Source organism: Actinoplanes lutulentus, assembly GCF_003259845.1.
Lineage (GTDB): Bacteria > Actinomycetota > Actinomycetes > Mycobacteriales > Micromonosporaceae > Actinoplanes > Actinoplanes lutulentus.
The window spans coordinates 226,624-282,573 of the sequence record NZ_QLMJ01000013.1 but is presented as its reverse complement, the minus strand read 5'-3'; the positions used below and the strand labels follow the sequence as shown (position 1 = coordinate 282,573).

The following is a 55,950-nucleotide window of genomic DNA, read 5'->3' as shown; positions in this document are numbered from 1 at the left end:
GTGGGAAACGCGACCACCGAGTCGGCCGCCAGGATCTCGACGGCCCGGCGAATCCCGGCCGCATCAGCGGCGACGATCACGGAAGGAGAAGCTTGGCGAGCGGGACCGTCGTGTCCTCGATCTCGTCGCCGATGCGCTGGAACGTCTGGTCGCCACGGCCCCACGGGTCGTCCAGGTCGTCGCCGGGCTGCGGGTCGCTGTCGCCACGCAGCCGGGCGGCCGCCGCGACGATCGCCGAACCCCGGGCGTGCACGGCGTCCGGTTTCGGCTCGGCCGGCGGCAGGGCGGACCTGTCGATGCCGGCCAGCAGGCGGCCGAACTCGCCGAGCACGAACGTCCGCTCGGCGGCGTCCGGGCGCAGCGCGACCACGTAGTCGTACTGGTCGGAGGTGGCGGTGAGGATCAGGTCGGCCTCGTCGATGAAGTCGCCGCGCAGCTTGCGGGCGGCGAAACCCTCGTCGGAACCGCGCCGGGCACGGACCTGACGGGCCGCCGGCGGGTTCATCTCCTCGCCTTCGTGCCAGCCACCGGTGCCGGCGCTGACGCTGCGGAGCAGGTCGGGCTCACCGGACCGGTCGCGCACGGCCCGGGCCAGCAGGCGCTCGGCCATCGGCGACCGGCAGATGTTGCCCATGCAGATGTGCAGGACGGTGAACGGCGCCACGTCAGGCCTGCCCATCAACGATGTCGGGAACCACGTCACGCAGTTTCTCGAGGGGGATGGCGCCGGCCCGCAGCATCAGTGGCACGTCACCGGTGACGTCCACGATCGTGCTGGGTGCCGGGTCCAGGGCGGGACCGGCTTCCAGGTAGACGCGAACCGCGTACTCCAGCTGGTCGCGGGCCTCGTCGGCGGTGAGCGGGGCGGGCGAGCCGAGCTTGTTCGCTGTGGTGACGGCCATCGGGCCGACCTCGCGCAGCACCTCGAGGGCGACCGGGTGCAGCGGCATCCGCACGGCCACCGAGCCGCCGGTGTCGCCGAGGTCCCACTGCAGGCTGGGCGAGTGCTCCACGATGATGGTGAGCGCGCCCGGCCAGAACGCGTCGGCCAGCTCACGGGCGGCCCGGGGCAGCGAGTAGACCAGGCCGTCCAGGGTGTGCCGGGAGCCGACCAGCACGGGCGGCGGCACGCGCCGGTCCGAACCGCGGGCGTGGTGCAGCTGGGTGACCGCATGGGCGGTGAAGGCGTCCGCGCCGACGCCGTAGACCGTGTCGGTGGGGAAAACCACGAGTTCGCCGCTCTTGACCGCCTCGACGGCCGCCGCGATGCCACGGTCCCGGTCGGCGACGGTGGCACAGTCGTAGAGCATCACGACGTGCAGTCTGCCATGCCTTTACCGAAGACGAGCGGTCGCATATCGCGGGCGGCCGGTGAGGTCGTCGTGGGCCGTCACCTCGGCGAACCGTCCGTCGGCATCGAGCAACCCGGGTACGGCCGTGCCGTGCACGTCGTCGTGCTCGATGCCGAGCACACCGCCGGGGCGCAGCAGCTTCGCGGCGAGAGCGATCACCGGGCGGATCACGGTGAGCCCGTCACCGCCGCCGAAGACCGCCTCGGCAGGGTCGTGATCGGACACCTCGGGGGGCACAGGAGTGCCGTCCGGGACGTACGGCGGGTTACAGAGCAGCACATCCACCTGACCGTGCAGATCGGACAGCAGATCAGGATCGGTCACATCGCCTTCGATTACGCGTACCGAAGGGAAGGGTGTGGCGTTGCGCCGCAGCCAGCGCAAGGCGGACGGTGAGCGCTCGACGGCAATCACCTGGCCGGCTTGTGACTCGTCGGCGACCGAGAGCGCGATCGCGCCGCTGCCGCTGCACAGATCCACCACTGTCGCGCCCGGCGTGGTCTGCTCGATCCCCCACCCGGCCAGCAGCTCGGTCTCCGGGCGGGGAATGAAGACGCCGTCGCCGACGGCGAGTTCCAGATGGCGGAACGCGGCGGTGCCGAGCAGATGCTGCAACGGGATGCGGCGGGCGCGCTCGGCGACCAGCTCGCGAAAACGGGCCGACTCGCCCGGCCGCATCGAGTCGATGATGAGAAGTCTTCCGCGGGACACATCGAGCACGTGCGCGGCCAGTAGTTCCGCATCGACCCGCGGTGATTCGACCCCGGCGGCGGCGAGCTCAGCCGTCGCCGCGGCCAGTTCCGGTGCCAGACGGGTTCGATCCGCGCTCTCGCGGGGGTGTTCGTGGCTCGCCATCACGGCATAATCATGAGACGTCGCGCACGCAGGAGGTCGGCCGGGTGACCCCACGGCGCGCCGAGGCCGTGGGAGGCGCCGGGTGGGTTGGTTGGACCAGCTCGCGAAACATGTCGAGGATCTGCGCCGGGCGGGGCAACTGCAACAGAACGGGCGGTCCGCGCAGGCACTTCCGATCCTCGATGCGGTTCTGGCCGCGTCCGACGATCCCCTGACCCGGGCCTACGCCCTGGTGCAGCGGTTCGGCGCGCTGATCAATCTCGGCCGTGTCGCCGAGCTCTCCGCCGCGATGGCCGCCGCCTCCGAGGCCGTCCGCGAGGTTCCCGATCCCTATCTGCGCGGCCAGATGCACGCGTTCGCCGCCCTCGGCGCGCACCTGCAGAGCAATCTGGACCGCGGGGTGACCCATCTCGTGCAGGCCGCCCGGGCGCTGGCCGCCGTGCCGGAGCGCGACTCGGAGACCGCGTGGGGCTGGCACGACCTCGCCATGGCGTACTCATATCTGGGTTTTCACGGCCAGGCTCTGACCGCGATCGAGCAGGCCCGCGAGGTCGGCGCGAGCGCCGGCCTGGCGCCGGAGATCTTCGCGGCGCCCGGCATCCGGCTGCGCAACGCCGTCGCGCTCGACCATCAGGGCGACACCGACGGCTGCCTGCGGGTGCTGCGCGACATCGACGCCGAGCTCTCCCGATACATCGCGACCGACCAGCTGCGCCCCGGCAGCCGGACGGTCTACGGATACGCCCTGGCCCGCCGGGCCGCGCTGGGTGAGCCGACCGGCGCCGACGCCGCGCCCTGGCTGATCGGCGGCGGCGACAGTGTGCGGACCCGGGACCTGCGGCATCTCGGCGCGGTCTGCCTCACCATCGCGGACGGCAAACCGGAGCGGGCTCTGTCCATGCTGGAGGCAGTGCCGGTCTCCGCCGAGGTGCTCGGCGCGCCCGAGCCGGCCCGGCTGCGCAGCATCTGCCACGCCAGCGCCGGCGACCACGCGGCCGCGCACGCCGCCGATCGGTACGCGTTCCGCCTCGCCGCCCAGCGCATCGACCAGCTGCGCGACGGATACCTCGACGGCGTGGCCGCCCGCCTGGACGCGCAGGAGACCCACCGTGACTCCGGTCGCTACGGTGACGAGACCCTGGTCGACCCGCTGACCGGGCTGCCCAACCGCCGTCAGCTGGAGCGTTACGTGGAAACCTTGCTCGCCCGGGGTGAGCGGGCCGCGATCGGGATCTGCGACATCGTCGGGTTCACCGCGGTCAACGCCCGGCACGGCCGGCATCGCGGCGACCTGGTGCTCCAGCGCATCGCCGGCGTGCTGCACAAGACGATGCGCCGCGGCGACTTCGTGGCCCGGTTCGCCGGTGACGAGTTCGTGCTGGTCCTGCCGGGCGCCGGGCCGAGCCAGGCGGCCGAGGTGGCCCGCCGCATCGGCGCGGCCGCCGACTCGGAGAACTGGCAGGGCCTGGTTCCCGGCTCGCCGATCGGGCTGGCGGCCGGGTGGTCCGAGGTGGGCCGCAACGGCCGTGGGCTCAGCGCCGCCCTGGCCGCCGCGGCAGCGAGCCGGAAACAGACGTAAATGGCGGTGATCGAGCTCGGCGACATGACGGACGCCCGCCCCACTCCGGCGGCGGGCCCGATCACCGCCGGACTCGATCGCCGCCGGATCCGGCAGTCCGTCCTGTTCGCGGTGCTGCTGCTGGTGCTGGCCTGCGGTGGCGCCGTCCGGCCGGAGCCACCGAGCCTTCGCCAGCTGTGGACCACGCCGTACAACTCGGAGAAGAGCATCGTGCTCTCCGCCGAGATCCTCTACATGGTCAGCGGCGGTGACCGGGCCGAACTGGAGGCGTTCTCGCTGGCCGACGGGCGGCGGCTGTGGCGCTGGGGCACCGACGCCCACCTGATCGGCGTGAACCCCGCGCCGGGCGGCGGGCCGGTGCTGGTCTCGATCGACCCGGCCTCGGCCGGAACCGCGGGCGGCCCGGCCGCACAGGCCTCCCGGACCACCGTCGCCCTGCGTGCCGGCTCCGGTGCGGAGCTGTGGCGCCGGGCCGGCGAGCCGCTCTGGCAGGGCATCGACCGCACCGACGTGATGCTGACCGAATTCGATCCCCGAGGCGGCATCGCGGCGGTGTCCCGGGTCCGCATCGAGGACGGCGAGCCGATCTGGACCAGCCAGGGCACCACGGTCCGGGAAGCCATCGTCGAGATCGCCGGCGGCCGGATGAACCGGGTGATCACCAGGACCACCGCCGGTGACGTCACGGTCCTGCGGCACGCCGACGGCACCCGCGAGGCGGCCGCGCGGGTCGCGCCGATCAAGACCGGTTACAACGACTTCACCGCCCGCGATGGCCGTCTCTGGGTGGCCGTCTCCCCCGATGACGGGCCTACCTCCGTCGGCGTCTACCGGCTGGACACCCTCACCGAGACGCGTCGTCGTGACGACATCACCGACTGCGGCACGATCATCTGTTCCTGGGGGCAGGGCGGATTCGTCGCGCTCGACCCCGGGAACGGCCGCGAGCTGTGGCGCGGCCCTGAGATCATCGCCTCCGTGGTGACCGACGATCGACTTCTCACCGACCAGCAGACCGGCGGCGAGCACACCCTGCTCGACAGCCGGACCGGCCGGGCGCTGTCCGGCAGCGTGCACGGGTGGGTGGCCTGGGCCGATCGCTGGGACGACGAGGTCCTGCTGCTGCGCCCGTCCACCGAGCCGATCGGCCGGACCTCGGTCACCCGCATCGATCTGCGTACCGGCCGGACCGCCCTGCTCGGCTCGCTCGAACCGCTGCCCGACCAGCAGTCCTGCCGGACCACACCGGGTTATCTGATCTGCACCGGCTGGGACCGGGTCATCGTCGCCGCGGTGCCGTGATGACCGTGATCGACCTGGGCGAGTTCAACAACAGCCTCCCGAGCGAGCCCGAGACACCCACCATCAAGACCGAGTTCAACCCCCATTCGGTACGCCGAATGCTCCTCACCGTCATCGTCCTGGCCTGCGCGTTCCTGGTCGGCCCCGGTGAGCCGCCCGGGCTGCCGCTCGTCCGCGACCTCTGGTCGGCGCCGATCACCGATCAGGACTCGATGACGATCCGCGCCGACGGCATCTTCGTCTTCCGCAACACCGGCATCAACCAGGTGGACCTCACGGCCTACGAGCCGGCCACCGGCAAAGTCCTCTGGTCGCGGCCCAGCGAGGGCAACGTCAACTGGATGTACCAGGGCGAGGAAGCCGGGCTGCTGCTGATCCCCGGCGACGAGAAATTCTCGAACCTCGAGTACGACGACGGCAGCTTCGGCCAGATCGCGTACGGCGGCGCCACCACGGCCATGGACGCGCGCACCGGGGAACGACTCTGGAAGGTGACCGGCGAGGTGCAGGCTGCGGCTTCCGGGTCGGTGCTGCTGGCCGAGCGCAATCCGGAGGGGAACTTCGTGTCGGTGTGGCTCGCGGATGCGCGTACCGGCGCCGAGATCTGGCGCCGCCCGGTCAGCGAGACGCTGCACATGATCGTCAAGAACGAGGGTCCGGCGCCGGTCCTGGTCGTCCTCGCCGACCCGACCGGCCGGACGACGGTGCTGCGGTACGCGGACGGCTCGCTCATCAAGGAGAAGCAGCTGCCCTGGACGCCGGCGCAGCCGGACAGCGGCATCGACACGTACCTGACCATCGCCGACGACCTGGTGATGGTGAGCCGCAACGACCCGGCGAAGGCCCGGCTCGCCGCCTATCGCACCGGCAGCCTGGAACGGCTGTGGGAGATCGAGGCGCCGTCGTACTCGTACCTGATGGAGTGCGGTCCGACGCTCTGTCTCGCCGACGGCCTGACCCTGCAGGGCCTCGACCCGCTCACCGGCCGCAAGGTCTGGGAGCGCACCGGCGAGTCCAGCGGGCTGATGCTGGTCGGCGGTTACATTCTCGCCTCGAACAACGCCGACCCGCCGGCCCAGTTCCTGGTCGACCCGGCCACCGGCGAGCAGATCGGCGCCGGCGGCGTGGGCTGGCCGGTGCGGTACGAGCCGTTCGACGGCTCGATCGTGCTGCTGCACCGGATCTACGGCGAAGGGCCGCTGCGTGACGCGGTCGACCATCTCGACCTCACCACCGGCGAGATCACCCGGGTCGGCCAGCTGGCGTCGTCGGCCGACCAGGTCGAGGGCTCACGCTGCGACGCGGCCGGCCGTTACCTCGCCTGTCAGCGGACCGGCGAGGTGGTGGTCACTTCTGTCGGCTGAGTTCCGTTTCGCCGGCCAGGCGGGCGTCCCGGTCGGCCTGGGCCAGAGCGTCCAGCACACCGTCCAGCTCGCCGCCGAGGACCAGGTCGAGGTTGTACGCCGTGTACCCGATCCGGTGGTCGGTGATCCGGTTCTGCGGGAAGTTGTACGTGCGGACCCGCTCCGAGCGGTCCACCGTACGAACCTGGGACTTGCGCACGTCGCCGGCCGCCGCGTCCGCCGCCTCCTGCGCCTGCACCAGCAGCCGGGACCGCAGGATCCGCATCGCGGACTCCTTGTTCTGGAGCTGGCTCTTCTCGTTCTGGCAGCTCACGACGGTGCCGGTGGGCAGGTGGGTGATCCGGACCGCGGAGTCGGTGGTGTTGACCGACTGGCCGCCGGGGCCGGACGAGCGGTACACGTCGATCCGCAGGTCACCGGGCTCGATATGAACCTCGACGTCCTCGGCCTCGGGCAGCACCAGCACGCCGGCCGCCGAGGTGTGGATCCGGCCCTGGGACTCGGTGACGGGCACACGCTGCACCCGGTGCACGCCGCCCTCCCACTTCATCCGGGACCAGACGCCGTGGCCGCCCGCCGGGACGCCCTTGGTCTTCACCGCGACGGAGATGTCCTTCACACCGCCGAGGTCCGACTCCTGCGAGTCGATCACCTCGACGATCCAGCCGCGCCGTTCCGCGTACCGGGTGTACATGCGCAGCAGGTCACTGGCGAAGAGCGCGGACTCCTGGCCGCCCTCACCGGCCTTGATCTCGACGATCACGTCCTTGGCGTCGCTCGGGTCGCGCGGCATCAGCATCTCGCCGAGCTTCGCCTCCAGCGCCGGGAGCACGGCGGCGACCGCTTCGACCTCGGAGGCGAACGCCGGGTCCTCGGCGGCCAGCTCCTTCGCCGCGGCCAGATCGGCGCGGGCCGCCTCCAGCTCGTTGTGCGCGGTGTTCAGCGGGGCCAGCTCGGCGAAGCGGCGGCCGACCCGGCGCACCAACGCCTGGTCAGCGTGGATGGAGGGGTCCTCCATCTGCCTCTCCAGGCCCGCGTACTCATCGAGAAGCATGGTCAAACGGTCGTTGCTCATCGATCTCTCCCAAGCCTTCGAGCGGACCCACACGCGAACGGCGCCCGTCCCGGAAGACCGGGACGGGCGCCGTTGAAGCAGTTACTTCTTCTTCGCGGCAGTGACCTTGGCGTACTTCGCCTGGAACTTCGCGACCCGGCCCGCGGTGTCGAGGACGCGCTGCTTGCCGGTGTAGAACGGGTGGCAGGCGCTGCAGGTCTCGACGCGGATCTCGCCGCCCTTGGCGGTGCTGCGGGTGGTGAAGGTGCTGCCGCAGGAGCAGACGACCTCGGTCGTCGTGTACTCGGGGTGAATGCCGCTCTTCATGATTACTCGGTCCCTCTCGATGATCAGGTCGCCGGGTCGCCTCACCTGCTGGAAAGGCGTGAACCGGAACCTCTACTGGCCGATGTACCAGTCTGCCATGCCCCGGTCAGCTTCCGGAAATCAGGCGGCGGAACTGGACACGTCCTCGTTAACGTGAGCGCCCCCCGGCTAATTCCCGCCCCCGATCCAGGGATCCGACCATGACTCGACTGCTCATCACCCGAGGCCTGCCGGCCTCCGGCAAGACCACGTTCGCGCGCAAACTCCAACCGGGCGTGGTCCGGGTCAACCGCGACGACCTGCGCCGGATGCTGCACGGCGCGCGGCTCTACACCCAGCACGCCGAGGACCAGGTCGGCCAGGCACAGCGCGCGGCGGTCGAGGCGCTGCTGCGGGCGCACGGCAGCGTCATCGTCGACGACACCAACCTGCGACCCGAGACGGTACGCCGATGGGCCGAGATGGCCGCCCGCTTCGAGGCGTCGTTCGAGGTGCACGACTTCACCGACGTGCCGCTCGACGAGTGCCTGCGCCGCGACGCCGGGCGGCCGGAGAGCGAGCGGGTCGGCGAGGGCGGGATCCGCCGCATGCACGAGCGCTACCTGGCCGGCAAGAATCTGCCGCTGCCGGTGCCGTGGGTGGAACGCGGCGGTCCCGGCGTGGTCTACCGGCCCGATCCGGAACTGCCGGAGGCGGTCCTGGTCGACATCGACGGCACTGTCGCGCTGATGACCGGCCGCCGCCCGTACGACTGGCATCGGGTCGGCGAGGACGCGCCCAACCCGGCGGTGATCACCGCGGTCCGGGCGATGCACGCGGCCGGGCACGCCATCGTCTTCTGCTCGGGCCGCGACGAGGTGTGCCGGGACGAGACCGAGGCGTGGCTCGATCTCTTCGTGGGTGTGCCGTACGAAGCGCTGTTCATGCGCCCGGAAGGCGACAGCCGCAAGGACGCGATCGTGAAGCGGGAGTTCTTCGACGACGAGATCCGGGACCGCTGGCGGATCACCGGGGTTTTCGACGACCGCCAGCAGGTGGTACGTATGTGGCGGGCGCTGGGCCTGACCGTTTTCCAGGTGGCAGAGGGGGATTTCTAGGGTGAAGTACCCGAGAACATTCCATCTGCCCGACTCACCGGGTGCGACATCTGACGACCGCGTTCAGCACGATTTGTCCTGGCTGGACGGCGAGCTCGTGGTAACCGAGAAGATGGACGGCGGGAACCTCACCTTCACCCGCGACACCATGTACGCCCGATCGCTCGACTCCGGGACGCAGCCGTGGGACCGCCCGGCGAAAGCGCTCTGGGCCATGACGGCGCACCGGATACCGGACGACTGGCGGGTCTGCGGCGAGTCCATGTGGGCCCGCCGCAGCGTCGCGTACGCCGACCTGCCCGGTGTCTTCCTGGTCTTCGGCATCTGGGACGAGACGAACACGTTGCTCGGCTGGGACGACACTGTCGACTGGGCGAAACGCCTGGAGCTGCCGGTCGTCCCGGTCCTCTACCGCGGCGGCAGCATCTCCGAGGCCCGCGCCGCCTGGTCCTGCCAGCGCAGCGAGAAGAGCTCCGAGGGTTACGTGGTCCGTGCCGCCGGCCGAATACCGGCGTCCGATTTTGATCACAAGGTGCTCAAGTGGGTGCGTGCCGGCCACGTGCGTACCGAGGCATCGTGGCGGCACCGCGACGACTTCGCTCTCAATGAGTTCGCTTGACGGGACAGCCTTGCGCCCGGTCCGCCGCCTCGTCGTCCAGATAGAACGCCGGCCGCAGATCCATCTCCTCGTAATACCGGTGGAAGACTGGCGTCAGTCCACCGGACATCGGCGGCACGATCCACGACCAGTCCGCCGGCGTCGGCCGGCCCGCTTTCTCCTCGTTGCGCAGGTGCGCCATGAACCGCTGCGACTCGGTGTGGTGGTCGCTCATCTTGACGCCGGCCTGCTCGAAACTGTGCAGCACGGCCCGGTTCAGCTCGACCAGCGCCCGGTCCCGCCAGAGCGTCGACTCCCGGCTGGTGTCCAGCTCCATCCGGGCGGCGATCGTCGGGATCATGTCGTACCGATCGGCGTCCGCCAGATTGCGCGCGCCGATCTCGGTGCCCATGTACCAGCCGTTGAACGGCGCGAGCGGATAGTGCACGCCACCGATGGTGAGCCGCATGTTGGAGATGGCCGGGACGGCGTGCCAGCGCAGCCCCAGCTCGGCGAACCAGCCGTACTCGGGGTGGGTCAGCGGCACCTCGCGGATCGCGCGTTCCGGCAGCTCGTACAGGCGCAGGCCCTCGGCCGGCGTCTCGATCACGAGCGGGAGCACGTCGAACGCCTCACCCTTGCCCTGCCAGCCGAAACCGCGGACCACGTCGGTGAGACCTTGCTGCCGCGCGTCCCCGACCGTTTTGCCTGCTTCGGTACGGTAACCGGCGTACCGGATCAGCTGCTCGTTCCAGACCCGGGCGAACGGCTGCCCGGGCTGCGCCGGCGCGAAGATGCTGATCACCGGGCGGATCGCGGCTTCGCCGGCCGACTGGAGATGCTGCACCAGCAACGAGTAGATCTCGTCGGCGGTCCGCGCCCGGCGCCGGTCCAGCACCATCAGGCTGCGCCAGTACAACCGCCCGATGCACCGGCTGGAGTTGCGCCAGGCCATCCGGGCGCCGTGCGCCAGCTCGTCGGTGGTGTGCACGTAACTACCGGTGGCCGCGACCTGCGCCCGGACGATGGCCAGCCGTGGCTCGACCGGGCCGAGCCGCGGGTTCTCGGTGTAGCAGCGGCGTAGAAAGTCCTCGGCCTCACCAGGATCGACGGGAGCACTCGGATCCCATTGCTCGGCCGGGTGGTCCCGGTAGCCGGGCACGATCATCGAGCGCCTCCGGATTATCGAGGGATGTGATACCGGAGGTTCGCACGACCCCTAGCGGGGCGAATCAGACAACTTGTGCGACAAAAGAGGCGCGGCCCACCCGATTGGGTAGGCCGCGCCTGATTTGTTCGGTTACTCGCCTGGTGTCGACTTGGCGATCTGCATCAGGAACTCGATGTTGGTCCGGGTCTGCTTGAGCCGGTCCAGCAGGAGGTCCAGAGCCGCGCCGGACTCCAGCGAGCTGAGCACCTTGCGGAGCTTGTGGATGATCGCAAGCTCCTCCTTGCCCATCAGGATCTCTTCCTTACGGGTGCCGGACGCGGAGACGTCCACGGCCGGGAAGGTCCGCTTGTCCGCGATCTTGCGGTCGAGCTTGAGCTCGGCGTTACCCGTGCCCTTGAACTCCTCGAAGATCACCGTGTCCATCATCGAGCCGGTCTCGACGAGCGCGGTCGCGAGAATGGTGAGCGAGCCACCGTTCTCGATGTTGCGCGCGGCGCCGAGGAACCGCTTCGGCGGGTAGAGCGCTGTCGAATCGATACCACCCGACATGATGCGGCCGGAAGCCGGCGCCGCCAGGTTGTACGACCGGCCGAGCCGGGTCACCGAGTCGAGCAGCACGACGACGTCGTGTCCGAGCTCGACGAGGCGCTTGGCCCGCTCGATCGCCAGCTCGGCGACCGTGGTGTGGTCCTGCGGCGGACGGTCGAACGTGGCCGCGACGACCTCGCCCTTCACCGAACGCTGCATGTCGGTGACCTCTTCGGGACGCTCGTCCACGAGCACGACCATCAGGTGGCACTCGGGGTTGTTGTGGGTGATCGCGTTCGCGATCGCCTGCAACACCATCGTCTTACCAGCCTTCGGCGGCGAGACGATCAGCGCGCGCTGACCCTTGCCGATCGGCATGACGAGGTCGATGACCCGGGTGGTGAGGATGTGCGGCTCGGTCTCCAGCCGCAGGCGCTCCTGCGGGTAGAGCGGGGTGAGCTTGTAGAACTCGGGACGACGGCGAGCCTCGTCCGGCTCCATCCCGTTGATGGTGTCCAGACGGACCAGCGGGTTGTACTTGTCCCGGCGCTGGTCACCGGTGTCGCGCGGGGTGGAGCGCACCGCACCGGTCACCGCGTCACCGCGGCGCAGGCCGTACTTCTTCACCTGCGACATCGACACGTACACGTCGTTCGGGCCGGAGAGGTAACCGGTGGTCCGGACGAACGCGTAGTTGTCCAGCACGTCGAGGATGCCGGCCACCGGGACGAGAACCTCGTCGTCGGAGGTGTGCGGCTCGCGGCCCTCACGAGGGCTGCCGCCGTCACGCTGACGACCGCTGCTGGCGCTGGCGCCGGCCGGCACCGCCTCTTCGTCACGGTCACGACCACGGCGGCGGTCACGGAACCGGCTACGCCGGCTCCGGCGGCCACCCTCGGAATCGTCGTTGTCGTCGTCGTGGCCCTGGTCGGCACGCGGTGCGCGATCACGGTCGTTGTCGCGCTGGTTGCGGTCGCCGTCACGCGGGTTGCGCTCACCGCGCTCGCCGTCGCGGGGATTGCGCTCGCCATCACGCGGGTTGCGCTCGCCATCGCGGGGATTGCGCTCACCGTCACGCGGGTTGCGCTCGCCGTCGCGGGGGTTGCGCTCGTTGCGCTCGCCGTCGCGGGGGTTGCGCTGCCGGTCGCGGTTGCGCTCGCCCCGCTCGGGACGCTCGCCCCGCTCGGCACGCTCGGTGGTCTCGGCGGCGGGCGCTGGTGCGGCCTGAGCCTCGACGGGAGTGGCCACGGCCGCCACGGCGACCGGAGCAGCCTCGACCGGAGCCGGCGCCGACTCGCGGGGGGTCGTGTCACGGGTGGCCCGCTCACGGCTGCGCCGCGACGGACGCTCGGAGGCAGCCGGAGCCGCCTGCTCGGGCTGTGCCACGGCCTGCTCGACCGGGGCTGCTGCGTTCTTCGGCTTCTCGACCGGAGCGGCCTGGACCGGCGCGGTCTCGACCGGAGCGGCCTGGACCGGAGCGGCCTGAGCCGGGGCGGCCTGGACCGGAGCGGCCTGGGCCGGTGCGACGGCCTCGGAGCCGTTGGTACGCGGACGCGGCGGCTCGGCGGACGCGGCCGACGCACCGCTCTGGCGCTCGGTGATCGCGGCGATCAGCTCGCCCTTGCGCATCCGGGCGGTGCCGGAGATGCCGAGGGAGGCGGCGAGGCTCTGCAACTCGGGCAGCAGCATCGCGGACAGCCCCGTGCCGCCACGGCGGCGCTTCGTGGCGGTCGCGGTGGTGCCGGCGCCGTCAGCGACGTCAGAAACACCCGACGTCACGTCGGTGGTGTCGCTCAATGGATTCCTTCCGTCGGAAAAAACCCGAGTCCACCCGGAACTGCAGCCTGGGCCGGGTGCCCTCGGAGCCCGCTTCGCAACAGCGGCGCGGGAGTTCGTGCAGCACGGCAGCTCGACCGGTGTCCCTGCCCGTCAGGGCTTGACGGGTAGGTCTCGGCGAGTGCAGCGATCTATCGACTGCTGCCCGGCGTATGCCTTGATGAGAGTTTGAGACAGGCCATCGGCCCAGAATCTCGGGGGTGCGCCGAACCGCAGAGATCGCTTGCTTCGCGGCTGTGCTAGGTCTTGAGCGTAGTCAACTCGTGCGACCTGCGGCAACAGGGCCCCGCTCGGCGTGTTCCACCATACCCCCTTTCACACGAGCACCGGCGTCATCCACGCCCAGCACTTCGCCGCGCCAGTGCGAGCCCGGGTGGAAATCGGCCGGGACCTCGGTCAACGCCAGAACTGTCGGTCCCGCGCCACTGATCACAGCGGCCACTCCGATCGATCGGAGCGCCGCGACGAGCGACGCCGACCCCGGCATTCCCGGTCCCCGGTAACCCTGGTGCAACCGGTCCTCGGTCGCCGGGAACAACAGCGACGGATCACTCGTGAGGGCATGAGTCAGCAACGCTGCCCGGCCCGCGTTGAACGCGCCGTCGGCGTGCGGCACCTCGGCCGGCAACGCGGCACGGGCGGTCGCTGTGTACCCACGCTCGTCGGGGATGAAAACCGTCGGGCGTACGCTCGCCGCCGGAGTGAGGCTCACCGCGCGGGCGCCGGCCACACCCTCGGTCCACGCGACGGTGAATCCGCCGAGCAGACAGGGCGCCACGTTGTCCGGGTGGCCTTCGATGCGCGCGGCGATCCGCAGCGCGTCCGCGTCGTCGAGCAGCTCGAGACCACCCTTGACCAGGCCACGGGCGAGTTGCACACCGCCGACGATGGCCGCCGAGGAGCTACCCAGGCCACGCGCCTGCGGGATCCGGTTGACACAGCTGACCGCGAGGCCGGGCGGGCGCTCACCCAGCTCGTCGAACGTGGCGAGCATGGACCGCACGACGAGATGCGATTCGTCGACCGGCAGTTCGCCCGCGCCCTGACCGCTGATCTCGACGGTGAAACCCGAGTCGGTCACGCGCGCGGTGAGGTCGTCGTGCAACGTGAGCGCGAGGCCCAGCGAGTCGAAGCCGGGACCGAGGTTCGCGCTGGTCGCCGGCGTGCTGACGGAGACCGTTTCAGAGACGAAGGACAGGCCCATCGCCACATGCTAGGGCGTGATCATTTAAACCGAGGCGTCCCGGTCCGGTATTCCCGAATGTCGAGGCGCGGCGAGCCGGCGCGTGGCGATCCGCCAGACGATCGCGTAGATCAGCGTGATCGCCGCGCACCCGGCCAGGACGAACCGCTGGTCGACGTGGTCGATGACCGCGCCGGCGCCGAGCTGGCTGATCGCGATGGCCAGCGTCGCCAGCATCATGTCGGTGGCGAACACCCGGCCGCGCAGCTCGTCCGGCACCTCACTCTGCAGCGCGTAGTTGGAGAGGATCCAGTTCGTGCCGCCGGCGAAGTGCGCCACGAAGACCAGCACCAGCACCAGCGGGAACCACGGGCTGAACGCGACGCCGAGGTAACCGATCCCGTACAGCCCCATCGAGAGCGCGAGGCCGGGCAGCAGCCAGGAGGGGCGGTTCAGCACCGGGCGCATCAGCAGCGGCCCGACCAGCGCGCCGGCCCCGCGCAGGGCGAAGAGCAGCCCGGCGCCGAGCGCGCCCGCGCCGTGCGCCACCGCGATCAGCGGGAAGACGGTGAGCACGCCGTTGCCGAGCCCGACCGCCGACTTGACCGTGACGAGCGCGCGGAGCCTCGGCCGCGCCCCGATATACCGCAGCGCCTCGACCAGCGCGCGCATCGTCCGCGGCCGCTCGCCGCCGCTGCGCGGCGCTTGCAGCGGACGGCGGATCAGGCTGGTCAGCACGGTTCCGGCCAGGAGCAGGGCCGCGGTCACCGCAAAGCAGACGTACGGTCCGAAGAGGGTGCTCACCACGCCACCGAGAGACGCGCCGACCACGGTCATCGTGCCCCAGGCGGAGCCGGCGACCGTGTTGGCCGCCGCCAGATCGTCCGGGTCGACGACGTTCGGCAGCGCGGCGGAGGCGGCCGGGGAGTAGAAGGCCTTCGCCACCGCCATCGCGCCGACCGCGACGATGGCGAGCCAGGCGGTGGCCGGTGTGCGTACCGCGAAGAGCACCAGCACCGCGAGGAACGAGGCGAAGTTGGCCGCGATCAGGATCTTCCGCCGGTCCAGCCGGTCGGCGATCGTGCCGGTGTACGGCAGCAGCAGTGCGTTGATCCCGGTGTCGGCGGCGAGCACCATCGCGCCCCAGACACCGCTGCCGGTGAGCTCCGGCAGCAGGACGAGCAACGGGACCATGACGAACCAGTCCGCGCCGAAGACCACGAGCTCGGCCGAGAAGAGACGCCGGAAGTCACGGTTGCGGGTAAGGACCGAAAGGGCTTGTGGCACTGTCCGACCCTATAAGCACCGATGCCCGGCCACCGTGGGGTGGCCGGGCATCGAATCACACCGTTCTGCTACTTCGCCTCACCGGGCTTGCGCGGCATCTTCAGCACCTCGAACTGGTCGGTGTAACCCCGCAGCGCACCGGACGAATCCGCCTTGCCGCTGGTGACCGGCTCTTTCGCGCCGGTCTCGTCGTCGCCGGCGGTGTTCTCCGGCACCGGGTCCGCCTCGACCACGCCGGCCTTGCGGGCCCGCTTGGCCGCCCGCTTCTGCCGGCTCTTCTCCTTGCGGTTCTCCACCAGCGTGTAGAGCGCCGGCACCAGCACCAGCGTCAGCAGCGTGGAGCTGACCAGACCACCGATCACGACGATGGCGAGCGGCTGCGAGATGAAGCCACCCTCACCGGTGAGACCGAGCGCCATCGGGATCAGCGCGAAGATGGTCGCGATCGCCGTCATCAGGATCGGCCGCAGACGGTGCCGGCCGCCTTCGAGCACCGCTTCCTGGACGCCCATGCCGGCCGCCCGGTAGTGGTTGATCAGGTCCATCAGCACGATCGCGTTGGTGACCACGATGCCGACCAGCATCAGTACACCGATCAGTGCCGGAACACCGAGCGGCGTGCCGGTGATCAGCAGCAGGCCGATCGCGCCGGTCGCCGCGAACGGGATCGACACCAGCAGGATGATCGGCTGCAGGATGCTGCGGAACGTCGCCACCATGATGATGAAGACGATCGCGATGGCGGCGAGCACGGCCAGGCCGAGCTGCGCGAACGCCTCCTGCTGGTCGGCGCTGACGCCACCGACCGTGTAATCGGCGCCCGGCGGCAGGTCGAGCGCGTCCAGCTTCTTGGTCAGGTCCGCGTTCACGGCGCTGAGGTTCGAGCCGGTGACCGTGCCGGTGACCGTCGCGGTGCGGTTGCCGTCGACCCGGGTGATCTGGTCCGGGCCGTCGACCTGGTTGACGTCGGCGACCTGGTCCAGCGGGACGACACCCTTGCTGGTGGTCAGCGGCAGGGCCTTGAGCGCGGCCGGGTCGGCCGGCGCGCTGCCGAACGAGATGACCACGTCCTGGCTCTCGCCGTCGACCGAGATCGAGCCGGCCGGAACGGACCGGAACTGGCCGGCGACGCTCTGGCCGATCTGTGCCTCGGTGAGACCCGCGTCGGCGGCGGCCTTGCGGTCCACCACCACGTCGAGCCGCGGCACGCTGGTCTTGAGGCTGGTGTCCACGTCGGTGACACCGGAGATGCCGGCCATCGCGGCACGCACCTGCTCGGTGGCGGTCGCGAGCACCGCGTTGTCGCCGGACTGCACCTCGACGGAGAGGCTGCTGCTGCCCAGGCCCGAGCTCTCCTGACCGATCTTGATCTCACCGGCGCCGGTCAGACCCGCGAAGTCGGTACGCAGCTCCTCGGTGATCTTCTCGCCGTCGGCGTCCTCGGCGAGGGCCACGCTGTACGTCGCGGTGCCGGAGCCGCCGCCACCCGCGAACGGGTTGGCCGAGTTGCCGCCGACGGTGACCTGGTACGTGGTCACGTCGTCGCGCTCGGCCAGGATCGCCTCGACCTTCTTGGCCGCCGCGTCGGTGGCCGCCAGGCTGGTGCCGGCCGGCATCTCCTGGCTGATCGTGAGGCTGTCCTGCCCCGAGTCGTCGAGGAAGTTCGTCTCCAGGCGGGTGGCCAGGCCGAACGTGCCGAACAGCACCAGGATGCCGATCAGGACCGTGGTCCAGCGCCGGGTCGTCGCGAACCGGATGACCGGCAGGTAACCGCGCTGCAGCGGGCTGCGCAGCTCCTTCTCCTCGGCGGCCTTACGGATCGCCTCGGTGTCGGCGTCCGCGGCCGGCGGCTTCAGGAACCAGTACGCCAGCACCGGCACGACGGTCAGCGCCACGAACAGCGAGGCCAGCAGGGCCACCGTCACGGTGATCGCGAAGGACGAGAAGATCTGCCCGACCAGGCCGCCGACCAGGGCGATCGGGGCGAAGACGGCCACCGTGGTGAGCGTCGAGGCGACAACCGCTCCGGACACCTCCTTGACCGCCGCGAGGATGGCGTGCGTCTTCTCCTCGCCGTACTCAAGATGTCTCTTGATGTTCTCCAGCACGACGATCGAGTCGTCGACCACCCGGCCGACCGCGATGGTGAGCGCGCCGAGGGTCAGCAGGTTCAGCGTGTAGTCGCCGACCCAGAGGGCGATCAGCGCGACCAGCACGGACAGCGGGATGGAGACCGCGGTGACCAGAGTGGACCGGACGCTGAGCAGGAAGACCAGGATGACGATCACGGCCATCACGAGGCCGAGCAGGCCCTCGGTGGTGAGGCTCTCGATCGAGCGCTCGACGTACGGCGCCTGGTCGGTGATGACGGTCAGCTGCGCGCCGGAGTCGGCTTCCAGGTCGGCGAGCATGTCGCGAACCTCGTGCGAGATCTCCACCGGGTTGCCGTCCGGACGTGCCGTGACGGCGATGCCGAGGCTGTTCACCCCGTCGGTCCGGGTGTACGACTCGGCGGCGGGCAGCTTGCTCTCCACCGAGGCCACGTCACCGAGCCGCACCGGGCCACGGGCGCCGGTCAGGTAAACGGCCTTCAGCTGATCGATCGTGGTGATCGGCGTACCGACCTGCACGGTGAGCGACTGGTCGCCCTCGACCACGGCGCCGGCCGGGATGGAGGCGCCGTTGGCCTGCAGCACGCTCGTCAGGGAAGCCGGGTTGACGCCGGCCGCACCCATCTTCGCCAGGTCCGGCGCGATCACCACCTGCTCGGCGCGAGCGCCGGTGACCTGCACGTCGCGTACACCGGAGATGCCGTTGAGCTCCGGCACCACGGTCTCGTTCAGCTTGCTGAGCAGGTCACTCTCGTCGCTGCCACCGGTCGCCGCGAGCACGATCGCCGGGATGTCGTCGGTGCCGCCGGCGAAGACCTGCGGGTCGACGTCGTCCGGCAGCTGCGCCTGAATCCGGTTGATCGAGGTGGTGACCTGGTTGACCGCCGACTCGATGTCCGTGCCGAACTCGAAGAGCACGACGACGCTGGACACGTTCTCGCGGGAGGTCGACGTGACGCTGTCGATGCCGTCGATGCCCTTGACCGCGTCCTCGATCGGCTTCGTCACCTGCTCCTCGACGGCCTCCGGGGAGGCGCCGGGCAGCACCGCGCTCACGAACGCGGCGGGCAGCTCGATCGAGGGGAAGAGCTGCTGCTTGAGGGACGGGATCGCATAGAGGCCGAAGCCGCTGATCACAATCGCGATCAGGGCGACCAGGCCTCGGTTGGCAAGGCTTAACCGTGTCAGAGCTGACATGGGCGCTCCCCCGAGATAAGTTCGGTCGATACTGATATTTTGCCTGACGCGAACAAATGGTTTTCCGCCGGGGTCCGCTGGTACCGTCCGACATCAGCTGGACCCGGCCCGGACATCAGCACGTCACCGAAGGAGCAGGCGCTGAGCGAGAAAGAGAAGCTCATCGCAGACATCATGGGCGCGCAGATCCGGCTCCAGCACGTGTTTGCCGATGACCGGTCAGATCCGCTGTTCGCGACGCACCTGACCATGTCCCAGCTCAAGATCCTTCTCCTGCTGGCCCGCCACGGCACCGTTTCCGGCGGAGAACTCGCCCGCATGCTGGGCGTCGGCGCCGCGGCCTTGAGCGGCATGGTCGACCGCCTGGTGGTGCAGGACCTGGTGACGCGCACGGAAGACATGCACGACCGGCGAGTCCGCCGGATCGGCCTCACCAAAGCGGGCACCGAGGTCATCGACGGCATCATCACCGCAGGCGTGTCCCGACAGCGCGACCTTCTCAGCCGACTCTCAGCCGACGAGCTGTCCGTCGTCTCCCAGGCCATGGAGCTGCTGCTCCGCGAGGCAACAGCCTGCGCGACCCAGCCGCCCGAGCCCCACTCACCCTGAGATCAAATTCCTTCGGTACGCACAAAGCACAACGCTCAGCCCCCAGCCCCAAAGCCCCCACACGTGCCGCCCCGAGATTCACCCCAAACCCGAACCCAACACACACTCAGAGCCGCCTCCCGGGTGTCGACTTGGGGTTCGCCGCACACCCAAACTCAACACACGGCGGCGTTTGACCCGCAGCGTGTCGACTTGAGGCCCAATCCGCACCCGAACTCGACACGCGGCGGCGCTTGACCCGCAGCGTGTCGAATTCGGGTGCGGCAGGCGAAGCGCTATGACCAGGCGGGCACGCATTCGCCGGGCGGGCAGCACCCAACGCCGGGGCGAGCCGTAGCTCAGACATGCCATGAGGCTGGATGACCTATCTGGGCTACGGCTCGCCCCCAGCGGACGGCTCACCCAACGGCCAGGTCACCCAACGGCCGGGTCGCCCAGCGGCCAGGTCACCCAACGGCCAGGTCACCCAACGGCCAGGTCACCCAACGGCCAGGTCACCCAACGGCCAGGTCGCCCAGCGGCCGGGGCCGGTCCGCTTGGCGGGGGCCGAGGGCATCACGCCGCGATCATCACGCCCGGTGTGTGTCGAGTTGGGGCGCGTATCGAACCCGAAATCGACACAGGGCGGGCGAATCGCGAGGTGCGTGTCGAGTTTGGGGGCGTAGCGAACCCGAAATCGACACGCATGTGGGGGCCTGCGCGATCTTCGTGCCGTAGCCGGCCGCCGGGGCCGCGAGAGGCGCCGGGGCCGGGAGGGCGCGCCGGAACCGGGACGGCCGGCCGGGGCCGGGAGGGGGTGCCGGGGCCGGCGGCGGGGTGCGCCGGCGGGAGGGGCGTCAGGCGGCTCGGGCTATGAGGGGCTGCCGGTTACGCGTACCGGAAAGGGAGCGGAACCGGCAGTCCTGGGGTGAGCGTCGCTCAGGTGAGGTCCAGCGATTTGGCGGCGATCAGGGCGTCGTTGGGGATCACGGTGGGTGACGGGGCGGTGGAGATCGCCCACTCCGGGTCCTTGAGGCCGTGGCCGGTGACCGTGCAGACGACGCGGGAGCCCGCCGGGATTTTGCCTGCCGCAGACTGCTGGAGGAGGCCGGCGACGCTGGCGGCGCTGCCGAGTTCGACGAAGACGCCGACTTCGCGGGCCAGCAGGCGGTACGCGTTGAGGATGTCACGGTCGGTCACCGCGGAGATGAGGCCGCCGGATGCGTCGCGGGCGTCGAGGGCCTTGGTCCAGCTGGCCGGGTTGCCGATGCGGATCGCGGTGGCGATGGTCGACGGGTTCTCGACGACCTTGCCGTTGACGATCGGGGCGGATCCGGAGGCCTGGAAGCCGAACATCTTCGGCAGTCTCGTGCTGTTGCCGGCCGCCTTGTCCTCCTGGTAACCCATCCAGTACGCCGAGATGTTGCCGGCGTTGCCGACCGGGAGGCAGTGGATGTCGGGGGCGTCGCCGAGGGCCTCGACGATCTCGAAGGACGCGGTTTTCTGGCCGTGCAGGCGGAAGATGTTCACCGAGTTGACCAGGGCGACCGGGTAGTCCTGGGAGAGTTTCGACGCGAGCGCGAGGCAGTCGTCGAAGTTGCCGTCGACCTGGAGCAGCCGGGCGCCGTGCACGAGGGCCTGCGCGAGCTTGCCGAGCGCGATCTTGCCCTGCGGGACCAGGACCGCGCAGGTGATGCCGGCCCGAGCTGCATAGGCGGCGGCCGATGCGCTGGTGTTGCCGGTGGAGGCGCAGATGATCGCCTTCGCGCCGTCCTCGACCGCCTTGGAGACGGCCATCGTCATGCCGCGGTCCTTGAACGAGCCGGTCGGGTTGGCGCCCTCGACCTTGAGGTAGACGTCGGCGCCGACCCGCTGCGAGAGCACCGGGGCGGGCACGAGCGGGGTGTTCCCCTCGTGCAACGAGACCACCGGCGTGGCGTCGGTGACCGGCAGCCGGTCCCGGTACGCCTCAATCAAGCCCCGCCACATGGCCTACTCCTCACTACAAGCTGGGACGATCCGCGCACAGCGTGCCCCAGGATTCCGATCTTCGGGACCGACCGCCCATTATTCAGGACGGTGGCTGACCGCCTCGACGTTGTTGCCGTCGGGGTCGCGCACGAATGCGCCGTAGTAGTGCTCGTGGTACTCCGGGTGCAGCGCCGGCTCGTGCAGCACCTCGGCGCCGGCCGCGACCGCCGCCTGGAAGAAGCCGTCGACCGCGTTGCGGTCGGCGGCCTCGAACGCGATGTGGGACTCGCGGTTGACACCCTCACTGGACTCGCTGATCCAGAAGTCCGCGTGGTCGATGCCGTAACCGATGGCGACCTTGTGGTCCTGCAGGCGCCGCCCGCCCAGGGGCGCCAGCACCGCGTCGTAGAACGCGGCGCTGGCCGGCAGGTCGGCACATTGGAATCCCACGTGGTCGAGCACTAGCCGGCCCCTCCCTCGACGCGCAGCACGCTGGCGATCGACCGGACGATGTCCAGCCGCGACAACGCCTCGACGGTAGCCGCCAGAGCAGCGTCCGGAGCACTGTGAGTCACAATGACCAATTTCGCGTCATCCTCACGACCGGACTGCCGCACCGTGGCGATGGAGACCTCGTGATCGGCGAAGACGCCGGCCACGCTCGCCAGGACGCCCGGACGCTCGGCCACGTCGAGGCTGATGTGGTACCTCGTCAGGGACTCGCCGATCGGGCGTACCGCGAGCTTGGCGTAATTGCTCTCGCTCGGCGCGCGGGTGCCGGTCAGCTTGTTGCGAGCCGCCGCGACGATGTCGCCGAGGACCGCGCTCGCGGTCGGACGTCCGCCGGCGCCCCGGCCGTAGAACATCAGCGGGCCGGCCGCCTCGGTCTCCACGAAGACCGCGTTGAAGGCGTCGCCCACACCGGCGAGCGGGTGGGTCAGCGGGATCATCGCGGGGTGGACCCGGACACTCACCGAGTCCGCGCCGCGCTGCGCGATGCAGAGCAGCTTGATCGTGCAGCCCATCTCCTTGGCGCTGGCCATGTCACCGGCCGTCACCCCGGTCATTCCCTCACGGAACACGTCCGCCGCGGTGACCCGGGTGTGGAACGCGAGCGAGGCGAGGATCGCGGCTTTCGCGGCGGCGTCGAAGCCCTCCACGTCGGCGGTCGGGTCGGCCTCGGCGTAACCCAGCTCGGTGGCCTCCTCCAGCGCCTCGTTGAAGCCGGCGCCGGTCGAGGCCATCGAGGAGAGGATGAAGTTGGTCGTGCCGTTCACGATGCCCGTCACCGCAGTGACCCGGTCGCCGTGCAGCGACTCGCGCAGCGGGCGCAGCAGCGGGATCGCGCCCGCCACCGAGGCCTCGTAGTAGAGGTCGGCGTTGCCCTCGGCCGCGGCGTCGTGCAGCGCGCCGCCGTCCTCGGCGAGCAGCGCCTTGTTCGCCGTGATGACGCTCTTGCCGGCACGCAGCGCCTCGGTCAGCCAGGTGCGGGCCGGCTCGATGCCACCGACGACCTCGATCACCACGTCGACGTCGTCCCGCTTGATCAGGCCGAGCGCGTCGGTGGTGAAGAGCTCCGGGTCCACCGGCAGGTCGCCACGCTGGCGGCCTGGCCGGCGCACCGCGATGCCGACCAGCTCCAGCGGAGCGCCGATCCGGGCGGTGAGGTCATCGGCCTGGTCGTGGAGCAGCCGGACCACTTCAGTACCGACGGTGCCGCAGCCGAGCAGGGCCAGGCGGATCGGTTTTGCTGAGCTCATCCAACATCCAATGCAAGCAGGTCGTCCTCGGTCTCGCGCCGCACGATGACGCGGGCGGCGCCGTCGCGCACCGCCACCACGGGCGGCCGAGGAACGTGGTTGTAGTTGCTCGCCATGCTCCGGCAGTAAGCACCGGTGCCCGGCACGGCGAGAAGATCTCCGGGCTGCACGTCGGCGGGCAGGAATTCATCCTTCACGACGATGTCCCCGGACTCACAATGTTTTCCCACAACGCGGGCGAGGATCGGCTCCGCCGCGCTGCTCCGGTTCGCCATCGTGGCCGAGTAGGAAGCGTCGTAGAGCGCGGTCCGGATGTTGTCGCTCATCCCGCCGTCGACGCTCACGTAGGTCCGGATCCCGTCGACGTCCTTGACCGTGCCCACCTCGTACAGGGTGAGAACTGCCGGACCTACGATCGCCCGTCCCGGTTCGATCGAGAGCTTGGGTACGCGCAACGAGGCGAGCTCACACTCCGACTCGACGATCTTGATAATCCGCTTCGCCAGGTCACCGGCAGTGGAGGGCTGATCCTGCGTGGTGTACGCGATACCGAAGCCACCACCGAGGTCCAGCTCCGGCAGCTCGACGCCGCGCGCGTCCCGGATCTGCGCCTGCAGCTCCAGGATCCGGCGGGCGGACACCTCGAACCCACTCGTGTCGAAGATCTGCGAGCCGATGTGCGAGTGCAGGCCGCGCAGGTCCAGGATGTCCTCGTCGAGGATCCGGGCGGCGGCCGCGAACGCCGCCCCGCCGGAGAGCGAGAAGCCGAACTTCTGGTCCTCGTGGGCGGTCGCGATGAACTCGTGGGTGTGTGCTTCGACACCCACGGTGACGCGGATCAGCACGGTTGGCCGCTTGCCGGATTTCTCGGCGAGGTCGCTCAGACGGGAGATCTCGTCGAACGAGTCGACGATGATCCGGCCGACGCCCGCGTCCAGGGCCCGCTGCAGCTCGGACACCGACTTGTTGTTGCCGTGGAAGCCGAGCCGCTCGGGCGGGAACCCCGCGGCCAGCGCCACCGCCAGCTCGCCACCGGAGCAGACGTCCAGGAAGAGGCCCTCCTCCTCGACGATCCGCACGACCGCCTTGCAGAGGAACGACTTGCCGGCGTAGAAGACGTCGGCGCCGGCGAACGCGTCCCGGAAGTCCCGGCAGCGGGCCCGCAGGTCGTCCTCGTCCAGGAGGTAGGCCGGGGTGCCGTAGTCGGCGGCCAGCTCGACGACGCTCTTCCCGCCGACCTCGAGATCGCCGCTCGACGACCGCGACACCGTGCGCGGCCAGAGCTGCGGCACCAGAGCGTTCACGTCCTGCGGTGTCCGCAGCCAGGCCGGCCCGCGGCTGCCGAGGTCACCGTGCAGGGCCCCGGCCTCGTGTGCGCGCATGCTTACATCCTCTCCGGGGCAGAGACACCGAGCAGGGACAACCCGTTGGCGATCACCGTACGGGTGGCGTCGTTGAGCCACAGCCGCGCGCGGTGCGTCTCCGTGATCGGGTCGTCGCCCTTCGGGCTGACCAGGCACTTGTCGTAGAACCGGTGGTACGCGCCGGAGACCTCTTCGAGGTAACGGGCCACGTGGTGCGGCGCCCGCTGCTCGGCCGCGCGAGCCACCACGCCCGGGTACTCGTTCAGCGCCTTGAGCAGGTCGTTCTCCTTCTCGTGGCTGAGCAGCTCGGGCTTGAAGTCGTCCGGCTCGCCCCGGGTGACGCCCTTGTCACGCGCGTTGATCGCCACGTTGAAGGTGCGCGCCGCCACGTACTGCACGTAGTAGACCGGGTTCTCCCGGCTCGCGCTGGTCCACAGGTCGATGTCGATGTCGATCGGGGAGTCGCTGGAGTACCGGGCCAGGGCGTACCGGGTGGCGTCCACGCCGAGCGCCTCGACGAAGTCCTCCAGGGTCACCACCGTGCCGGCCCGCTTGCTCATCCGGACCGGCTCGCCGTCCCGGACCAGGCTCACCAGCTGGCCGATCAGAATTTCCAGGTTCTTGCCAGGATCGTCGCCGAAGCACGCCGACATGGCCTTCATCCGGCCGATGTACCCGTGGTGATCGGCGCCCAGCATGATCACGACCCGGTCGAAACCGCGCTTGCGCTTGTCCAGGTAGTACGCGCAGTCGGCGGCGAAGTACGTCCAGTCGCCGTCGGACTTGCGCAGCACCCGGTCCTTGTCGTCACCGAACTCGGTGGTCCGCAACCAGGTCGCGCCGTCGTTCTCGAAGATGTGGCCCTGCTCGCGCAGCCGGTCCAGCGCCTCCTGGAGCTCGCCCCGGTCGTGCAGGTCCTTCTCGTTGAAGTACGTGTCGAAGTGCACGCCGAAGTCGGTCAGCGACTGCTTGATCTCGGCGAACATCAGGTCGACGCCTTTTTGGCGGAAGATCTCCTGAGGGTCGTCTGTTTGGAGAACCCCGGGCTCGATCTTTACGACATTTGCCGCAATTTCCGAAATGTAGCCGCCGCCATAGCCGTCCTCCGGCGCGGGCTCACCTTTCGCTGCGGCGAGCAGCGACCGGGCGAACCGGTCGATCTGCGAGCCGGCGTCGTTGAAGTAGTACTCGGTGCCGACCTCGGCGCCCGCCGTACGCAGCAGCCGGGACAGCGCGTCGCCGACCGCCGCCCACCGGACCCCGCCGATGTGCACCGGACCGGTCGGGTTCGCCGAGACGAACTCCAGGTTGATCCGCTCACCGGTGAGCCGGTCGGTCTTTCCGTACGCTGAACCGGCGAGAACGATGTCGCGGGCCAGCGCGCCGGCCGCGGCGGCGTCCAGCCGGATGTTCAGGAATCCCGGACCGGCGATCTCCACCGACTTGATCCCGGGGCGTCGTCCCAGCTCCTCGGCGAGGGCGGCAGCCAGCTCGCGCGGCGCCACACCCGCTTTCTTGCCGACCTGCAGGGCGATCGTCGAGGCGTAATCGCCGTGCTCGGGGTTACGCGGCCGCTCCACCGTCGTCGTGGCGGGCAGTGCCGCTGTGTCGAGACCGCGCGTCTCGAATACGGCACGAGCAGCTGAGAGAACGGTGTCAGCAAGGTTGGCGGGAGTCACTGGGCCATGCTATCGGGGGTAGACTTCGGCGTTCGGCGGCCACCCGAGCCCCGCCCCTTTCTCTTAATACGAATCGACGAGGCGCGATGAGCATGAGCACGCCGGGTCCCGAACGGGTCCCGTCCACTGTCAAGGTCGGCAAGACGACCGGCCAGGGCAAGCCCCCCGCGGGCGGGCCCGGCGCGAGCCGGCCCGCGGCGAACCGCCCAGGTGGCAAGGGCGGCGCCAAGGGCAAGGGCCGCAAGCCGGTCACCCCGGTCAAGGTCAGTGGAGGCCGTAACTGGGGACCCATCGCGGTCACCGGCGCCGTGATCCTCGTCGCCGCCGGCATCATCGGCTGGGGTGTCATCGCCTCCGTCCAGGGCAGCAAGCCGTGGGAGGAGCAGGTCGCCGCGATCGATGGCGTCGTCGACTACCGCGCACAGAAAAACGCGGCGATCGACGACCGGACCCACAAGGAGGGTCCGCAGACCTACGTGACGAACCCGCCGGTCGGTGGCGCGCACAACAGCACCTGGCAGAACTGCATGGGCGACGTCTACACCGAGCCGATCGCCAACGAGCACGCGGTGCACAGCCTTGAGCACGGCGCGGTCTGGGTGACATACAAGCAGGGCCTCGACGCCGCCCAGGTGGAGAAGCTCCAGGCGAAGGTCGAGGGCAAGGAATACACCCTCATGTCCCCGATCGCGAACCTGGACAAGAACGTCTCGGTGCAGGTCTGGGGTTACCAGCTCAAGGTCGACAGCGCCGACGACAGCCGCATCGACGACTTCATCCGGATCACCCGGGTGAAGGCCTCGATGGAGCCCGGCGCCGCCTGCTCCAGCGGCAACACGACCAGCGACCCGGTCCCGGCCGCCGCGGCTTCGGCCGGCGCCACCGGATGATCTCGGAAGTCCAGCCCTCCGCTTCGGGCGCGTCGACGGACGCGCCCGAGGCGGGTGGCACCCGCACCTTCGGATACGTCGCGGTCGCCACCCTCCTGGTCGGCCTGATCCTCGGCCTCGGCGCCGGCCTGGTCGTCCCCGGCCTGCGTACCCCGGGCACCGACTCGGTCGAGGCCGGCTTCCTGCGCGACATGTCCACGCACCACGCCCAGGCCGTCGAGATGGCGATGATCGCCCACACCGGCTCGGACACCCCGGACATCATCACGCTCTCCGCCGACATCGCCACGACGCAGCAGGGCCAGATCGGGTACATGCAGGCCTGGCTGCGCGACTGGGACCTCTCCCCCACCGGCACCGCCGAGCCGATGGCCTGGATCCCCGGCTCCGACGGCGCGATCGTCAACGGCCTGATGCCCGGCATGGCCACCCCCGAGCAGATGGCCGCGCTGCGCTCCGCCACCGGCAAGAACCTCGACATCCAGTTCCTCACCCTGATGCGAGCCCACCACGTCGGCGGCGTCCACATGGCCCAGGAGGCCATGGACCTCTCCGACAACGAGGACGTCGACTGGCTCGCGGAAAGCATGGTCACCGCCCAGCAGGGCGAGATCCAGCTGATCGACTCCCTGCTCAAGAAGGCCCAGGCAAGCTGACGAACGACACCGCCGGAACCGGTTGGCAATGGTTCCGGCGGGCCTGCTAGGCTCCTTAATCACTGGGCCCCCGTAGCTCAGGGGATAGAGCGTCGCCCTCCGGAGGCGAAAGCGCAGGTTCGAATCCTGCCGGGGGCACGAGTCGGAGGCGGTTTGTGTTGGCGGAAAGCGCCAACCGGGCCGCCTCGTTTTGTCTGCCGGGGGGCCGAGCCCCCCGAACCCCCCACGTTGCGGTGGGCGCGCTTTCGCCTTTTTCTTGCGCTTCCCCTTTGGTACGCCTGGAGCATGCGCTTTCGCCTACGAGGTTGTTTCTCGGGACCAAGGCAGTAACAGGCGCTCTAGGGCTACCAGCGCGTAATAAGAAGCGATGCTCATCAGGGCCAGCAGGAAAATGCCGGCGAAGGCCAGGCCGGTCTGGATGTTGGCCTTTGCCGCCACGATGACGTAGCCGATTCCGTCTCGGCCGCCGCCGATGAATTCGCCTACCACCGCTCCCACGAAGGCCAGGGAAATGGCCAGCTTCAGGCCGGTGAAGAACTGCGGGAGCGCCCACGGGACGCGCACTTTCAGGAAGGTCTTCACGCGCGAGGCGTCCAGCGAGCGGGTCAGCTCGATCAGGTCGGCCGGGGTGGAGCGGAGGCCGGCCACGGTGGACAGGACGATCGGGAAGAAGCAGAGCAGCACCACGACGAAGATCTTGGGTTGCATGCCGAAGCCGAACCACATCACCAGCATCGGGCCGATCGCGATCTTCGGGATGGCGTTGAAGCCGACCAGGATCGGGGAGACGGCCTGGTCGACGACGCGGGACGCGGAGATCGCCAGGGCCAGGGCCACGCCGATGACCACGGCGATGGCGAAGCCGGCCCAGACCTCGCGGAGGGTGTACCAGGACTGGGTCGCCAGGTATTCGGGCAGCCGGACCAGCTCGCTGCCGACCGTCTCGGGTGAGGGCACCACCTGCGGCGGCACGTCGTAGAGCCGGACCAGCAGGTACCAGGCGCCGATCAGGGTCAGCAGGAAGAGGACGGGCAGAGCTACCGCGACCATCGTGACATTGATCCTTATGCTAAGTGTTCGATGTGGACGAACAGGGGAGCCCGATGATCCAGCTCGACGGCGTCTCGCGCACCTTCTCCGGCCGCCGGGGCACCGTGCAGGCGCTGAGTGGCATCGACCTCCAGGTCGACGAGGGCGAGTTCGTGGCGGTGGTCGGCCGGTCCGGCTGCGGCAAGTCCACGCTGCTGCGCCTCGTCGCCGGACTGCTCGAACCAACCGGTGGAAAAGTGCGGGTCAACGCGACCCGGCGAGAGATCGCCATGCAGTTCCAGCGGCCCGCCCTGCTGCCCTGGCGCAACGTGCTGAGCAACGTCCTCTTCCCGGTGGAGATCTTCGGGTGGAAGCGGAAACAGCACGTGGCGAAGGCTCGTGAGCTGCTCGACACGGCCGGCCTCGCGGGGTTCGAGAAGCAGATGCCGCACGAGCTCTCCGGCGGCATGCAGCAGCGGGTCTCGCTCTGCCGGGCACTCATCCAGCGGCCGAAAGTGATGCTGATGGACGAGCCGTTCTCGGCGCTGGACGCGCTGACCCGCGAGGAGCTCACCGTCGAGTTGCAGCGCATCCACGCCCGGGAGCGGACCACCACGATCTTCGTGACCCACTCGATCGACGAGGCGGTGCTGCTCGCCGACCGGGTCGTCGTGCTGAGCCCGCGGCCCGGGCGGATCGCGGAGATCGTGGAGATCGGCGTGCCCCGGCCGCGCAGCCTCGGGCAGAACGAGCACACCGAGGAGCTGGCGCGCTGTTCCGCCCGGCTTCACGAGCTGCTGATGCAGAACACCGACGAGACGATCACGCAACCGGCTGGATGAACTCCGCCGGCTTCTTCCCGGCCGGGATCGAGCCGGCGTCGGTCAGGATCTCGATGACCCGGGACACCCGCTCGTTGTCGATCTCACCGAGCTTCGCGCCCTCACCGCGGGCGTACGGCGCCATGATCTCGAGTTCCTTGGCGGCGACCGCGGCGTCCGTCTCGGGCTGCGCCTTGTTCAGGATCTGACCGGCTTCGACGGGGTTCGTTATGGCGTACTCAAGGCCTTTGATCAGTGCGGTGTTGAACTTGGCGGAGAGGGCGGGGTCGGTCTTTTCCGAGGTCAGCAGGACGTTTCCGTAGAGGTCGGTGATGACGTCGCTGAACGGCAGCGAGATCGCGGCCTTGCCGCCGGCGGCTTTTTCGATCAGCGGTTTGCCGACCACGAATTGGCCGATCACGTCGACCTTCTTGGCGGCCAGCGCGCCGGCCAGCTCGCCCGCGTTGACCGGGACGATCTCCACCTTGCTCGCGTCGATGCCGGCGAGCTTCGCGTACGTCGGGAAGAGCAGCGTCGTGGTGGCGCCCGACTGGTCGCCCATCACCCGGCCTTCGAGGTCTTTCGGGGTGGTGATGCCGTACCCGTCGAGGGTCATGAAGCCGACCATCGACTTCTGCTGCACGGCGCTGACCGCGGTGATCCCGGTGACCTTGCCGGTCGCCTTGGTCAGGATGTATCCGGTCGAGTCCACCGGGGCGAAGTCGGCGGCGCCGGAGGCCAGCGCGGCCATGTTCTCCCCCGACCCGGTGCCGATCGAGATCTCGACGTCCAGACCCTGTTCGGCGAAGTAGCCCTTTTCGTCTGCGACGAACGCGTACGCCTCGCGGCCGAACGCGTTGAACGCCGTCAGGTATTTGACCTCGGTGAGGTCAGCCGACGAGTCCGGCGCCGAGGAGGAACAACCCACCAGCGCGAGAGTGGTCAGGACCGCCGCAACAATCCGCATCTATCAATCCCCCGGATCAAGAGAAGAGAAGGGACAGACTACGGAGACATCGATAACTGTGAGCGCTCTCCAGGTTACGAAAAGGCAACGAAACGGTCAGGCAGGCAGCAACTACCGAGACGGCCATGATTCCGGCTAACCTCTCCGGCCATGCGGGTCTGCATCTTCACCGAGCCACACCGCGGGGCCACCTACGACCAGTTGCTGCGTGCCGCGCTCCACGCCGAGGCAGCCGGTTACGAGGGCTTCTTCCGGGCTGATCACTATCTGCCGATGCACGCTTCGGACGGCTTCCCCGGCCCGACCGACTCCTGGGTGACACTGGGCGCGATGGCCCGCGAGACCACCACCATCCGGCTCGGCACACTGCTGACCTGCGCCACCTTCCGGCACCCCGCGGTCACCGCGATCAGCGTCGCGCAGGTCGACCAGATGAGCGGCGGACGGATCGATTTCGGTCTCGGCGCCGGATGGTTCGGTCGGGAGCACTCCGCGTACGGAATCGAGTTCGGCACACCGCGCGAGCGATTCGACGTGCTGGAGGAGCAGCTCGAAGTGATCACCGGGCTGTGGTCCACGCCGGTGGGCGAACGTTTCTCGCACCAGGGCCGGCTCTATCGCCTCGACGAGGCGCCCGCCCTGCCGAAGCCGGTCCAGCAGCCCGGCCCGCCGGTGATCCTCGGCGGGCGCGGCAAGCGACGCACCCCGGAGCTGGCCGCGCGGTTCGCCGACGAGTTCAACCTGCCGTTCACCCGGCTGGACCAGAGCGAGGTTCTTTACGACCGGGTCCGCGAAGCCTGCGAGAAGCAGGGCCGGACCAGGCCGCTGACGCTGTCGATCGGCATGGCGGTGGCGTGCGGCCGCACCGAGGCCGAGGCGCGGAACCGGCTGTCCACCATGCACGAAGCGTCCGCGCTGCCCGACGAACCGACCATCACCGGCACGCCGGCGCAGGTCGTCGAGCAGATCGAGCAGTACGCGGCGATCGGCGCCACCCGGATCTACATCCGGATGCGGGACCTCGACGACCTGGACCACCTGGATCTGCTGGCCGCCGAGGTTCTGCCGCGACTGACATAGCTACTCGACCGTCACCGATTTCGCCAGGTTCCGGGGCTGATCGACGTCGTGCCCCCGAGCCGCAGCGATCTCACAAGCCAAGATCTGCATGGGTACGGTCGTCATCAGCGGAGCGAGCAACGCCGGTGTGACCGGCACCCGGATCACGTCGTCAGCGAACGGCACGATGGTCTCGTCGCCCTCCTCGGCGATCACGATGGTCCGCGCGCCACGGGCCCGCACCTCCTGGATGTTCGAGACAACCTTGCCGTGGAGAGGGTCACCGGGAGCCGGCAGCACGCAGATCACCGGCGTGCCCTCGTCGATCAGCGCGATCGGCCCGTGCTTGAGCTCGCCGGCCGCGAACCCCTCGGCGTGCATGTAGGCGAGCTCCTTGAGCTTCAGAGCGCCTTCGAGAGCCACCGGATATCCGACGTGCCGCCCGATGAAGAGCACCTGCCGCGCGGTCGCGAGGTCATAGGCCAGTTCCCGGATCTCATCGGTACGCGTCAGCAGAGCACGCAGCTGGTCCGGAACCGCGCGGAGAGCCGCCGTCACATCAGCGTGCGAAAAACCGCGCGCAGCACCCAATCGCAGACCCACCTGGTAACACGCGACGAGCTGGGTGAGGAACGCCTTCGTCGAGGCGACAGCGATCTCCGGCCCGCCGTGCGTGTAGAGCACCGCATCCGACTCACGCGGGATCGTCGAGCCGTTGGTGTTGCAGATCGCCAGCACCCGCGCGCCCTGCGCCTTGGCGTGCCGCAGCGCCATGAGCGTGTCCATGGTTTCGCCGGACTGACTGATAGCGATCACCAGAGTCGAGGCGTCCAGGATCGGGTCCTTGTACCGGAACTCGCTGGCGAGCTCGACGTCGCACGGAATGCGCGCCCACTGCTCGATGGCATATCCGGCGATCATCCCGGCGTGATAGGCCGTGCCGCAGGCGATGATCACGACCTTCCGCACCTCGTCGAGAGAAAGATCGGGAAAGCGGGACAGCAGCGTGTCGGCGACCGCCTGCGGCTGCTCGGCGATCTCCTTGAGCATGTAGAAGTCGTAGCCACCCTTGGTCGCGGCCGCGACGTCCCAGTCGACGACGAACGCGGTTCCGGTCGCCGGCGAGCCGTCGAACCCGGTGATCTCCACCGACTCCGGGGTGATCAGCACGACCTGGTCCTGGCCCAGCTCGATCGCCTCCCGGGTGTGTTCCATGAACGCCGAGACGTCGCTGGCCAGGAAGTTCTCCCCCTTGCCCCGGCCGACCACGAGCGGCGAGTTCCGCCGGGCGGCGACCACCGCGTCCGGGACGTCGGGCGAGACCGCGAGCAGCGTGAACGCGCCTTCGAGCCGGCGCGCCACGAGACGCATGGCCTCAGCGAGCAGAGCGGGCCCCTCCAGAGATCCGCGCAGCGCGCGCATCTCGGCGGCCATCAGGTGAGCGGCCACCTCGGTGTCGGTGTCGCTGCGGAACTCCACGCCGTCCGCCTCCAGCGACGCGCGCAGGGCGGCGAAGTTCTCGATGATCCCATTGTGGATCACCGCGACCCGGCCGTCGGCCGAGACGTGCGGGTGGGCGTTCCGATCGGTCGGTCCGCCGTGCGTTGCCCAGCGGGTGTGACCGATTCCGGTCATCCCGATGTCGAACCCGGTGTCGATCCGCTCGGCGAGCGCCTTCTCCAGGTTGATCAGCTTCCCGGCCGCTTTCTCCACGGCCAGGCCGGAGATGGCGTCGACGATGGCGACGCCCGCCGAGTCGTATCCGCGGTACTCCAGGCGCCGCAGTCCGTCCATCACGATGTCAAGGGCCGGTCGTCCGCCGGCGTATCCCACGATTCCGCACATGCCAGCAAAGGTAGAAACGCTGGGGGCTGGATTCGCTGTGCGAAATCCGTGGATCAGCCCAGAATAATTCAGCCCATAAGGATCTAAAACCCTCGTCAGGAGGGTCCGTCTCCGGTGGGCAGGCGCGACCCCATCAGCGCGTTCAGGCCGCCCGTCCGCCGCAGCTTCTGCCATCCGAGGCGGATGCCGCCGACCGCCGCGAGCACCGACTGGATCAGCACGAGGTACATCAGCTGCCGGTAGACGAACTGCTGCAACGGCAGCCGCCAGAGCGGTTTCAGCGACTCGTGGTCGAGGCGGAACGCGTACACGGTGCTGATCAGCTGGACGCCGAGCATGCTGAGCCAGGCGATCACCGTGGTCACCGGGTCCAGGAAGATCAGGCCGTAGACCAGGAACACGTCGATCAGCGGGGAGAGCAGCGGCAGCAGCGTCTGGAACACGGCCAGGTTGAGCAGGCCGCGGCGGCCGAACTTGCCACCGGCGCCCTTCTCGAACAGCGCCCGGCGGTGCTTCCACATCGCCTGCATGGTGCCGTAGCTCCACCGGTACCGCTGGCGCCAGAGCTGCGACATGGTTGACGGCGCCTCGGTCCAGGCCCGGGCCCGCTCCTCGTAGACGACCCGCCAGCCGGCCCGGATGATGGCGATGGTGAGGTCGGTGTCCTCCGCCAGGGTGTCGTCGGACAGGCCGTTGACCTGCTGCAACGCCTCGCGGCGGAAAGCGCCGATGGCACCCGGGACGGTCGCCATGCAGCGCATCACGTCGTACGCGCGGCGGTCGATGCTGAAGCCGACGACGTACTCGATGTGCTGCCAGATCGCGATCATGGTGTTCCGGTTGGCGACCTTCGCGTTGCCGGCCACCGCGCCGATCTCCGCGCTGGCGAACGGCTGCACGAGAAGGCGTACGGTGTCCGGCTCGAAGACCGTGTCGCCGTCCATCATCACGACCACTTCGGTGCTCGCGTGGGCGATGCCGTTGTTGAGTGCCGTCGACTTGCCGCCGTTCGGCTGGCGGACCACTGTGACGTTCTCGTACCCGAGCGCCTCGGCGATCTCGGCGGTGCCGTCGTCCGACCCGTCGTCGATGACGACGACCCGGATCGGATGGGTGCTCGCCACCAGCGACCGCAGGGTGTCGGCGATGCATTCCTTCTCGTTGTACGCCGGAACGATCACGGTGACCGGCTCGGTGTACGGCTGCCCCCAGACCGCGTCCCCACCCCGATATCGCCGGGCGTGCCGCCGCCCGAGGACCAGCATCAGCACCAGGCGCAGCACGGTGATCACACCGAGGACCAGCAGCAGCATGGAGAACCAGACGGTCGCGTTGGTGGCGACCTGCACGGCGCTGACGATGCCGAGACCGAGCACCCACTCCTCGGTGGTGGCCGCCGGGTTCACGGTGTTCATCCCGGTCAGCGCGGAGACCGTGGTGAACGTGTACCCGGCGTCCTTCAGCGTGGGGATGACCGTCCGCAAGGCCGCCGCGGTCTTGGATCGGTTGCCGCCGCCGTCGTGGAAGAGCAGGACCGCGCCGGCGCCGTCGTCCGGGGTCACCGCCTCGACGATGTCGTCGTTCGTGACCTCCTCTTCCCAGTCACGGCTGTCCAGGTCGTTGACGACGGTGAGATAGCCGCGCTCGCCCATCTCCTCCATCACGGCCCAGTTCGTGTTGTCCAGCGCCGCCACCGTCGACGAGTACGGCGGCCGGAAGATCACGCTGGTCACCCCGGCCGCGCCGGCCAGGGCGTACTGGGTCTCCTGCATTTCCACCGAGCGACGCCAGTCGTTCTTCGTCGACATGTCCGGGTGGGTGAAGGTGTGGATGCCGATCTCGTGGCCGCCGTCCAGGACCTCCTTCGTCAGGCCCGGATACTTGCTGATCTCCGCGCCGATCATGAAGAACGTCCCGGGGACGTCGTACTCGGCCAGGACGTCGAGGATCTCCGGGGTGTACTCCGGGCTCGGGCCGTCGTCGAAGGTCAGCACGATCTGGTAATCGCCGGCGTCCACGGTCGTCGTGGTCTCGCCGTCGGTCTGGATGATCGGGCCGCCGGTCAGCGCCTCGTCCGGGACCTGGTCGGTTTCCGAGGTGGACTCGACAGCGCCGTCCTGGGCGAACTCGCCCTGCACGATGCCGTTCACCAGCAGCAGGCTGGCGAAGAGGACGAGCACTACGGTGAGGACGATCCAGCGCGGGCGGGGCACCGGGATTCGCCGCCGGGCAGGCGCTGGACGCGTCTCGACGGACACCGACATCCCCCTTGCCGTAGACCTGGCTCAAAGCCCATATCGGCCGCAAACGGGATTCGCTGAGCACCGGAATTCGGCACGGGGAGTGCGGGATAGTGCCAAGGTGCAGCACAAACGTCTCGCCGGACTGACAGCCTCTGTCCTGTTGCTCACCAGCGGCTGTTCCGGGGATGAGGACGCGGCCGACACGACGGCAAGCACCTCACCCACCGTCGCGGCGAGCACGTCGGCCACCACCGAGACGCCGGACGTCGCGCCGTACATCGACATCGTGAGCGGCACGGTGGACGTCGACGAGGTGAACGAGCAGACCGGGCAGAAGGACTTCACGATCGCATTCGTGCTGGCCGACAGCGCCGGCTCGTGCACCGCGACCTGGGGCGGCACCAAGGCCATCAACGACAGCACCGTCCAGGCCGCGATCGCGAAGATCACGGCGCTGGACGGCGACACTGTCGTCTCCACCGGCGGGGCCACCGGCACCTATCTGGAGAGCGTCTGCGCGGCGGACGAGCTGGCCACCGCGTACGCGTCAGCGCTGGACGCGGCCGGCAGCAACGCCCTCGACGTGGACATCGAACAGACGATCACCGCAGCGACGGTGACCCAGGCGCTCAGCACGCTCCAGGCGGATCGCGGCACTGCGATCACGCTGACCGTCCCGGTCGGCGGGACCGTGCTCGGGCTGACCGACACCAGCACCGCCCTGTTGCAGAGCGCGAAGGACGCCGGTCTGGACGTCACGGTCAACGCCATGACGATGAACTTCACCGAGGAGGACGACTGGGGCACGTCGATGACCACGGCCACCGAGGCGGTGGTCGCGGACGTCAAGTCGGTCTGGACGGACCTCAGCGACACCGAGGCGTACGCGATGCTCGGCGTCACGCCGATGATCGGGGTCAATGACACCGGGCCGATCACGGAGACTTCGGACGCCCAGACGTTGCTCGACTACGCCGAGGAGAAGGGGCTGGGTTTCGTCCGGTTCTGGTCGGTCAACCGCGACAACGGGGATTGCGCGACCGGCGAGGTGGAGGCGGCGTGCAGCGGAATCACGCAGGACGCCTACGCATTCACCAAACTGTTCGTAGATTTCAGTAAATAACGGATAAATCAGGAAGAGCTGGAAGAGGCCGACGCTGACGCCGACGCCGTGGCGGACGTGGACACCGACGCCTTCGTCGACAATCCGGAATCCGCGGCCTGCACCACGCTCGCGCCGACCACCCCGATGTAGATCGCCGCGAACAACGCCACGAAAAATCCGAGAACCGCGAGCAGCCTCTTACGGCGCCCCGTGGAATCGACGAATACCTGAACTCCTGCCGCCTCTTCCACGGGCGCGACCGCACTACGTATTACTTTTTGCATGAGAAACACATTAGGAATTCAACCTACGAGTTTCCTATGCGCGCTCACAATTAACTCTGTGTAAAAACTGACAATTAGCAAGAATGCAATTACGGAAGGTCACCGCGGATCACGCGGGCCAGGTACGACTCACTGCGCAGCTCGTGAGCTTGGTACTTGTACCGTAGCTTGTGCGCGAAAGCGCCCTCGATCACCGTCTGGTACTCATCCGGGTCGTACGCGTCGAGCATCACGCTCTGCAACGCATGGGGCGGTTTCGAATTGAGCCGCAGCCCGGCTTCCCAATCGGCGCGGAAATGGTCGTCGAGGTGATAAAGCATCTCGAAGACATGATGCATGAGGAAATAGTCGATAAGTTCGCCGCGCTTTTCCCACCACAGGAAACAGGCGGCCCGCCACAGGTGCACGGCATAACTGCCGGGCTGGGCGGCGAGGAACCAACTGGAGATGTACGGCCCGGTGTAGTTGAACGCGAACAGACTGCTCTGCTCCAGCGCCCGGGTGATGTGCGGGCGCAGCGGCTCGGAGACCAGGCAGGTCCCGTCCACCCAGATCCCGCCGAACTTCTCCAGCAGCAGCAGCCGCAGCAGATCGGAGAAGTGCGTCCGGTTGCCGTCCAGCGCGTCCAGCAGATCAGCCGGCACGTCCACGTACGCGGCGATGTTGGCGTCGGTCAGCTCGTGCACCCGGCTGGCCGGGTTGTTCGCCCGCAGCGCGTCGAGGCAGGCCCGGACCACCGGCGGCGCCGACTCGAAGCCCTGCGCCCAGTACACGAAGATCGGCTGGTCGAACGAGCTGACCACCGGCCGGGCCAGCCGCTGCTCGGCCTGGGTACGGATCTGGCCGAGGTTCTCCGCGATGAAGACGCCCAGCTCACGGCGTGCGCCGTAGGACTTCACGTCGAGGTCGAGCACGGCCGGCCCGTCGAACGGCAGCTTCGTGTCGTGCGCCAGCGCCGCCCGGGTGGTGCGCTTGCTGTCCTCGCGGCGCTTCAGCTTGTCGTACGCGAACGCCAGCGCGTACCCCCGCTCGTACGCCTCGGGCTGCTTCGTGACAGCGGTACGCAGCAGTTTCTCGGCGGCCGCCCACTTGTGGTCGGCGAGCGCGAGCCGCCCGAGCTCGTACGCGGCGGAGCCGTCCGGGTCGCCGGCCTTGACCACCTTGCGCAGCGCCTTGAGCGCGGCCTCCTGGTCGTCGGCGGCCAGCGCGATCCGCGCGGTCGTCAGCTTGTCGCCGCTGACCTGCTTGCGCAGGAAGGCAGCCTCGTCGGTGACGCCGGCCCGGGCCAGCCGGACCGCTTCCGCGGCGATCTCGGCGGACGCGGCCTCCAGCGAGACCTGCAGGGTGCGGCGGGACGGCGACGAGTCCGGCTCACCGGTCCACTCGAAGACGTGGAAGTCGGTGGCCGGGGTCGAGCCGTCGAAGTGGTCCACCGCCACCGGCGTCTCGGTGAGCGAGTAGTCGTACCAGTAGACGACGCCGTTGCCGGCGGACATGCCGCTGTGCAGCCGGATCCAGGCGGCTTTCGCCTCCGCCGGGATCGTGAAGGTGACGCTGATCCGGTGGTGGCCGAACTCGTTGCGGGCCGGAGCGGACTGGGCGAGAGTCCACTTCACCGCCTCGTCGACGATGCAGCCGGGAACCAGCCGCAGCGCCGCCGCGTTCAGCGTGCCGGTGAGCGGTTCCGGCAGGAAGACCGAGATGCTCGCCGTGTAGGTGCCGCCGGGGCGCAGGCCGAGCCGGAACTCGCCGGCCGCGTTGCGCCCGCCCGGCGCGATGTGTGTGTCGTTGTTGGCGCCGACGCCCTCGACCCGGGCGCCGCGCACCCCGGCCAGGCCCGGCACCTCGGCGAACTCGCATGAGTTGTGGGAGTGCACATAAACGCCGCCGGCCTCGAACGGCCGGTCCGGCGCGCCCCGGAACCCGGGGTCGGGCACCAGGTTGACGACGGACGGCGCGACGACCGGCGGTGGGGGCGGGGTGGGACGCAGCCGGCGGCGAGCCGCGGCCCGCACCCGGCCGAGGCTGCTTCTGAGCGTATTAGCGGTCGCCGTCATCGATGTCCCTTTCGCCCGGCCGTGACGGGCCAGTCTAGCCAGTGTGCCCACGCAGCGTGACGGCGAATCCGAACGGGTCTCATCACAGGGGAAGCACCACCGCGGACGGCCGATCACCGAAGCAGGTGACCGTCATCCGGTACCGCGCCCGCTCGCTCTTGAACACCACCGCGGTGGTCAGGGCGGGCCCGGAATCGACGCTGTCCACGGCGAATCCCTCGTTCGGCTCCCAGTCGAGCAACTCGGCGCCGTCCTCGACGCATCGCGCGAGCACCGTGCCGCCCGGCGACTCCAACCGGGTGCCGTCGGGCGCGGGCTCCTCGATGGGCGCCGGCTCGCTCTCGCTCGGGCTCGGCGACGGCGAGATCACCTCGCCGGAGGGCGCCGGCGCGGGCACCGACGGAAGCGTTCCGGACGCCGCCGGGCCCACCGAGCCGACCGACGCGGGCACCCTGCCGGGCACGATCACGGGCGCGGCGGGCCTGGTGACGCCGCGTCCACCGGGCGATGCGGAGGTCACGCTCGGTGACGCCGATGGGGGGACAACCGCGCCAGGCGCGGCTTCCGGTTCGCCTTCGGCTTCCGGCCAGAGGAAAGCCAGGGCGATGAGCACGGCCGCGACCCCGCCGCCGGCCAGGACTTTCTTGCGCTTCCACCACTGGGGTACGGAAGAAAGCCCACCCGCATCGACACCAGCACTGCCGCTCGCAGCCGGGGCGCCCGTGGAGGACGGACGGGTCACCGGGACCGTGGCCTCCCGCAGCATCGTCGCGCCGTCGAAAGCCGCACCCGATCCTGGTACGACCGGCACGCCGGGAACCTGGGGAGCCGCCTGCTCCTCGCGTACCCCCGGGATGTTGATCTTTGAAGCGGTCGCGGCCTCGGCCGCGTCGCCCAGCAGGGCGGAGACCTCGGCCGCGTCCGGACGATCGGCGGGATTCTTCGCGAGGCAGCGGTCGACCAGGTCGGCGATCGCGTCCGGGACGCCGGGCACCGGCGGCAGCGGGTCCGGCTCCAGATAGACGTGCGCGCTGAGCATCTGCGTGGTGGTCTCCACGCTCCACGGCGCGATGCCGGCGAGCAGGCGGTAAAGCAGTACACCGAGCGCGTACATGTCCGAGGCCGGCTCGATCGCGCCGCCGGTGAGACGTTCCGGCGCGAGGTACGCGGGCGTGCCGAGCAGCGCGTCCTCGGGCGAGGCGGGACCGACGACCGCGGCGATGCCGAAGTCCACCACCTTCGCGCCGGACGGGGTGACCATGACGTTCGCGAGCTTGATGTCGCGGTGAACGAGCCCGTCGGCGTGCGCCACCGCGAGCGCCGCAGCGATCTCCCCGCAGATCCGGAAAACCGTCCGCGGCGGAATCGGACCGCGCGCCACCCGCTGTTGCAGCGTCGGCCCGTTGATCAATTCCATGACCACGTACGGAACCGGCTGACCGTTCTCGTCGGATTCCCCGAAATCGTAGATCTGCGCGATGTTCGGATGCGAGAGGGTGGCCGCCGCCCGCGCCTCGTGCAGGATCCGGGCCCGGAACCGATCGTCGTCCGCATATCGCCCGGCCAGCACCTTCACCGCCACCGGGCGGTTGAGCACCTCGTCGAGAGCGCGCCAGACCACGGCCATCCCGCCCCGGCCGAGTTCGTTCAACAGCCGGTACCGGTCGCCGAGTTTCCGATCCTCCTCCACCCGACGCAGTGTGCCGAAAGGCCGGGGAAATAGCACATCCGAGAATCCTCGAACGCTATTCACATTCGAGTTTGTACGACTTACCGGCTCTTTCCACCCGGCGGCTATCGCCCGTTAGGGTGACGGCTCCTGCATCCACCACTCAGTGAATTGGCGTGCCTGCCCGGTGTGGTCCAAGCGCAGCACCCAGAGGTTGCGGAAGACGCGGTCGGGATAGGTCGTCGTCGCCTCGATGATCGCGAGTTCCTCGGTGATGATCAGCGGGTGCCAGGCGAACGTGGTCGTGCCCGGATCGTCCTGGCGCTCCAGCCAGCCGGCGACGATCGCCTCCCGGCCGATCCACGGTTTCGCGTACGGCTCGGTGAAGTACGCGGCGTCGTCGGCGAAGAGATCGCGGATGTCGTCCGGCGCGTTCGACTCCCACGCCTTGCGGTAGTTGTCCACCCAGGCCGTCACCGCGTCCAGGTTCGTCATTCCCGCTCCCCTCGCCCCCGATGCCTTTCATCCTGCCGTTTCATCTGACCGTAGAGTCGCCGCATGAACAACAGCTGGCGCCACTTGCCGCCGCCGGCGCGGCCGATCGCGGCGGCCACCGCCGAGGCCGTCACGGCGATTCGCGAGGGCGACGAGCCCAGCGGTGACCTCGGTGCGCAGGATTCGGCGCAGACCGGGCTGATCCTCGGGACGGTTGTCCGCCTGCTGCTGGAGGACGGCAATCCGGACGGGCTCACCGCCGACGATGTGCGTACCGCGCTCGCCGGCTGCGTGCGCTCCTGGCCGGCCGCCGACCCGCAGATGGTGCTCTGGCTGCTGGCCGGTGCCCTCGGCGTGCTCGAAGAGGACGGTTCACCCGCCCCGAAACCGGACGTGCTGGCCCGGCACGCGGTCGCGCTGATCAACCACCTGCTCGCCGGCCGCCCGGTGGAGCCCTGGCTGACCGCCGCTCTCACCGAGATCCAGCGGGCCCAGCTCCACGATTAAAAACTTTGCAGTTTCTGCAAAGTTTTCTGTAACCTCCTCGGGTGCTTCGTGAGGCCAAACGCCGGCAGACCCGGCTCGACCTGATCATCGCCGCATTGCGCCTGGTGGACGCGAGCGGCGCCGATCGGGTGACCGTCGACGAGATCGCCGCCGCTGCCGGTGTCTCGCAGCGGACGTTCTTCAACTACTTCGCCACCAAGGAGGACGCCCTCGTCGGCGACCCCCTGGAGGGCTGCACCGACCTGCGCGCCCAGCTGCTCGCCGCACGTGCGGACCAGTCGCTGCTGGACGCCCTGCTCGACGCCCTCGCCCCGGTGTTCCAGCAGATCGACGACGACCGCGACCTGTGGCTGCTGCGGATGCGGGTGATCCAGCACAACCCGCAGCTGCTGCCGTTGCTGATCGCCGCGGCCGCCACCGCCGAGCAGCAGTTCGCCGAGGCCGTCGCCGAACGCGGCTCGCTGCCTCCGAACCACCCGTTCCCGGCCGTGGTGGCCGCCGCCACGAACGGCGCCGTGCGGGTGGCACTGATCCGCTGGGCCGCCGGCGACGACCCCCGCCCTCTCGAACACCACGTACGCGAAGCCTTCGGCATGCTCGCCGCAGGCCTGGTCCTACCCCCCATACCGAGGAACGCATGACAGTCGCCACCCCCGCACGGATGTCTCACCGAGAGGTCGTGCAAGCCCTGTCCGGGCTGATGCTCGGCATGTTCGTGAGCATCCTGGCCTCCACCGTCGTCGCCAACGCCCTGCCCCGGATCATCGCCGACCTCGGTGGCAGCCAGTCCGTCTACACCTGGATCGTCACCACCGAGCTGCTCGCCATGACGGCCACCGTCCCGCTCTGGGGCAAGATGGCCGACCTCTACAGCAAGAAGCTGCTGATCCAGCTCTCCCTCGGCCTGTTCGTGGCCGGTTCGCTGATCGCCGGCCTCACCCCGAACGTCGAGGTCCTGCTCGTCAGCCGGGCCGTCCAGGGCGTCGGCGCGGGCGGCATGACGGCCCTCGCGATGATCGTGATGGCCGCGATGATCCCGCCCCGCGAGCTGGGCCGGTACTCCGGCATGTTCGGCGCGGTCTTCGGCGTCGGCACCATCGCCGGCCCACTGATCGGCGGCGTCCTGGTCGACACGTCCTGGCTGGGCTGGCGCTGGTGCTTCCTGATCGGCGTGCCGTTCAGCCTGATCGCCATCGCGCTGCTGCAGAAGACGCTGCACCTGCCGGTGGTCCGTCGCGAGGTCAGCATCGACTGGCTCGGCGCGCTGCTCATCACGTCCGGCGTCAGCACCCTGCTGATCTGGTCGACGCTGGCCGGCGACAAGTTCGACTGGGCGTCCTGGCAGACCGCGGCGATGGTCGCCGCCGGGCTCGCGCTCCTGGCGCTCGCCGTCCTGGTCGAGTCCCGGGCCAAGGAGCCGATCATCCCGCTCCGGATCTTCCGGCACCGCACGGTGACCCTCGCGATCGTCGCGAGCGTGCTGGTCGGCGTCGCCATGTTCGGCGGCACCGTCTTCCTCTCCCAGTACTTCCAGATCTCGCTCGGCAAGTCGCCGACCGTCGCCGGCCTGATGGGCCTCCCGATGATCTTCGGCCTGCTGATCTCGTCGACCGTGGCCGGCGCGCTGATCACCAAGTACGGCCGGTGGAAGGGATTCCTGGTGGCCGGCGCGATCATCATGACCGCCGGCATGCTGCTGCTCAGCACGATCGGCGCGCACACCAGCGTGCCGGTGATCTCGGTGTTCATGGCCGTGCTCGGCGTCGGCGTCGGCATGCTCATGCAGAACCTGATCCTCGCCGCGCAGAACGAGGTTCCCGCCGCCGAGCTCGGCGCCACCACGTCGGCGCTGACCTTCTTCCGCAGCATGGGCGGCTCGATCGGCGTAAGCGCGCTCGGCGCGGTGCTGACCCACAAGGTCACCGCGTTGTTCGCGGAGAAGTTCGGCGCTGCCGCCGGAGGTGGAACCGCACAGGTGCCGGACATCTCCACGCTGCCGCCGGAGGTGCTGAGCGTGGTCCAGGAGATTTACGGCACGGCGACGGCCGAGCTGTTCATGGTGGGTGCCCCGGTCGCGTTCCTCGCGGTGATCGCGGTCATCTTCATCAAGGAGAAGCCGCTGTCCACGCTCTCCGGTGAGGAACGACGCGCGCAAGAAGAGGAGTCCGCTGCCGCGGCGGTCTGACCAGAATCGGTCGGCCGCCGCCCCCATGGGATGAATGAACCTGTCCCTGGGAGGCCACCGTGTCCGCTCCGCGGGCGCGGTGGCCTGCTGCCGTTTCGGCGCTCGTCCTAAGGACGGGCGCGCCTCTTCAGGAGGGCGTGCCTCGTCAGGAGGGGCGCAGGCCGACCTGGGTGCGCGGGGTGGGCGGCTCGGCACAGCCCAGGAGCCCGACCAGCCCGGAGACCCAGAGCTGCCGGTACACCGTGGCGCTCGGGTGGCTCACCACGAGCTTGATGCCGCTGGCGGCCGCCGTATGGAAACAGGCCACCAGAATGCCGATCCCGATACTGTCGATCAGCATCACCCGTTGAAGATCAAGATTGATCTTGCTGGGAGTCATGCCTGTCAGCACGTCATTGACCGCGTCGCGCATCACATGCGCGTTGTCCAGATCGATCTCACCGCTGGGTGCGATCTCGACAGTCCCGTCGGCCAGCTGGCGGGTCGTGATCGGCAGATACACAGCTGCCCTCTTCCTGGCATCCAGCCGGAGCTGACGCCGACTTCCGCGGGACTTCGGTGCGCCGACCACGGAACTGGTCGTACGCATACAGGCGTTCGCTGGGTGGCACCGACCGGAACCCGCGTTCCTACAACAATCCGCTGGTCTGCAAGTTACGCCACGTAGGCGCGGAACGCCAGAGTAGTTCATATGGCCGGAATGTGCGGTATCGGTCACTGCGTGGCGGCCACGTTGACTGTCGACAGAGTAGAACCGAATACTCACCGTATGCGATGGAGCACCGGACGGCATGGTTGATGGCCCGGCCCGCACCCCTTCGGTGCCGGGAACCGTCTACTTCGACAGCGTCGATGTGGTCCGCGCCCGGGAGATCCTGAATCGTTTTTACCCCCCGATGTCGATCGGCATCCCGGACGGCGGCGAGCTCAAACTGGGCGTGGAAATGATCCAACTCGGACCGCTGACCGTCGGGCACCTGACTTTTGAAGGTTCCGCCACACTTGTTTCCCCGCAGACCGAGGCCTATCACGTGACGCTGCCCACGGCAGGGCTGGTCAGGGCCCGGCGCGACGGCCGCGAGATCACCGCCACACCCGCCACGGCGCTCGCCTTCCGGCCCGGCGACCGGATGCACACGCGGCACGAACCGCACTCCGCCGAGATCGACGTCCGGATCGAACAATGGGCTCTGGAGAGTGAACTGGCCGGGCTCCTGGGTCACCCGGTCGAAGGACCGATCGACCTGGCCCCGACGTTCGACCTGACCGGCGGGCCGGCGTACAGCTGGAGCCGGCTGGTCCGGTTGCTGCACGACGAGCTGGAGCACGAGACCAGCCTGATCCACCAGCCGCTCATCGCCGAACAGCTGTGCAGCAGCGTGCTCAGCGGCCTGCTGCTCAGCGTCCCCCACCGGTACCACCAGGAACTCGTCTCACCGGCCGGCAGCGGCCCTCCGCGCGCCGTTCAGCGCGCGGTGGAGGCCATCCACGAGGAGCCGGAGCGCGCCTTCACGGTCCGGGACCTCGCCAGGATCGCCGGGGTGAGCGTGCGCTCGCTCCAGGAGGGTTTCCGCAGGCACGTCGGCTGCGCGCCGATGACGTACCTCCAGCAACTGCGCCTGAACCGGGTGCGCGAGACGCTGCTCGAAGGTGACCCCGCGCGGGTCACGGTGGCGGCCGTGGCACATCGCTGGGGATTCGCCCACCTGGGCAGGTTCGCGTCGGCGTACCGGGAGCGGTTCGGTGAATCGCCGTCCGAGACGCTGCGTCAGCCCGGCTGAGAGCTCGTTACTCCCCCGGGTCCCCACATCTGCGGGGCTGCGGCACCCCGTTCACCCGAGCCGGGTCCGGGACGATGCCGAAAATGTGTCCGCGCGACGGGGTCCAATCCCGCCAGGGCCCCAGCCTGGGCGGCACCGCCGCCATCTCGCCGTCGTTCGCGCCGCGCTGATCCCGCAGGAACGCGGCCACCCGTTCGGCGGAGGATTCCGCGCTGCGAGCCAGGCTCAGCAGCTGGTTCTGATCCACTTCGTCGTTCGCCGCTCGCTGCAAGAGCGCGACGATGCCGGCCAAGGCCTGCGCCGCGTCTGATGCGTCCCGCTCGGCGTCCCATCGGCCGGTCACGGCCGTACTCCCCCGGCGGTCATGCCGTACCGCTTCTCAGCCTTGGTTGCGAGTCGCCCTGCCCTGGTTCCCAGTCCGTCATGCAATGCGTTCCCCTCACCCCCGCACGCCTCCGGGGCGCCGCCCACAGCCTTGTTCGGCCGTGACCGGACCTCCGACCCGGATAAGCGTGACAGCCGAAAATGTATTCGGCTCACTACTAAGCGTCCATCCGTAACGCGCAGGTTCTGTCCAGTTAGCGCTCAGTTCGGGCATTCGGCCCGCGCGGGACGGCTACCCCGGGTAAACGATCTAAAAACGGGTAACCCGTACGAGATACGCACTCACTTTCGGAAATCACGGAAATCACGGTGGGGGTAACAATGCATGAGACCGGCAATCCGGACCATCCCGGAGAACCGTTGATCCGAACCGGCGCGGAACAGCCGTGGGATCCGGAGGATCTGGCCGTCGCGCAGGGCAGGTATCCAACGCCCGAGAACGTCGCCCGTGCCAAGGCGGAGCTGGAGCGGGACGGCGCGGCAGCGATCGAGCGCACCGTCCCGTAACTCATCCGAGTTTGACGGTCACCCCGTCGCGCAAGGCCGTCTCGGCGGCCACGAGCACCGCTGTCACATCGGCGCCGAAGCGGACGTCGCACGCCGGCGACGCGCCGCCGGCGGCTGCCGCGAGCAGCTGGTCGACGGCGCGGCCGAGCGCCTCGTCCGGGCTCCACCGCGCCCTCGGCACCGTCAGAAGACCGGCCTCACCGGCGAAGACGGCCTCCTCGCGAGCCGAGGCCTCGGGCGCGTCGACGGCCAGCGTGAGCCGGCTGATCGCACCGCCGGCGTGCCGCAGCACCAGGTGGGTGATGTCGCGCGGCCCGGCCATCGCGGCCACCTCGGTGACCGGGCCGAGCACCGGCACCACCAGGGCGAGGGCGTGCGGGCCGACGTCCCAGAGGCCGCCGCGCTCGCGCCGCCACGGCGAGGCGCCGAACGGATTGTCCGGCGTGAAGATCGAGCCGAGGTGGTCGACGCGCGCCTCGGTCCAGCCACCCGTCGCCGCCGCCTCGGTCACGAAGGCGTCTAGCTCGGGCGTGAACCGGCGGGTGAAGAAGACCACCGAGGCCAGCTTGCGGGCCGCGACGGCCGCCGCGACCGCTTCGGCGTCCTCGGTACGCAGGGCCACCGGCTTGTCCAGCACCAGATGCCGTCCGGCCTCGGCGGCACGCAGGGCGAGCGGCGCCTGGACGTCCGGCGGCAGCGCGATCGCCACGGCGTCCACGTCGGCGATCAGCGAATCAATGTCGGAATACGCGCGGGTTCCGAATTTGTCGGCGAGCTCCCCGGCCTTGCCCGAATCCCGGCCCCAGACTCCGGTGAATTCCACTTCTGGGTGAGCCGCCAGAGCCGGCGCGTGAGCCAGATGCGCCCACGGACCCGTACCGAACAAACCGAATCGCACCGGACGTCACCCCTGTTCATTCTTGTGATCTCCGGAGCCGGAAGTTACCAGCCCTCCGGCACATCAGTAACCTGGCCGGGTGAACGGTCCCCTGTCGGTCGCGACGATTGTCGCCGCCCTGATCCTCGCGGCCTGGTACCTCCTGCGCACGGCGCTCGACCGCGCGCCCAGCCGGTTCGACCTGCTGGCCTCCGTGGCGCTCAGCGCCCTGGTCACGGTACTCGTCGTGGTCGCCGTGATCGGCCTCTTCGGCTCCAGCCGGCCGCACGACACCGCGACCTTCGTGGGTTACCTGTTCACGACCATCGCGTTCGCGCCGACCGCGATCGTGCTGGCCCGGATGGAGCCGACCCGCTGGGGCAGCCTCATCCTCGGTGTCGGCGCTCTCGTCCTACCCGTTCTCGTGCTGCGGTTGCAGCAGATCGCGTCGGTGCCCCTTGCCTGAGGAAAACTCAACCACCACCCGGCCTCGCGACGCCGCGCTGAACAGCGGGCTCGGCCGGGTCCTACTGCTGGTCTACGGCATCTTCGCGCTGTCGGCGAGCGCCCGGGCCCTGGTCCAGATCAGCACCCACTTCTCCGAGGCGCCGCTGGCGTACCTGCTCTCCGCGGTGGCCGGCCTGGTCTACATCGCCGCCACCGCCGGCCTGGCCCGCGGCGGTGTCCGGGGCCGGATGATCGCCCTGGTCAGCTGCAGCATCGAGCTGGTCGGCGTGCTCGTCGTCGGCACGCTCAGCGTCGTCGACGCGGTCGCGTTCCCGGACGACACCGTCTGGTCCCACTTCGGCAGCGGGTACGGGTACGTGCCGCTGGTGCTGCCGTTCGTGGGCCTCTGGTGGATCTGGAACCACCGCCCGGCCTAGTTCTTGCCCTCGACCACGTGCGGGATGAAGTTGCAGATGTTCGTGGTGACCAGGCCGGCGGTGCCCACGCCCTCACGGATGCCCATGCCGGCCGGCTCGCCGTCGATCAGCCAGGAGCCGATCACCGGGTGCACGGTGCCCTCCAGCGACTCGAACGACGGCAGCTCGCGGAGTTCCTGGACGATGTAACGGCCGTCCGCCCCGTACTCCGAGGGGTTGCCGACGATCGTTTCGCCGTCGCGGACCAGGGTCACCGAGCCGCCTTCACGACCCCAGACGGGTTTTTTCGCGTACGAAGTGAGTTTTGAGGCCGCGGAGGATTCGGCGAAGTAAGCGGGCAGCAGGTATTTGCCCCGCTCCGGGTCGTCGCCGAAGAGCATCCACAGCACCGGCAGCAGCGCTTTGTTGCCGAGCAGCGCGGCCTTGTACGGCGGCTCGATCCAGACCGTGCCGCGTTTCTCCGGGTCGGCCATGTTCCGGAAGAAGGCCTTGCCGCCCTCCTCGTGCCAGAACCACTCCCACGGGTACAGCATGAAGATCACGTCGATCGGCTCGGCCTCGTGCTCCTTGCCGGGCGACGGGACGAACAGCACCCGGTCGCCGGCCACGTCCCAGCCGATCTGGCTCATCGCGATCAGCTCGACCGGGTAACCGGCCTCCTCGGCCGTCGCCATCAGGTACGCGACGTTCATCCGGTCTTCCCCGGACGTCTCGCTCGTCTCGTACGCAAAAAAGATCTTGGGTTTCTCGGGCAGCCAGGTCCGTGCCTCGCGCAACTTGCCGATGTTGCGCCGCCAGGCGCCGGGGTCGCCCGGCTCACCGGGGACGGCGTCCCAGCCGACCAGTCGTTCGTGGATCGAGTTCCACTGCCGCCACGGGTGATCGGTGAGGCCGGTCTGATCCATCCAGTGCCACTGGATGACCGCGGCCTCGACCAGCGAGGTCGGCGTCTGCGCGTTGAACTCCAGCAGGCGCGGGACACTGCCGGCGCCGTTGTACCAGAAGTCGAAGCGGCCGTAGACGCTCGGCGACCAGTCCGGAGTCTGCATCGGCAACCGCATGTCCGGATCTTTGTCGTAGTGCGTCCACGTCTCCGGGTCGCCGTCGTACCAGGTCCGGATGATCTGCTCATGCGTGTACTCGGGCACGCCGATCCTGGCGAGGTAACAGGTCTCGGCCGAGCAGATGGACTCGAAGTAACCACGCTTGCGGCCCTCGACGGTCCGCCTCGGGCACTGCTTGACCATCCACTCGCCGGCCTCGATGCACATCTCGTACAGCGTGGCGGTCGCCGTCTCCAGCTCCTCGATCTCCGCCGCGGTGAAGTCGTAGTACGGCCCCTCCTGCCAGTACGACTGCATCGAGCCGTCCGGCAGTTCGGTGTCGTTGTACGTCAGCCCGAGGCTGAAGTTGGTGAGCTGCCAGCCGTCCCGAACCGGCCCGTACGCGATCCGCCGCACGACTCAGCCGCCCGACTTCGACGACGACTTGCCGCCGCTGCTGCCGCTGCCGCCCTTGCCGACCACGCTGGTCTTGACCGTGCCATTGCTGATCTTGCCGCTCGCCGGCAGGCCGAACTTCGACCGGGACGCGGCGTCGTTGTACGCGAACTTGGAACCACCGGACGGCAGCTTCTGGCCCACCGGGTAGCCCCGGCCGTAACCGGAGCTGTGCCAGATGAAGAAGCCCGCGCCACCGTGGTACGAGTCATCGTCGTCGCAGTAATCCTCGTCGACGACCACGCCGTTCGCGTCGGCGCAGTAAAAACCCTCGTCCACGTACTCATCGTTGTCGCATGCCGCCGCTCCCCCCGCGGCCAGCAGAAGAAATGTGCTGGTCAGCGACACGCTGCGGGAACTCATGCGTCGGTTCATGATTTCTTTGTAACTCTTCTCAGCAAGTTGCCAACTCAGTCTTTCGGCCCACCAGCGACATAAATGACCTGTCCCGTCACGAATCCGGCGCCTTCACTGGCGAGGAACGAGACGGTGTGTGCCACGTCGGCCGGTCGGCCCGCGCGCGCCACCGGGATCGTGGCGACCGTGGCCTTCTCGAAGTCGGCGAAGTCCACCCCGACCCGCGCCGCCGTGGCGCGGGTCATGTCGGTGACGATGAAGCCCGGCGCCACCGCGTTCGCGGTGATGCCGAACTTGCCCAGCTCGATCGCCAGGGTCTTGGTGAAACCCTGGATCCCGGCCTTCGCGGCAGCGTAGTTGGCCTGGCCCCGATTGCCGAGCGCGGAGGTGCTGGAGAGGCTCACGATGCGGCCGAATCCGGCGTCGACCATGTGTTTCTGCACCGCTTTGCTGAACAGGAAGGCGCCACGCAGGTGGACCGCCATCACGGTGTCCCAGTCGTCCTCGGTCATCTTGAAGAGCAGGTTGTCGCGAAGCACCCCGGCGTTGTTGACCAGCACGCTCGGCGGGCCGAGCTCGGTCACCACCCGTTCCACGGCGGCGGTGACCTGTGCCGAGTCGGCGACGTCGGCGCCGATAGCGACAGCGGTGCCACCGGCGTCGTGGATCGCCGTCACGGTGTTGGCGCACGCGCCCTCGTCGAGGTCGACGACCGCGACGGCCAGGCCGTCCGCGGCCAGCCTCAGGGCGATGGCCTCACCGATGCCGCGTGCGGCTCCGGTCACGATGGCCACCCGGCTCGGTTCGGACTGCGACATTGCGGCCTCCGGGATGTGTCAGCTGCCCTTACGGCAGGCCCGACCAGGGAAATGTGATCTTCACTGCTCCTGCGGGCCGACTCTAGCGGGCATCAGACCGTTCTGCGCAGGCGGATCCACCGGTAGCCATGGCCCTCGACCTGGATCGCGTCCAGCTTGCCGGGTTCCGGATATTCCTGGTCGGCCAGCACGTCGTTCGGGAACTCCGCCTCGCCCGCCAGGCTGCTCAGGTCGACCACACCGGCCTTGTTGCCGAGGTTGTGCACGAACACCATGCTCCCGTTCGCGTCGTCGGCACGGTGCACCAGGACGCCGCGCGGCACCGGCACGTCGACGTGGGTGCAGGTGCCACCGCCGACCTCGGGCGTCTCGCGCAGGGTCCGGATCATCCGCTCGAACCAGGAGAGCAGCGATTTCGTGTCGTGGCGCTGCTGCGTCACGTTGACCTTCTCGAAGCCGTACTCCCCGCCGGAGATCACCGGCCGGCCGATCTTCGACGGGTCCGCGTTGCTGAAACCGCCGTTCGGCAGCAGCGACCACTGCATCGGCGTGCGGATCGCGTCACGGCCGTTGAGCGACAGGTCGTCGCCCATGCCGATCTCCTCGCCGTACCGCAGGACCGGGGTGCCACGCAGGCTGAACTGCAACGAGTAGGCCAGCTCCAGCCACCGCCGGTCGTTGCCGAGCATCGGGGCCAGCCGCCGCCGGATGCCCCGGCCGTAGAGCTGCATGTTCTCGTCCGGGCCGAACTTGTCGAAGACGTCCTTGCGCTGCTCGGCGGTGAGCCGGGACAGGTCGATCTCGTCGTGGTTGCGGATGAACGTGGCCCACTGCCCACCGGCCGGAAGCTTCGGCGTGTCCCGCAACGCGTCGATGATCTGCTCCGGGTCCTCGCGGGCCAGGCCGAGCACCAGTTTCGCGTTGAGCATGAAGTCGAAAAGCATGTGGATCCGGTTGCCGGACCCGCCGTCGTCACCGAAGAACTTGGTCAGCTGGTCGGGCTCCACATTGGCCTCGGCGAGCAGGACCGCGTCACCCTTGCGCCACTGCACGTGCTGCCGCAGCTCGCTCAGGAACTCCATGTCCTTCGGCGAGTTCGGATTACCCGGCTCGGTCTCCTCGATGATGAACGGCACCGCGTCCATCCGGAACCCGGCGACACCGAGCTGGAGCCAGAACGAGCAGATCTTCTTGATCTCCTCGCGGACCTCCGGGTTCTTGATGTTCAGGTCCGGCTGGAACTTGTAGAACCGGTGGTAGAACCAGAGCTTCGCGGTCCGGTCGTAGGACCACGTCTCGTCCTGCTCACCGGGGAAGACCATGCCCTGGTTGCGGTCCGCCGGAGCGGTCTCGCTCCAGACATACCAATCCCGGTACGGCGAATCGGGCGACGACCGGGCCGACTGGAACCACGGGTGCTGATCCGAGGTGTGGTTGACCACCAGATCGATAATCACCTTGATGCCCCGGTTACCGGCCTGGTGCAGCAGCTCGGCGAAGTCACCGAGATTTCCGAACCGGGGGTCCACGTTGTAGAAGTCGGACGCGTCGTAACCGTCGTCCAGGCCAGGCGAGGGGTGGATCGGGTTCAGCCAGAGGCAGGTCACCCCCAGCCGCGCCAGGTAGTCCAAGCGGCCGATCAGGCCCCGGATGTCACCGCACCCGTCACCGTCCGAGTCCGCGAAGGAGTCGATGTCGAGGCAATAGACAACAGCCTTTTCGTACCACCGGTCACTCATGGCCCTCTTTCTTAGCCCTGCTCCCCCACCTCGAAACGTTCCGCTCCGTTCGTGGCGTGCCCGTTGGTGGCGTGCCCGTTGGTGGCGTGCCCGTTGGTGGTGTGCCCGTTGGTGGTGTGCCCGTTGGTGGCGTGCCCGTTCGTGAGAGTCCGCCGCCAGACCTGGAAGACGATCAGGGCAGCGGCGAAGGCGATCAGCGGGACCGCGAGCACCAGGAAGATCTGCGCGAACAGGTCATCGCCGCTCCCGACGATCGTCAACAGGCCGGAGCTGAGAGCGAGCTCCCAGGTGATCGGGCCGGCGAAGGCCGGGACCAGCAGCACGGCGACCCGGCCACGCACACCGGGAGCGACCGTCAGGACAGCCGTCGCCACCAGCAGGAAGAGTGCCAGCTCAAAGATCCGCACCGGCCACGCACGCCCGGTGGCGAAGTCGAGCTCGGCCAGCGCCTCGGCGACCAGCAGACCCCCGGCCACGGCCGAGAACAGGACGAGACCGCGCCGGCCGAACAGAACCGGCACCGGACGGCCACGACGGGCCACGACGAGGCAGGCGATGGCGACGCCGACCGTGACCAGCGACCAGGAGAGCCGGATCGACGACTGCACCGGGGTGCCGGGCAGCCACCAGATGACCGCGCCGAGCTCCACCAGCGCGGCCGGCCAGACCAGCCACGCCGCGGTACGCCGCAGGCCGAACAACGCGGCCGCGCAGACCAGTGCCCAGAAGGCGAACCGCAACGAGACGTCGAGCAGCAGCAACCCGCGGATGCCGAACATCGCCATCGGCTGATCGGGAGACGAGAACAACAGCACCCGGAGCCCGGCGACGAGCCGCCGGCCGGCGACCGCGGCGAGCATCGCCGCGATGACGAGACCGGCGACCGCGGCGGCGTCACGCCAGCCCGAACCCCGCTCGGTCCGCCATGCCCGCCCCAGCCGGCCCAGCCGGACGGCCAGACCGGACCGCAGCAGGTCAGCCACCTCGGCCGGCGGGGGAACGCGCCGCTCCGGCGCCGAACCAGCCATCAGCACGCCGATCATCTCCTCTTCGTAATCGGCTCGGTGGCCGGCGGGATAGACCCGCAGCAGAAGGCGGTAACGGTTCTCCAGGACGCTCATGCTCGGCCCCGCTCGTAACGGCTGGTCAGGGACGCCACGACGAGAAATGCGGCGAGCGGAACCAGCACCAGCACCGTCCACTGGAGCGGATCGATCAGCCGGGTCGCCTCGGGGTGGCCCTTGTTGTGGTCGATGAAGGCGCCGAACCCGGTCCGGATCAGTGGCACCGTGACCAGCACCGGAGCGGCCCAGGCCAGCAGCCACCGGCGAACCGGGGCCTCCTGCCGGATCACGGCCAGCACCACCAGGACGACGGCGGCCACAAGCAGCAGGGCGCCCCCGACCAGAACCGCATCGGTGGTGAGAAACCACATCGGGGCGCCCTCACCGACAAGCACCGCCCTGGACACATACATCGGAGCCGACCAGGCCACTTCGTTCGTCGACGCCAGCACCGCGGACGCGGCCAGCACCAGACCCAGGCCGCGCACCCCGCCGCGGCCACGGGTCGCGATCAGCCCCGCGATCAGCACCACCGCGGCGGCCATGATGAGCCAATAGGCGTTGAGCACCATGGCGGGCGTATCCAGGTACCACCGGGCGGGCGCCGCTATCTCGCCGGCCAGCCCCGCCGCGCTCCCGGCGAACCCGAGCAGCCGCCAGCTCCGCAGCGCGGCGATCAGCACCAGGGACCAGGCTGCCACCCGCAAGACCTCAATGGCATCGAGCGCGACCAGATGGTCCGGCCTGACAAGAAACGGAAGCACCAGGCGCAACACGTTCGCCAGAAGCAGGAGAGCGCCGAAGAGCTGCACCACCCGGGCCGCCTGCCGGAACGCGTGCGGAGCCGGCACACGCCGCAGTCGCACGGCCACCGCGGCGCGGAACAGGTCGAGGAACTGCCGCGGACCGGGCCGGCCGTCGCTCATCAGGACGCCGAGCATCTCGTCCTCGTATTCCTCACGGAAATCCCGCGGGTAGAGCGCGAGCCATCGGCGGTAACGGGCCTCGGCGGTGCCATCCACAGCGCCGCCGCCCACGGTGCTGCCATCCATGGCGCTGCCATCCACGGTGCCGCCGCCCACGGTGCTGCCATCCATGGCGCTGCCATCCATGGCGCTGCTCATGCGGTGGCTCCCCCGAGGTCGGCGCGGCGGGCACGCAGCCGGCGGTCGGCGATGGCGGCCTGCTCACGCAGGCGGGCGGTCTCGATGGAGAGGCTCCGCTCGCCGGCCGCGGAAAGACGGTAGTAACGCCGCAGCCGGGACTGGACGATCTCCTCCCGGTCGACCTCGATGAGGCCCTCCTCGCGGAGGCGGTCGAGCGCGGCGTAGAGCGTGCCGGCGCGCAGCCGCACGCGCCCGCTGGTCATCGCGGACACGTCCTCGATCACGGCATAACCGTGTCGAGGCTCCTCAGCGAGGGCGGTGAGCACCAGGAATGTCGGCTCTCGCATCGGCGCGTTGGTCATGTCGGAAGCATATACCGATCATCGGTACATTCGCCACAGGCTTCGTACGCTGGTTGGCGGGTAACTCACCAGCACCGAATCTTTCTCAGGAGGAGCGCACATGGCTGAAGCCGATCTGGGCAACCTCAGCGGGCTGACCGGCTGGGTGGCCTCGGTGATCGATTCAGCCGGTGAGCTGGGCGTCGGCCTGCTGGTCGCGCTGGAGAACCTGATCCCGCCGATCCCCAGCGAGATCGTCCTCTCGATGGCGGGTTACCTGGCCAGCGCCGGCCGGGTCAACCTGGTGCTGGTCTGGATCGCCGCGACCGTCGGCGCGCTCGTCGGCGCGCTGCTGCTCTACTGGCTCGGCCGCGGCCTCGGCGAGGAGCGGCTGCGCCACTGGCTGGACAGGGTGCCCCTGGTCGACCTCGACGATCTGAACAAGGCCGACCGCTGGTTCGAGAAACACGAGCGGGCAGCAGTCCTGTTCGGACGCTGCGCCCCGGTGGTCCGCAGCCTGGTCTCCATCCCGGCCGGGGCGAACAAGATGCCGGTCGGCCAGTTCGTCCTGTTCACCG

52 protein-coding genes and 1 tRNA gene (1 of these 53 only partly in view) are annotated in these 55,950 nt (G+C 69.2%); 20 read left to right on the top strand and 33 right to left on the bottom strand.

All coding sequences use genetic code 11. The features are described 5' to 3' along the window. Window positions 1-76: 76 nt before the first annotated feature. Genes B0I29_RS26860 through prmC form a run of 3 tightly spaced genes read right to left on the bottom strand, consistent with a single transcriptional unit; the run spans window position 77 to window position 2,207 of the window. The gene (locus B0I29_RS26860; protein WP_111651851.1) at window positions 77-664 is read right to left on the bottom strand and encodes an arsenate reductase/protein-tyrosine-phosphatase family protein; all 588 of its coding nucleotides are present in this window, start codon (window positions 662-664) and stop codon (window positions 77-79) included. Window position 665: 1 nt separating this feature from the next. After that, a complete protein-coding gene (locus B0I29_RS26855) occupies window positions 666-1,310 on the bottom strand; it encodes an L-threonylcarbamoyladenylate synthase (RefSeq protein WP_245972756.1) in 645 nt (214 codons plus the stop codon). Window positions 1,311-1,334: 24 nt separating this feature from the next. Then, window positions 1,335-2,207 carry a peptide chain release factor N(5)-glutamine methyltransferase gene (gene prmC, locus B0I29_RS26850; RefSeq protein ID WP_111651849.1) on the bottom strand — a complete coding sequence of 291 codons (873 nt, stop codon included), beginning with the start codon at window positions 2,205-2,207 and terminating at the stop codon, window positions 1,335-1,337. 82 nt (window positions 2,208-2,289) lie between these two features. On the opposite strand from prmC, the gene B0I29_RS26845 reads away from it, so the two are divergent. From B0I29_RS26845 to B0I29_RS26835, 3 genes are read left to right on the top strand one after another with little or no spacing between them, the layout of a single operon-like run. Next, window positions 2,290-3,786, top strand: coding sequence for a GGDEF domain-containing protein (locus tag B0I29_RS26845; RefSeq protein ID WP_111651848.1), 1,497 nt, complete (start codon window positions 2,290-2,292; stop codon window positions 3,784-3,786). After that, a complete protein-coding gene (locus tag B0I29_RS26840) occupies window positions 3,787-5,088 on the top strand; it encodes a PQQ-binding-like beta-propeller repeat protein (protein ID WP_111651847.1) in 1,302 nt (433 codons plus the stop codon). Continuing rightward, window positions 5,088-6,452: an outer membrane protein assembly factor BamB family protein gene (locus B0I29_RS26835; protein ID WP_111651846.1), complete on the top strand. Its 1,365-nt coding sequence runs from the start codon at window positions 5,088-5,090 to the stop codon at window positions 6,450-6,452. The genes B0I29_RS26840 and B0I29_RS26835 overlap by 1 nt, the downstream gene beginning before the upstream one ends. On the opposite strand, the gene prfA is transcribed toward B0I29_RS26835, so the two are convergent. After that, on the bottom strand, window positions 6,436-7,527 hold the full coding sequence (gene prfA, locus B0I29_RS26830; RefSeq protein ID WP_111651845.1) for a peptide chain release factor 1: 1,092 nt from the start codon (window positions 7,525-7,527) through the stop codon (window positions 6,436-6,438). The genes B0I29_RS26835 and prfA overlap by 17 nt on opposite strands. Before the next feature lie 81 nt (window positions 7,528-7,608). Continuing rightward, complete coding sequence (gene rpmE / locus B0I29_RS26825; RefSeq protein WP_111651844.1) at window positions 7,609-7,833, bottom strand: 50S ribosomal protein L31; 225 nt, start codon at window positions 7,831-7,833, stop codon at window positions 7,609-7,611. Window positions 7,834-8,033: 200 nt separating this feature from the next. Here rpmE and B0I29_RS26820 point away from each other — a divergent pair, with 200 nt between their 5' ends. Together B0I29_RS26820 and B0I29_RS26815 are read left to right on the top strand one after the other, a co-directional pair. Beyond that, window positions 8,034-8,930, top strand: coding sequence for a phosphatase domain-containing protein (locus B0I29_RS26820; RefSeq protein ID WP_111651843.1), 897 nt, complete (start codon window positions 8,034-8,036; stop codon window positions 8,928-8,930). 1 nt (window position 8,931) lies between these two features. Then, window positions 8,932-9,549, top strand: coding sequence for an RNA ligase family protein (locus B0I29_RS26815; protein ID WP_111651842.1), 618 nt, complete (start codon window positions 8,932-8,934; stop codon window positions 9,547-9,549). Here B0I29_RS26815 and B0I29_RS26810 read toward each other — a convergent pair. The 5 genes from B0I29_RS26810 to B0I29_RS26790 form a co-directional block, all read right to left on the bottom strand. Next, window positions 9,533-10,696, bottom strand: coding sequence for a nitric oxide synthase oxygenase (locus B0I29_RS26810; protein ID WP_111651841.1), 1,164 nt, complete (start codon window positions 10,694-10,696; stop codon window positions 9,533-9,535). The genes B0I29_RS26815 and B0I29_RS26810 overlap by 17 nt on opposite strands. 132 nt (window positions 10,697-10,828) lie before the next feature. Beyond that, window positions 10,829-13,024 (bottom strand): transcription termination factor Rho, encoded by a 2,196-nt coding sequence (gene rho / locus B0I29_RS26805; RefSeq protein WP_111651840.1) that lies wholly within the window; start codon window positions 13,022-13,024, stop codon window positions 10,829-10,831. 295 nt (window positions 13,025-13,319) lie between these two features. Further along, a complete protein-coding gene (gene thrB / locus B0I29_RS26800; protein ID WP_111651839.1) occupies window positions 13,320-14,267 on the bottom strand; it encodes a homoserine kinase in 948 nt (315 codons plus the stop codon). 24 nt (window positions 14,268-14,291) lie between these two features. Next, window positions 14,292-15,533 carry an MFS transporter gene (locus tag B0I29_RS26795; RefSeq protein WP_111651838.1) on the bottom strand — a complete coding sequence of 414 codons (1,242 nt, stop codon included), beginning with the start codon at window positions 15,531-15,533 and terminating at the stop codon, window positions 14,292-14,294. A 68-nt stretch (window positions 15,534-15,601) separates the two neighbouring features. Further along, entirely contained in the window at window positions 15,602-18,841 is a 3,240-nt protein-coding gene (locus B0I29_RS26790; protein WP_111651837.1) for an efflux RND transporter permease subunit, read from the bottom strand. A 39-nt stretch (window positions 18,842-18,880) separates the two neighbouring features. Between B0I29_RS26790 and B0I29_RS26785 the strand changes: the two genes are divergently transcribed. Beyond that, window positions 18,881-19,450 carry a MarR family winged helix-turn-helix transcriptional regulator gene (locus B0I29_RS26785; protein ID WP_245972751.1) on the top strand — a complete coding sequence of 190 codons (570 nt, stop codon included), beginning with the start codon at window positions 18,881-18,883 and terminating at the stop codon, window positions 19,448-19,450. A gap of 918 nt (window positions 19,451-20,368) precedes the next feature. Here the strand turns inward: B0I29_RS26785 and thrC are convergent. From thrC to argS, 5 genes are all read right to left on the bottom strand, one after another. Beyond that, window positions 20,369-21,418 carry a threonine synthase gene (gene thrC, locus B0I29_RS26780; protein WP_111651836.1) on the bottom strand — a complete coding sequence of 350 codons (1,050 nt, stop codon included), beginning with the start codon at window positions 21,416-21,418 and terminating at the stop codon, window positions 20,369-20,371. A 78-nt stretch (window positions 21,419-21,496) separates the two neighbouring features. Next, the gene (locus tag B0I29_RS26775; RefSeq protein ID WP_111651835.1) at window positions 21,497-21,862 is read right to left on the bottom strand and encodes a VOC family protein; all 366 of its coding nucleotides are present in this window, start codon (window positions 21,860-21,862) and stop codon (window positions 21,497-21,499) included. Continuing rightward, the gene (locus B0I29_RS26770; protein WP_111651834.1) at window positions 21,862-23,160 is read right to left on the bottom strand and encodes a homoserine dehydrogenase; all 1,299 of its coding nucleotides are present in this window, start codon (window positions 23,158-23,160) and stop codon (window positions 21,862-21,864) included. The genes B0I29_RS26775 and B0I29_RS26770 overlap by 1 nt, the downstream gene beginning before the upstream one ends. Next, window positions 23,157-24,542, bottom strand: a complete 1,386-nt coding sequence (gene lysA, locus B0I29_RS26765; protein ID WP_111651833.1) for a diaminopimelate decarboxylase — start codon at window positions 24,540-24,542, stop codon at window positions 23,157-23,159. The genes B0I29_RS26770 and lysA overlap by 4 nt, the downstream gene beginning before the upstream one ends. A gap of 2 nt (window positions 24,543-24,544) precedes the next feature. After that, entirely contained in the window at window positions 24,545-26,203 is a 1,659-nt protein-coding gene (gene argS / locus B0I29_RS26760; RefSeq protein ID WP_111651832.1) for an arginine--tRNA ligase, read from the bottom strand. An 86-nt stretch (window positions 26,204-26,289) separates the two neighbouring features. On the opposite strand from argS, the gene B0I29_RS26755 reads away from it, so the two are divergent. The 3 genes from B0I29_RS26755 (at window position 26,290) to B0I29_RS26745 (ending at window position 27,887) form a co-directional block, all read left to right on the top strand. Next, entirely contained in the window at window positions 26,290-27,093 is an 804-nt protein-coding gene (locus tag B0I29_RS26755) for a thioredoxin-like domain-containing protein (RefSeq protein WP_111651831.1), read from the top strand. After that, window positions 27,090-27,749: a DUF305 domain-containing protein gene (locus B0I29_RS26750; protein ID WP_111651830.1), complete on the top strand. Its 660-nt coding sequence runs from the start codon at window positions 27,090-27,092 to the stop codon at window positions 27,747-27,749. Before B0I29_RS26755 ends, B0I29_RS26750 begins: the two co-directional genes overlap by 4 nt. Window positions 27,750-27,815: 66 nt before the next feature. Next, window positions 27,816-27,887, top strand: a tRNA-Arg gene (locus B0I29_RS26745). Between the two features lie 159 nt (window positions 27,888-28,046). On the opposite strand, the gene B0I29_RS26740 is transcribed toward B0I29_RS26745, so the two are convergent. Next, window positions 28,047-28,799 (bottom strand): ABC transporter permease, encoded by a 753-nt coding sequence (locus B0I29_RS26740; protein ID WP_111651829.1) that lies wholly within the window; start codon window positions 28,797-28,799, stop codon window positions 28,047-28,049. Window positions 28,800-28,852: 53 nt separating this feature from the next. Between B0I29_RS26740 and B0I29_RS26735 the strand changes: the two genes are divergently transcribed. Further along, the gene (locus tag B0I29_RS26735; RefSeq protein ID WP_111651877.1) at window positions 28,853-29,620 is read left to right on the top strand and encodes an ABC transporter ATP-binding protein; all 768 of its coding nucleotides are present in this window, start codon (window positions 28,853-28,855) and stop codon (window positions 29,618-29,620) included. Here B0I29_RS26735 and B0I29_RS26730 read toward each other — a convergent pair. Next, window positions 29,601-30,566, bottom strand: a complete 966-nt coding sequence (locus B0I29_RS26730; protein WP_111651828.1) for an ABC transporter substrate-binding protein — start codon at window positions 30,564-30,566, stop codon at window positions 29,601-29,603. The genes B0I29_RS26735 and B0I29_RS26730 overlap by 20 nt on opposite strands. Window positions 30,567-30,716: 150 nt before the next feature. Here B0I29_RS26730 and B0I29_RS26725 point away from each other — a divergent pair, with 150 nt between their 5' ends. Continuing rightward, the gene (locus tag B0I29_RS26725) at window positions 30,717-31,646 is read left to right on the top strand and encodes an LLM class F420-dependent oxidoreductase (RefSeq protein ID WP_111651827.1); all 930 of its coding nucleotides are present in this window, start codon (window positions 30,717-30,719) and stop codon (window positions 31,644-31,646) included. Here the strand turns inward: B0I29_RS26725 and glmS are convergent, their stop codons facing one another. Beyond that, the gene (gene glmS, locus B0I29_RS26720; RefSeq protein WP_111651826.1) at window positions 31,647-33,470 is read right to left on the bottom strand and encodes a glutamine--fructose-6-phosphate transaminase (isomerizing); all 1,824 of its coding nucleotides are present in this window, start codon (window positions 33,468-33,470) and stop codon (window positions 31,647-31,649) included. A 95-nt stretch (window positions 33,471-33,565) separates the two neighbouring features. Further along, window positions 33,566-35,734, bottom strand: a complete 2,169-nt coding sequence (locus B0I29_RS26715) for a bifunctional polysaccharide deacetylase/glycosyltransferase family 2 protein (protein WP_181557988.1) — start codon at window positions 35,732-35,734, stop codon at window positions 33,566-33,568. Window positions 35,735-35,831: 97 nt separating this feature from the next. On the opposite strand from B0I29_RS26715, the gene B0I29_RS26710 reads away from it, so the two are divergent. Next, complete coding sequence (locus B0I29_RS26710; RefSeq protein WP_111651825.1) at window positions 35,832-36,836, top strand: glycoside hydrolase family 18 protein; 1,005 nt, start codon at window positions 35,832-35,834, stop codon at window positions 36,834-36,836. A gap of 8 nt (window positions 36,837-36,844) precedes the next feature. On the opposite strand, the gene B0I29_RS45300 is transcribed toward B0I29_RS26710, so the two are convergent. From B0I29_RS45300 to B0I29_RS26695, 4 genes are all read right to left on the bottom strand, one after another. After that, entirely contained in the window at window positions 36,845-37,102 is a 258-nt protein-coding gene (locus tag B0I29_RS45300) for a hypothetical protein (protein ID WP_146616890.1), read from the bottom strand. 89 nt (window positions 37,103-37,191) lie between these two features. After that, complete coding sequence (locus B0I29_RS26705; RefSeq protein WP_111651824.1) at window positions 37,192-39,159, bottom strand: capsular polysaccharide synthesis protein; 1,968 nt, start codon at window positions 39,157-39,159, stop codon at window positions 37,192-37,194. A gap of 82 nt (window positions 39,160-39,241) precedes the next feature. Next, window positions 39,242-40,849 (bottom strand): serine/threonine-protein kinase, encoded by a 1,608-nt coding sequence (locus tag B0I29_RS26700; RefSeq protein ID WP_111651823.1) that lies wholly within the window; start codon window positions 40,847-40,849, stop codon window positions 39,242-39,244. 114 nt (window positions 40,850-40,963) lie between these two features. Continuing rightward, window positions 40,964-41,323 carry a nuclear transport factor 2 family protein gene (locus B0I29_RS26695; protein WP_111651822.1) on the bottom strand — a complete coding sequence of 120 codons (360 nt, stop codon included), beginning with the start codon at window positions 41,321-41,323 and terminating at the stop codon, window positions 40,964-40,966. 63 nt (window positions 41,324-41,386) lie between these two features. On the opposite strand from B0I29_RS26695, the gene B0I29_RS26690 reads away from it, so the two are divergent. Genes B0I29_RS26690 through B0I29_RS26680 form a run of 3 tightly spaced genes read left to right on the top strand, consistent with a single transcriptional unit; the run spans window position 41,387 to window position 44,015 of the window. Then, entirely contained in the window at window positions 41,387-41,830 is a 444-nt protein-coding gene (locus tag B0I29_RS26690; RefSeq protein ID WP_111651821.1) for a hypothetical protein, read from the top strand. 41 nt (window positions 41,831-41,871) lie between these two features. Beyond that, window positions 41,872-42,471: a TetR/AcrR family transcriptional regulator gene (locus B0I29_RS26685; RefSeq protein ID WP_111651820.1), complete on the top strand. Its 600-nt coding sequence runs from the start codon at window positions 41,872-41,874 to the stop codon at window positions 42,469-42,471. Between the two features lie 20 nt (window positions 42,472-42,491). Then, complete coding sequence (locus B0I29_RS26680; protein WP_446323451.1) at window positions 42,492-44,015, top strand: MDR family MFS transporter; 1,524 nt, start codon at window positions 42,492-42,494, stop codon at window positions 44,013-44,015. Window positions 44,016-44,160: 145 nt separating this feature from the next. Here the strand turns inward: B0I29_RS26680 and B0I29_RS26675 are convergent, their stop codons facing one another. After that, on the bottom strand, window positions 44,161-44,517 hold the full coding sequence (locus tag B0I29_RS26675; protein ID WP_111651818.1) for an STAS domain-containing protein: 357 nt from the start codon (window positions 44,515-44,517) through the stop codon (window positions 44,161-44,163). 289 nt (window positions 44,518-44,806) lie between these two features. On the opposite strand from B0I29_RS26675, the gene B0I29_RS26670 reads away from it, so the two are divergent. Beyond that, window positions 44,807-45,796: a helix-turn-helix transcriptional regulator gene (locus B0I29_RS26670; protein WP_111651817.1), complete on the top strand. Its 990-nt coding sequence runs from the start codon at window positions 44,807-44,809 to the stop codon at window positions 45,794-45,796. Between the two features lie 7 nt (window positions 45,797-45,803). Here the strand turns inward: B0I29_RS26670 and B0I29_RS26665 are convergent, their stop codons facing one another. Further along, a complete protein-coding gene (locus B0I29_RS26665; RefSeq protein ID WP_111651816.1) occupies window positions 45,804-46,139 on the bottom strand; it encodes a hypothetical protein in 336 nt (111 codons plus the stop codon). A gap of 401 nt (window positions 46,140-46,540) precedes the next feature. Here B0I29_RS26665 and B0I29_RS26660 point away from each other — a divergent pair, with 401 nt between their 5' ends. Continuing rightward, window positions 46,541-46,687, top strand: a complete 147-nt coding sequence (locus tag B0I29_RS26660; protein WP_245972757.1) for a hypothetical protein — start codon at window positions 46,541-46,543, stop codon at window positions 46,685-46,687. Between the two features lies 1 nt (window position 46,688). On the opposite strand, the gene B0I29_RS26655 is transcribed toward B0I29_RS26660, so the two are convergent. Further along, on the bottom strand, window positions 46,689-47,585 hold the full coding sequence (locus B0I29_RS26655; protein WP_111651814.1) for a Gfo/Idh/MocA family protein: 897 nt from the start codon (window positions 47,583-47,585) through the stop codon (window positions 46,689-46,691). Window positions 47,586-47,664: 79 nt separating this feature from the next. On the opposite strand from B0I29_RS26655, the gene B0I29_RS26650 reads away from it, so the two are divergent. Next, window positions 47,665-48,030: a hypothetical protein gene (locus B0I29_RS26650; RefSeq protein WP_111651813.1), complete on the top strand. Its 366-nt coding sequence runs from the start codon at window positions 47,665-47,667 to the stop codon at window positions 48,028-48,030. Next, window positions 48,023-48,448 (top strand): hypothetical protein, encoded by a 426-nt coding sequence (locus B0I29_RS26645; protein WP_111651812.1) that lies wholly within the window; start codon window positions 48,023-48,025, stop codon window positions 48,446-48,448. Before B0I29_RS26650 ends, B0I29_RS26645 begins: the two co-directional genes overlap by 8 nt. On the opposite strand, the gene B0I29_RS26640 is transcribed toward B0I29_RS26645, so the two are convergent. The 7 genes from B0I29_RS26640 to B0I29_RS26610 form a co-directional block, all read right to left on the bottom strand. Beyond that, on the bottom strand, window positions 48,445-49,908 hold the full coding sequence (locus B0I29_RS26640) for a glutathionylspermidine synthase family protein (RefSeq protein ID WP_111651811.1): 1,464 nt from the start codon (window positions 49,906-49,908) through the stop codon (window positions 48,445-48,447). The two genes, B0I29_RS26645 and B0I29_RS26640, sit on opposite strands and share 4 nt — an antisense overlap. Window positions 49,909-49,911: 3 nt before the next feature. Next, window positions 49,912-50,322, bottom strand: coding sequence for a hypothetical protein (locus B0I29_RS26635; RefSeq protein WP_111651810.1), 411 nt, complete (start codon window positions 50,320-50,322; stop codon window positions 49,912-49,914). Window positions 50,323-50,357: 35 nt separating this feature from the next. Next, window positions 50,358-51,122 carry a 3-oxoacyl-ACP reductase FabG gene (gene fabG / locus B0I29_RS26630; RefSeq protein ID WP_111651809.1) on the bottom strand — a complete coding sequence of 255 codons (765 nt, stop codon included), beginning with the start codon at window positions 51,120-51,122 and terminating at the stop codon, window positions 50,358-50,360. Window positions 51,123-51,214: 92 nt separating this feature from the next. Continuing rightward, window positions 51,215-52,861 (bottom strand): alpha-amylase family protein, encoded by a 1,647-nt coding sequence (locus B0I29_RS26625; protein ID WP_111651808.1) that lies wholly within the window; start codon window positions 52,859-52,861, stop codon window positions 51,215-51,217. Between the two features lie 11 nt (window positions 52,862-52,872). After that, window positions 52,873-53,982, bottom strand: coding sequence for a DUF2339 domain-containing protein (locus B0I29_RS45915; protein WP_181557992.1), 1,110 nt, complete (start codon window positions 53,980-53,982; stop codon window positions 52,873-52,875). Further along, window positions 53,979-55,049, bottom strand: a complete 1,071-nt coding sequence (locus B0I29_RS26615; RefSeq protein ID WP_146616889.1) for a hypothetical protein — start codon at window positions 55,047-55,049, stop codon at window positions 53,979-53,981. Before B0I29_RS26615 ends, B0I29_RS45915 begins: the two co-directional genes overlap by 4 nt. After that, the gene (locus tag B0I29_RS26610; protein WP_111651806.1) at window positions 55,046-55,393 is read right to left on the bottom strand and encodes a PadR family transcriptional regulator; all 348 of its coding nucleotides are present in this window, start codon (window positions 55,391-55,393) and stop codon (window positions 55,046-55,048) included. The genes B0I29_RS26615 and B0I29_RS26610 overlap by 4 nt, the downstream gene beginning before the upstream one ends. Before the next feature lie 100 nt (window positions 55,394-55,493). On the opposite strand from B0I29_RS26610, the gene B0I29_RS26605 reads away from it, so the two are divergent. Further along, a protein-coding gene (locus B0I29_RS26605) for a DedA family protein (protein WP_111651805.1) crosses the window boundary here: on the top strand, window positions 55,494-55,950 show its 5' portion. Its footprint extends 209 nt past the window's final position; only the first 457 of its 666 coding nucleotides appear in the window; the start codon lies at window positions 55,494-55,496; the stop codon falls past the right edge of the window.

What these genes read in the sequence shown, in the direction of transcription:
- B0I29_RS26855 (WP_245972756.1), bottom strand. Translation starts at nt 1,310, where the DNA reads ATGCTCTACGACTGTGCCACCGTCGCCGACCGGGACCGTGGCATCGCG.
- prmC (WP_111651849.1), bottom strand. Translation starts at nt 2,207, where the DNA reads ATGGCGAGCCACGAACACCCCCGCGAGAGCGCGGATCGAACCCGTCTG.
- B0I29_RS26840 (WP_111651847.1), top strand. Translation starts at nt 3,787, where the DNA reads ATGGCGGTGATCGAGCTCGGCGACATGACGGACGCCCGCCCCACTCCG.
- B0I29_RS26835 (WP_111651846.1), top strand. Translation starts at nt 5,088, where the DNA reads ATGACCGTGATCGACCTGGGCGAGTTCAACAACAGCCTCCCGAGCGAG.
- prfA (WP_111651845.1), bottom strand. Translation starts at nt 7,527, where the DNA reads ATGAGCAACGACCGTTTGACCATGCTTCTCGATGAGTACGCGGGCCTG.
- rpmE (WP_111651844.1), bottom strand. Translation starts at nt 7,833, where the DNA reads ATGAAGAGCGGCATTCACCCCGAGTACACGACGACCGAGGTCGTCTGC.
- B0I29_RS26820 (WP_111651843.1), top strand. Translation starts at nt 8,034, where the DNA reads ATGACTCGACTGCTCATCACCCGAGGCCTGCCGGCCTCCGGCAAGACC.
- B0I29_RS26810 (WP_111651841.1), bottom strand. Translation starts at nt 10,696, where the DNA reads ATGATCGTGCCCGGCTACCGGGACCACCCGGCCGAGCAATGGGATCCG.
- thrB (WP_111651839.1), bottom strand. Translation starts at nt 14,267, where the DNA reads ATGGGCCTGTCCTTCGTCTCTGAAACGGTCTCCGTCAGCACGCCGGCG.
- B0I29_RS26790 (WP_111651837.1), bottom strand. Translation starts at nt 18,841, where the DNA reads ATGTCAGCTCTGACACGGTTAAGCCTTGCCAACCGAGGCCTGGTCGCC.
- thrC (WP_111651836.1), bottom strand. Translation starts at nt 21,418, where the DNA reads ATGTGGCGGGGCTTGATTGAGGCGTACCGGGACCGGCTGCCGGTCACC.
- B0I29_RS26770 (WP_111651834.1), bottom strand. Translation starts at nt 23,160, where the DNA reads ATGAGCTCAGCAAAACCGATCCGCCTGGCCCTGCTCGGCTGCGGCACC.
- lysA (WP_111651833.1), bottom strand. Translation starts at nt 24,542, where the DNA reads ATGCGCGCACACGAGGCCGGGGCCCTGCACGGTGACCTCGGCAGCCGC.
- B0I29_RS26755 (WP_111651831.1), top strand. Translation starts at nt 26,290, where the DNA reads ATGAGCATGAGCACGCCGGGTCCCGAACGGGTCCCGTCCACTGTCAAG.
- B0I29_RS26750 (WP_111651830.1), top strand. Translation starts at nt 27,090, where the DNA reads ATGATCTCGGAAGTCCAGCCCTCCGCTTCGGGCGCGTCGACGGACGCG.
- B0I29_RS26740 (WP_111651829.1), bottom strand. Translation starts at nt 28,799, where the DNA reads ATGGTCGCGGTAGCTCTGCCCGTCCTCTTCCTGCTGACCCTGATCGGC.
- B0I29_RS26735 (WP_111651877.1), top strand. Translation starts at nt 28,853, where the DNA reads ATGATCCAGCTCGACGGCGTCTCGCGCACCTTCTCCGGCCGCCGGGGC.
- B0I29_RS26730 (WP_111651828.1), bottom strand. Translation starts at nt 30,566, where the DNA reads ATGCGGATTGTTGCGGCGGTCCTGACCACTCTCGCGCTGGTGGGTTGT.
- B0I29_RS26725 (WP_111651827.1), top strand. Translation starts at nt 30,717, where the DNA reads ATGCGGGTCTGCATCTTCACCGAGCCACACCGCGGGGCCACCTACGAC.
- glmS (WP_111651826.1), bottom strand. Translation starts at nt 33,470, where the DNA reads ATGTGCGGAATCGTGGGATACGCCGGCGGACGACCGGCCCTTGACATC.
- B0I29_RS26715 (WP_181557988.1), bottom strand. Translation starts at nt 35,734, where the DNA reads ATGTCGGTGTCCGTCGAGACGCGTCCAGCGCCTGCCCGGCGGCGAATC.
- B0I29_RS45300 (WP_146616890.1), bottom strand. Translation starts at nt 37,102, where the DNA reads ATGCAAAAAGTAATACGTAGTGCGGTCGCGCCCGTGGAAGAGGCGGCA.
- B0I29_RS26705 (WP_111651824.1), bottom strand. Translation starts at nt 39,159, where the DNA reads ATGACGGCGACCGCTAATACGCTCAGAAGCAGCCTCGGCCGGGTGCGG.
- B0I29_RS26695 (WP_111651822.1), bottom strand. Translation starts at nt 41,323, where the DNA reads ATGACGAACCTGGACGCGGTGACGGCCTGGGTGGACAACTACCGCAAG.
- B0I29_RS26690 (WP_111651821.1), top strand. Translation starts at nt 41,387, where the DNA reads ATGAACAACAGCTGGCGCCACTTGCCGCCGCCGGCGCGGCCGATCGCG.
- B0I29_RS26680 (WP_446323451.1), top strand. Translation starts at nt 42,492, where the DNA reads ATGTCTCACCGAGAGGTCGTGCAAGCCCTGTCCGGGCTGATGCTCGGC.
- B0I29_RS26670 (WP_111651817.1), top strand. Translation starts at nt 44,807, where the DNA reads ATGGTTGATGGCCCGGCCCGCACCCCTTCGGTGCCGGGAACCGTCTAC.
- B0I29_RS26635 (WP_111651810.1), bottom strand. Translation starts at nt 50,322, where the DNA reads ATGAACCGACGCATGAGTTCCCGCAGCGTGTCGCTGACCAGCACATTT.
- fabG (WP_111651809.1), bottom strand. Translation starts at nt 51,122, where the DNA reads ATGTCGCAGTCCGAACCGAGCCGGGTGGCCATCGTGACCGGAGCCGCA.
- B0I29_RS26625 (WP_111651808.1), bottom strand. Translation starts at nt 52,861, where the DNA reads ATGAGTGACCGGTGGTACGAAAAGGCTGTTGTCTATTGCCTCGACATC.
- B0I29_RS45915 (WP_181557992.1), bottom strand. Translation starts at nt 53,982, where the DNA reads ATGAGCGTCCTGGAGAACCGTTACCGCCTTCTGCTGCGGGTCTATCCC.
- B0I29_RS26615 (WP_146616889.1), bottom strand. Translation starts at nt 55,049, where the DNA reads ATGAGCAGCGCCATGGATGGCAGCGCCATGGATGGCAGCACCGTGGGC.
- B0I29_RS26610 (WP_111651806.1), bottom strand. Translation starts at nt 55,393, where the DNA reads ATGACCAACGCGCCGATGCGAGAGCCGACATTCCTGGTGCTCACCGCC.